56 protein-coding genes, 1 tRNA gene and 1 riboswitch (1 of these 58 cut by a window edge) are annotated in these 54,319 nt (G+C 67.9%); of the genes, 23 read left to right on the forward strand and 34 right to left on the reverse strand.

The window, feature by feature from the left end:
* The 6 genes from AC3WLD_RS13770 to AC3WLD_RS13795 form a co-directional block, all read right to left on the reverse strand.
* Positions 1-387 (reverse strand): hypothetical protein (locus AC3WLD_RS13770; protein WP_492557542.1); only part of this gene is annotated, 387 nt, incomplete at its 3' end.
* A 1,008-nt stretch (positions 388-1,395) separates the two neighbouring features.
* The gene (locus tag AC3WLD_RS13775) at positions 1,396-2,610 is read right to left on the reverse strand and encodes an argininosuccinate synthase (protein ID WP_492557543.1); all 1,215 of its coding nucleotides are present in this window, start codon (positions 2,608-2,610) and stop codon (positions 1,396-1,398) included.
* Between the two features lie 40 nt (positions 2,611-2,650).
* The gene (locus AC3WLD_RS13780; RefSeq protein ID WP_492557544.1) at positions 2,651-3,952 is read right to left on the reverse strand and encodes a class I SAM-dependent methyltransferase; all 1,302 of its coding nucleotides are present in this window, start codon (positions 3,950-3,952) and stop codon (positions 2,651-2,653) included.
* Positions 3,953-4,015: 63 nt separating this feature from the next.
* A complete protein-coding gene (locus AC3WLD_RS13785) occupies positions 4,016-4,882 on the reverse strand; it encodes a hypothetical protein (protein WP_492557545.1) in 867 nt (288 codons plus the stop codon).
* Entirely contained in the window at positions 4,879-6,174 is a 1,296-nt protein-coding gene (locus tag AC3WLD_RS13790; RefSeq protein WP_492557546.1) for a class I SAM-dependent methyltransferase, read from the reverse strand. Before AC3WLD_RS13790 ends, AC3WLD_RS13785 begins: the two co-directional genes overlap by 4 nt.
* Positions 6,175-6,284: 110 nt before the next feature.
* Positions 6,285-6,668 (reverse strand): glycine zipper 2TM domain-containing protein, encoded by a 384-nt coding sequence (locus tag AC3WLD_RS13795; RefSeq protein WP_492557547.1) that lies wholly within the window; start codon positions 6,666-6,668, stop codon positions 6,285-6,287.
* Between the two features lie 162 nt (positions 6,669-6,830).
* On the opposite strand from AC3WLD_RS13795, the gene AC3WLD_RS13800 reads away from it, so the two are divergent.
* Positions 6,831-7,670 carry a PhzF family phenazine biosynthesis protein gene (locus tag AC3WLD_RS13800; RefSeq protein ID WP_492557548.1) on the forward strand — a complete coding sequence of 280 codons (840 nt, stop codon included), beginning with the start codon at positions 6,831-6,833 and terminating at the stop codon, positions 7,668-7,670.
* Positions 7,671-7,787: 117 nt separating this feature from the next.
* On the opposite strand, the gene rlmN is transcribed toward AC3WLD_RS13800, so the two are convergent.
* Positions 7,788-9,047, reverse strand: a complete 1,260-nt coding sequence (gene rlmN / locus AC3WLD_RS13805) for a dual-specificity RNA methyltransferase RlmN (protein WP_492557549.1) — start codon at positions 9,045-9,047, stop codon at positions 7,788-7,790.
* Between the two features lie 222 nt (positions 9,048-9,269).
* Here rlmN and AC3WLD_RS13810 point away from each other — a divergent pair, with 222 nt between their 5' ends.
* A complete protein-coding gene (locus AC3WLD_RS13810) occupies positions 9,270-9,944 on the forward strand; it encodes an outer membrane protein (RefSeq protein ID WP_492557550.1) in 675 nt (224 codons plus the stop codon).
* 23 nt (positions 9,945-9,967) lie between these two features.
* On the opposite strand, the gene AC3WLD_RS13815 is transcribed toward AC3WLD_RS13810, so the two are convergent.
* From AC3WLD_RS13815 to AC3WLD_RS13835, 5 genes are all read right to left on the reverse strand, one after another.
* On the reverse strand, positions 9,968-10,456 hold the full coding sequence (locus AC3WLD_RS13815; RefSeq protein WP_492557551.1) for a hypothetical protein: 489 nt from the start codon (positions 10,454-10,456) through the stop codon (positions 9,968-9,970).
* Positions 10,453-11,082 carry a histidine phosphatase family protein gene (locus tag AC3WLD_RS13820; RefSeq protein WP_492557552.1) on the reverse strand — a complete coding sequence of 210 codons (630 nt, stop codon included), beginning with the start codon at positions 11,080-11,082 and terminating at the stop codon, positions 10,453-10,455. The genes AC3WLD_RS13815 and AC3WLD_RS13820 overlap by 4 nt, the downstream gene beginning before the upstream one ends.
* Positions 11,083-11,120: 38 nt before the next feature.
* Positions 11,121-12,536 carry a CHRD domain-containing protein gene (locus tag AC3WLD_RS13825; protein WP_492557553.1) on the reverse strand — a complete coding sequence of 472 codons (1,416 nt, stop codon included), beginning with the start codon at positions 12,534-12,536 and terminating at the stop codon, positions 11,121-11,123.
* Between the two features lie 473 nt (positions 12,537-13,009).
* Positions 13,010-13,300 (reverse strand): hypothetical protein, encoded by a 291-nt coding sequence (locus AC3WLD_RS13830; protein ID WP_492557554.1) that lies wholly within the window; start codon positions 13,298-13,300, stop codon positions 13,010-13,012.
* A gap of 245 nt (positions 13,301-13,545) precedes the next feature.
* Positions 13,546-13,636, reverse strand: a tRNA-Asp gene (locus tag AC3WLD_RS13835).
* 146 nt (positions 13,637-13,782) lie between these two features.
* Here AC3WLD_RS13835 and AC3WLD_RS13840 point away from each other — a divergent pair.
* A complete protein-coding gene (locus AC3WLD_RS13840) occupies positions 13,783-14,349 on the forward strand; it encodes a hypothetical protein (protein WP_492557555.1) in 567 nt (188 codons plus the stop codon).
* Positions 14,350-14,829: 480 nt separating this feature from the next.
* Here AC3WLD_RS13840 and uvrA read toward each other — a convergent pair whose 3' ends face one another.
* Entirely contained in the window at positions 14,830-17,808 is a 2,979-nt protein-coding gene (gene uvrA / locus AC3WLD_RS13845; protein ID WP_492557556.1) for an excinuclease ABC subunit UvrA, read from the reverse strand.
* A gap of 115 nt (positions 17,809-17,923) precedes the next feature.
* Here uvrA and AC3WLD_RS13850 point away from each other — a divergent pair, with 115 nt between their 5' ends.
* The 5 genes from AC3WLD_RS13850 (at position 17,924) to AC3WLD_RS13870 (ending at position 21,574) form a co-directional block, all read left to right on the forward strand.
* Complete coding sequence (locus tag AC3WLD_RS13850; RefSeq protein WP_492557557.1) at positions 17,924-18,211, forward strand: hypothetical protein; 288 nt, start codon at positions 17,924-17,926, stop codon at positions 18,209-18,211.
* 128 nt (positions 18,212-18,339) lie between these two features.
* Positions 18,340-19,272, forward strand: coding sequence for a glycosyltransferase family 2 protein (locus AC3WLD_RS13855; protein WP_492557558.1), 933 nt, complete (start codon positions 18,340-18,342; stop codon positions 19,270-19,272).
* Between the two features lie 5 nt (positions 19,273-19,277).
* Positions 19,278-19,685 carry a GtrA family protein gene (locus AC3WLD_RS13860; RefSeq protein WP_492557559.1) on the forward strand — a complete coding sequence of 136 codons (408 nt, stop codon included), beginning with the start codon at positions 19,278-19,280 and terminating at the stop codon, positions 19,683-19,685.
* Positions 19,685-21,232 (forward strand): hypothetical protein, encoded by a 1,548-nt coding sequence (locus tag AC3WLD_RS13865; protein WP_492557560.1) that lies wholly within the window; start codon positions 19,685-19,687, stop codon positions 21,230-21,232. Before AC3WLD_RS13860 ends, AC3WLD_RS13865 begins: the two co-directional genes overlap by 1 nt.
* A 30-nt stretch (positions 21,233-21,262) precedes the next feature.
* Positions 21,263-21,574, forward strand: coding sequence for a hypothetical protein (locus tag AC3WLD_RS13870; RefSeq protein WP_492557561.1), 312 nt, complete (start codon positions 21,263-21,265; stop codon positions 21,572-21,574).
* A gap of 169 nt (positions 21,575-21,743) precedes the next feature.
* On the opposite strand, the gene AC3WLD_RS13875 is transcribed toward AC3WLD_RS13870, so the two are convergent.
* From AC3WLD_RS13875 to AC3WLD_RS13890, 4 genes are all read right to left on the reverse strand, one after another.
* Complete coding sequence (locus tag AC3WLD_RS13875) at positions 21,744-22,886, reverse strand: hypothetical protein (protein ID WP_492557562.1); 1,143 nt, start codon at positions 22,884-22,886, stop codon at positions 21,744-21,746.
* A gap of 73 nt (positions 22,887-22,959) precedes the next feature.
* Positions 22,960-24,561 (reverse strand): hypothetical protein, encoded by a 1,602-nt coding sequence (locus tag AC3WLD_RS13880; protein ID WP_492557563.1) that lies wholly within the window; start codon positions 24,559-24,561, stop codon positions 22,960-22,962.
* Entirely contained in the window at positions 24,479-24,919 is a 441-nt protein-coding gene (locus AC3WLD_RS13885) for a hypothetical protein (RefSeq protein WP_492557564.1), read from the reverse strand. The genes AC3WLD_RS13880 and AC3WLD_RS13885 overlap by 83 nt, the downstream gene beginning before the upstream one ends.
* 85 nt (positions 24,920-25,004) lie before the next feature.
* On the reverse strand, positions 25,005-26,309 hold the full coding sequence (locus AC3WLD_RS13890; RefSeq protein ID WP_492557565.1) for a surface lipoprotein assembly modifier: 1,305 nt from the start codon (positions 26,307-26,309) through the stop codon (positions 25,005-25,007).
* Positions 26,310-26,612: 303 nt separating this feature from the next.
* On the opposite strand from AC3WLD_RS13890, the gene AC3WLD_RS13895 reads away from it, so the two are divergent.
* Positions 26,613-26,816 carry a hypothetical protein gene (locus AC3WLD_RS13895; protein WP_492557566.1) on the forward strand — a complete coding sequence of 68 codons (204 nt, stop codon included), beginning with the start codon at positions 26,613-26,615 and terminating at the stop codon, positions 26,814-26,816.
* 60 nt (positions 26,817-26,876) lie between these two features.
* Positions 26,877-27,068, forward strand: coding sequence for a hypothetical protein (locus AC3WLD_RS13900; protein ID WP_492557567.1), 192 nt, complete (start codon positions 26,877-26,879; stop codon positions 27,066-27,068).
* Here the strand turns inward: AC3WLD_RS13900 and AC3WLD_RS13905 are convergent.
* Genes AC3WLD_RS13905 through AC3WLD_RS13920 form a run of 4 tightly spaced genes read right to left on the reverse strand, consistent with a single transcriptional unit; the run spans position 27,065 to position 31,684 of the window.
* Positions 27,065-27,808: an ABC transporter ATP-binding protein gene (locus AC3WLD_RS13905; protein WP_492557568.1), complete on the reverse strand. Its 744-nt coding sequence runs from the start codon at positions 27,806-27,808 to the stop codon at positions 27,065-27,067. The genes AC3WLD_RS13900 and AC3WLD_RS13905 overlap by 4 nt on opposite strands.
* Entirely contained in the window at positions 27,808-28,767 is a 960-nt protein-coding gene (locus AC3WLD_RS13910; RefSeq protein WP_492557569.1) for a FecCD family ABC transporter permease, read from the reverse strand. The genes AC3WLD_RS13905 and AC3WLD_RS13910 overlap by 1 nt, the downstream gene beginning before the upstream one ends.
* The gene (locus AC3WLD_RS13915; protein ID WP_492557570.1) at positions 28,764-29,747 is read right to left on the reverse strand and encodes an ABC transporter substrate-binding protein; all 984 of its coding nucleotides are present in this window, start codon (positions 29,745-29,747) and stop codon (positions 28,764-28,766) included. Before AC3WLD_RS13915 ends, AC3WLD_RS13910 begins: the two co-directional genes overlap by 4 nt.
* Before the next feature lie 41 nt (positions 29,748-29,788).
* Positions 29,789-31,684 (reverse strand): TonB-dependent receptor plug domain-containing protein, encoded by a 1,896-nt coding sequence (locus tag AC3WLD_RS13920; protein WP_492557571.1) that lies wholly within the window; start codon positions 31,682-31,684, stop codon positions 29,789-29,791.
* Positions 31,685-31,791: 107 nt separating this feature from the next.
* Positions 31,792-31,976, reverse strand: a riboswitch (cobalamin riboswitch).
* A gap of 443 nt (positions 31,977-32,419) precedes the next feature.
* Between AC3WLD_RS13920 and AC3WLD_RS13925 the strand changes: the two genes are divergently transcribed.
* The 10 genes from AC3WLD_RS13925 (at position 32,420) to AC3WLD_RS13970 (ending at position 44,370) form a co-directional block, all read left to right on the forward strand.
* Complete coding sequence (locus AC3WLD_RS13925) at positions 32,420-33,610, forward strand: cell wall hydrolase (RefSeq protein WP_492557572.1); 1,191 nt, start codon at positions 32,420-32,422, stop codon at positions 33,608-33,610.
* 228 nt (positions 33,611-33,838) lie between these two features.
* Positions 33,839-34,159 carry a hypothetical protein gene (locus AC3WLD_RS13930; RefSeq protein ID WP_492557573.1) on the forward strand — a complete coding sequence of 107 codons (321 nt, stop codon included), beginning with the start codon at positions 33,839-33,841 and terminating at the stop codon, positions 34,157-34,159.
* Between the two features lie 199 nt (positions 34,160-34,358).
* Entirely contained in the window at positions 34,359-35,321 is a 963-nt protein-coding gene (gene mdh / locus AC3WLD_RS13935; protein ID WP_492557574.1) for a malate dehydrogenase, read from the forward strand.
* 133 nt (positions 35,322-35,454) lie between these two features.
* A complete protein-coding gene (gene sucD, locus AC3WLD_RS13940; protein ID WP_492557575.1) occupies positions 35,455-36,345 on the forward strand; it encodes a succinate--CoA ligase subunit alpha in 891 nt (296 codons plus the stop codon).
* A 119-nt stretch (positions 36,346-36,464) separates the two neighbouring features.
* Positions 36,465-36,755, forward strand: a complete 291-nt coding sequence (locus AC3WLD_RS13945; RefSeq protein ID WP_492557576.1) for a GIY-YIG nuclease family protein — start codon at positions 36,465-36,467, stop codon at positions 36,753-36,755.
* Between the two features lie 173 nt (positions 36,756-36,928).
* Positions 36,929-39,781, forward strand: coding sequence for a 2-oxoglutarate dehydrogenase E1 component (locus tag AC3WLD_RS13950; protein ID WP_492557577.1), 2,853 nt, complete (start codon positions 36,929-36,931; stop codon positions 39,779-39,781).
* 123 nt (positions 39,782-39,904) lie between these two features.
* Positions 39,905-41,128, forward strand: a complete 1,224-nt coding sequence (gene odhB, locus AC3WLD_RS13955; RefSeq protein ID WP_492557578.1) for a 2-oxoglutarate dehydrogenase complex dihydrolipoyllysine-residue succinyltransferase — start codon at positions 39,905-39,907, stop codon at positions 41,126-41,128.
* Positions 41,129-41,226: 98 nt separating this feature from the next.
* Positions 41,227-42,621 carry a dihydrolipoyl dehydrogenase gene (gene lpdA / locus AC3WLD_RS13960; RefSeq protein WP_492557579.1) on the forward strand — a complete coding sequence of 465 codons (1,395 nt, stop codon included), beginning with the start codon at positions 41,227-41,229 and terminating at the stop codon, positions 42,619-42,621.
* 77 nt (positions 42,622-42,698) lie between these two features.
* Positions 42,699-44,012 (forward strand): amidase family protein, encoded by a 1,314-nt coding sequence (locus AC3WLD_RS13965; protein ID WP_492557580.1) that lies wholly within the window; start codon positions 42,699-42,701, stop codon positions 44,010-44,012.
* Positions 44,013-44,172: 160 nt separating this feature from the next.
* The gene (locus AC3WLD_RS13970; protein ID WP_492557581.1) at positions 44,173-44,370 is read left to right on the forward strand and encodes a hypothetical protein; all 198 of its coding nucleotides are present in this window, start codon (positions 44,173-44,175) and stop codon (positions 44,368-44,370) included.
* A 161-nt stretch (positions 44,371-44,531) separates the two neighbouring features.
* Here the strand turns inward: AC3WLD_RS13970 and AC3WLD_RS13975 are convergent, their stop codons facing one another.
* Positions 44,532-44,756, reverse strand: a complete 225-nt coding sequence (locus AC3WLD_RS13975; protein ID WP_492557582.1) for a hypothetical protein — start codon at positions 44,754-44,756, stop codon at positions 44,532-44,534.
* A gap of 63 nt (positions 44,757-44,819) precedes the next feature.
* The gene (locus tag AC3WLD_RS13980) at positions 44,820-45,026 is read right to left on the reverse strand and encodes a cold-shock protein (RefSeq protein WP_492557583.1); all 207 of its coding nucleotides are present in this window, start codon (positions 45,024-45,026) and stop codon (positions 44,820-44,822) included.
* 245 nt (positions 45,027-45,271) lie between these two features.
* Here AC3WLD_RS13980 and AC3WLD_RS13985 point away from each other — a divergent pair, with 245 nt between their 5' ends.
* Positions 45,272-45,907 (forward strand): trimeric intracellular cation channel family protein, encoded by a 636-nt coding sequence (locus AC3WLD_RS13985; protein ID WP_492557584.1) that lies wholly within the window; start codon positions 45,272-45,274, stop codon positions 45,905-45,907.
* A 104-nt stretch (positions 45,908-46,011) separates the two neighbouring features.
* Here the strand turns inward: AC3WLD_RS13985 and AC3WLD_RS13990 are convergent, their stop codons facing one another.
* The 8 genes from AC3WLD_RS13990 to AC3WLD_RS14025 all read right to left on the reverse strand — a co-directional run bounded on the left by AC3WLD_RS13990 (position 46,012) and on the right by AC3WLD_RS14025 (position 51,569).
* The gene (locus AC3WLD_RS13990; RefSeq protein WP_492557585.1) at positions 46,012-47,010 is read right to left on the reverse strand and encodes an NADPH:quinone oxidoreductase family protein; all 999 of its coding nucleotides are present in this window, start codon (positions 47,008-47,010) and stop codon (positions 46,012-46,014) included.
* A gap of 104 nt (positions 47,011-47,114) precedes the next feature.
* Positions 47,115-47,714, reverse strand: a complete 600-nt coding sequence (gene leuD, locus AC3WLD_RS13995) for a 3-isopropylmalate dehydratase small subunit (protein WP_492557586.1) — start codon at positions 47,712-47,714, stop codon at positions 47,115-47,117.
* Positions 47,715-47,769: 55 nt separating this feature from the next.
* On the reverse strand, positions 47,770-47,937 hold the full coding sequence (locus tag AC3WLD_RS14000) for a hypothetical protein (protein ID WP_492557587.1): 168 nt from the start codon (positions 47,935-47,937) through the stop codon (positions 47,770-47,772).
* A gap of 58 nt (positions 47,938-47,995) precedes the next feature.
* Entirely contained in the window at positions 47,996-48,490 is a 495-nt protein-coding gene (locus AC3WLD_RS14005; RefSeq protein ID WP_492557588.1) for a DNA-deoxyinosine glycosylase, read from the reverse strand.
* Entirely contained in the window at positions 48,487-49,023 is a 537-nt protein-coding gene (locus AC3WLD_RS14010; RefSeq protein WP_492557589.1) for a hypothetical protein, read from the reverse strand. Before AC3WLD_RS14010 ends, AC3WLD_RS14005 begins: the two co-directional genes overlap by 4 nt.
* The gene (leuC, locus tag AC3WLD_RS14015; protein WP_492557590.1) at positions 49,020-50,447 is read right to left on the reverse strand and encodes a 3-isopropylmalate dehydratase large subunit; all 1,428 of its coding nucleotides are present in this window, start codon (positions 50,445-50,447) and stop codon (positions 49,020-49,022) included. The genes AC3WLD_RS14010 and leuC overlap by 4 nt, the downstream gene beginning before the upstream one ends.
* 149 nt (positions 50,448-50,596) lie before the next feature.
* Positions 50,597-50,962, reverse strand: coding sequence for a hypothetical protein (locus tag AC3WLD_RS14020; protein WP_492557591.1), 366 nt, complete (start codon positions 50,960-50,962; stop codon positions 50,597-50,599).
* A 184-nt stretch (positions 50,963-51,146) separates the two neighbouring features.
* A complete protein-coding gene (locus tag AC3WLD_RS14025; RefSeq protein WP_492557592.1) occupies positions 51,147-51,569 on the reverse strand; it encodes a hypothetical protein in 423 nt (140 codons plus the stop codon).
* A gap of 193 nt (positions 51,570-51,762) precedes the next feature.
* Here AC3WLD_RS14025 and AC3WLD_RS14030 point away from each other — a divergent pair, with 193 nt between their 5' ends.
* Together AC3WLD_RS14030 and AC3WLD_RS14035 are read left to right on the forward strand one after the other, a co-directional pair.
* Positions 51,763-52,278 (forward strand): sterol desaturase family protein, encoded by a 516-nt coding sequence (locus tag AC3WLD_RS14030; protein WP_492557673.1) that lies wholly within the window; start codon positions 51,763-51,765, stop codon positions 52,276-52,278.
* A 23-nt stretch (positions 52,279-52,301) separates the two neighbouring features.
* A complete protein-coding gene (locus AC3WLD_RS14035; protein WP_492557593.1) occupies positions 52,302-53,081 on the forward strand; it encodes a hypothetical protein in 780 nt (259 codons plus the stop codon).
* Positions 53,082-53,373: 292 nt separating this feature from the next.
* On the opposite strand, the gene AC3WLD_RS14040 is transcribed toward AC3WLD_RS14035, so the two are convergent.
* The 3 genes from AC3WLD_RS14040 to AC3WLD_RS14050 all read right to left on the reverse strand — a co-directional run.
* On the reverse strand, positions 53,374-53,724 hold the full coding sequence (locus AC3WLD_RS14040; RefSeq protein WP_492557674.1) for a YbaN family protein: 351 nt from the start codon (positions 53,722-53,724) through the stop codon (positions 53,374-53,376).
* A gap of 2 nt (positions 53,725-53,726) precedes the next feature.
* The gene (locus AC3WLD_RS14045; RefSeq protein ID WP_492557594.1) at positions 53,727-54,137 is read right to left on the reverse strand and encodes a SufE family protein; all 411 of its coding nucleotides are present in this window, start codon (positions 54,135-54,137) and stop codon (positions 53,727-53,729) included.
* 66 nt (positions 54,138-54,203) lie between these two features.
* On the reverse strand, positions 54,204-54,319 hold the 3' portion of the coding sequence (locus AC3WLD_RS14050) for a hypothetical protein (protein ID WP_492557595.1). It continues 112 nt past the right edge of the window; the window shows 116 of its 228 coding nt (coding positions 113-228); its start codon lies beyond the right edge, outside the window; its stop codon occupies positions 54,204-54,206.

A 54,319-nucleotide genomic window follows, 5' to 3' on the forward strand; every position in this document is an offset into this window, starting at 1 on the left:
GGTTCTTTGCGTCGTGACATAGTGGGACTCCTTGTTGCCCATTATGCCCGGCCACACACGGAAATCCTGACAGTCCCGCTCGGCCCTGGCAAGCTCTTCGCGTGCCTTCGCCAGGTCCCGCTCGCCATCGGTCCGGCTTCGGTCGCTTTTGTCGATGGCTTTTTCGGCATCCCCGACCGTCTTCTGTCCTTCGGACCAGGCGGTGCCATAGGTGCCAATCTCGCGGCCCCGGTCAGACAGCCGCTCGCCCGTATCCCGCACGGTGCCGTCACTGGCGCAAGCGGCCAGTGCCAGCGAGAGGACGAGCGTCACGCTCGCGGCCGTCTTCCGGGCGATCGAACTTCGCGGAGCAATGGGAGTAACGGCCTTGAAAAGGGTTTCGGACATGGAAGGTCTCCCTTGGTAAGCGGGAGCCCGGATGTCTCTCGGTCGGCGGTGCTTACGAGAAGAATGCCAAGCCGATGAGGCCAATATGGGGTTGCATGCTGCGAATGCAATCACAGGCCAGCGAAAGGAGGGTCATGCTGCACACTAGGTCGGGCAAGGCCGAACCGAACGCCAACAGCAGACTCGAAGACGACCCCCAACGCAAATGGGGACCGGCATCGCTGCCGGTCCCCACTCTCGTCCACCGCTGGCTTTCCCGGTCGTCCGTTTTCGCTCCGTCCGTCCGATTGCGAAGGCCGCCGTTCGGGACACGAAGCCCCTGGGCTGCTTGGAAGCCTGGCTTGCGCCGGGCATCCTCACTTGCCTTCGCCCGTTGCCGTCCGGCCTGCCAGCCACGTTGCTGCTTGCGCAGCGCGTTTCGGCTTCGTCCGTCCTGGTCCACCGGCCTTTCGGCCTGGGATGGGCGTTGATCCTGCGTTCCCCGGCACCGCTCCCGCTGTACTGACGCTTTTTGGCGCGTTCCTGCGGACGGATATCCTGGAAGGATCGATTTCGGGTCACTTTCCGCGTGGTCCCTGCGACCGGTCAGGATCGGGACCTCTAGTCCCTCGCCGCGCCGATCCGGGTGCCGCACTCCGGCGTCCCGGCGACTGCTCCGGGTCCTGCCCGCCCTGCTTTTCCCTGAAAGAAATCAGGTTCCAGCCGGCCTGCCGCTTCCCTTTGCGAGCCGCATCATCCGCACACTTTCAGTTGGAATTTCAAGGCTTTCGCCGCGATTTCCCGGACCGTCCGTGTGCTTCCGATAGACAGAGGCTGCGCTTCATCGGCGAGTCGGACAAGCAAAATCGTACGGAGTTATCCACAGGCAGCACTTTGCCGGTGGACAACCCTGCGGAAACCCGTCATTGGGCGCGGTTTTCCGCGATTTTGCGGCTCCAAGCAGCGGTGCGCAAACCGCCAGCGGTCCCGGGTCGAGCCCGGGACGACGGTGGAGGGCTGAGCCGCGCCTCAGCGATCCCGCTGCGCCAGCAGCCGCAGACGCAGCGCGTTGAGCTTGATGAAGCCCGCCGCGTCCTTCTGGTCGTAGGCGCCGGCGTCATCCTCGAAGGTCACGTGGCGCTCCGAATAGAGGCTGTCGGGCGACTTGCGGCCGACGACATAGGCTCCGCCCTTGTAGAGCTTCAGCCGCACCGTGCCGTTCACCCGCGCCTGGCTGTGGTCGATCGCGGCCTGCAGCATCTCGCGCTCGGGGGCGAACCAGAAGCCGTTGTAGATGAGCTCGGCGTACTTGGGCATGAGCTCGTCCTTGAGGTGCGCCGCGCCGCGATCCAGCGTGATCTGCTCGATCCCGCGGTGGGCGCGGGCATAGATTTCGCCGCCGGGGGTTTCGTACATGCCGCGGCTCTTCATGCCGACGAAGCGGTTCTCGACGAGATCGAGCCGGCCGATGCCGTGCTTGCGGCCGAGGTCGTTGAGCGCGGCCAGCAGCGTCGCCGGCGACATCGCCGCGCCGTTGAGCGCGACGCCGTCGCCCTTCTCGAAATCGATCGTGATGTATTCGGGCGCGTCGGGCGCGTCTTCCGGGTTGTCGGTGCGCGAATAGACGTAGTCGGGGGTTTCCTCCCAGGGATCCTCGAGCACCTTGCCCTCGGACGAGGTGTGGAGAAGGTTCGCGTCGGTCGAGAACGGGCTCTCGCCGCGCTTGTCCTTGGGCACCGGGATCTGGTGCGATTCCGCCCACGCGATCAGCGCGGTGCGGCTGGTCAGGTCCCATTCGCGCCACGGGGCGATGACCTTGATGCTGGGATCCAGCGCATAGGCCGACAGTTCGAACCGCACCTGGTCGTTGCCCTTGCCGGTCGCGCCGTGGGCCACCGCGTCGGCGCCGGTTTCGTGGGCGATCTCGATCAGACGCTTGGAAATCAGCGGCCGCGCGATCGAGGTGCCGAGCAGGTAATCGCCTTCATACCGGGCGTTGGCGCGCATCATCGGGAAAACGAAGTCGCGCACGAACTCCTCGCGCAGGTCGTCGATGTAGATGTTGTGATCGGGCACGCCCATCAGCTTGGCCTTGGCGCGCGCCGGCTCCAGCTCCTCGCCCTGGCCGAGGTCGGCGGTGAAGGTCACCACCTCGCAGCCATAAGTGACCTGCAGCCACTTGAGGATGACGGAGGTGTCGAGCCCGCCGGAATAGGCAAGCACGACCTTCTTGATATCGGACATCGGCAACGCTCCCGCGCGTGAAACTGGCGCGGGGCCGGTATCAGGCAGGGACTGGCTGCGCAACCCGATTGGCCGCGGCCGGGCCCGGCGCGACGAGCGCCGCCTCGGCCTCGCCCATCCAGTCGCGGGTCAGCGGGATGGCGTGGCGATCGCGGACGTACTGGATCTGGTAGTTGCACAGCCCCGAATGTTCGAACCCGGTGGCTGCCCCGGCGAGGTAGAACAGCCACATGCGATAAAACCGCAGGTCGTACATCCGGATGATCTCGTCGCGGTGGGCGACGCAGTTCGCGTACCACGCCCGCAGCGTCTTCGCGTAATGCAACCGCAACATCTCGACGTCGGTGGCGAGGAGGCGGACCTTTTCGCTGGAGGCCACGGTTTCCGACAGCGCCGGGATGTAGCCACCGGGAAACACATACTTGCGGGTGAAGGCGTCGGTTTCGCCGGGGCCGTCCATCCGCCCGATGGTGTGGAGCAGCATCACTCCGTCATCGGCGAGCATCCTGGCGCAGGCACGGAAGAAGGTGTCGAACTGCGGCTGGCCGACATGCTCGAACATGCCCACCGAGACGATCCGCTCGAACCTCTCGCCCCGCGCGGCGAGGTCGCGGTAGTCGACCAGCTCGAAGCGGATGCGGTCGGATACGCCGGCAGCCCGCGCACGTTCCCGGGCGAGATCGAGTTGTTCCTCGCTGAGGGTGATGCCGGTTACCCGGACGTCGCAGTGCCGGGCGAGATAGATCGCCATCCCGCCCCACCCGCAGCCGATGTCGAGGACGCGCTGCCCCGGTTTCAGGGCGAGCTTGGCCGCAATGTGCGCGAGCTTCGCCTCCTGCGCTTCGCCCAGCGTCATGCCGTCGTGCGGCCAGTAGGCGCAGGAGTATTGCATGTGCTCCGGATCGAGGAACAGGCGGTAGAGGTCGTTGCCTATGTCGTAGTGGCTGGCGACATTGGCCTTCGCGCTGCGCGCGTTGTTGCGGCTGGCGAGCGCGTGGCCGATGCGGGTGCGAAGCTTGCCGAGCAGCGACGGAGCCGAAAGGCCCGCACCCCGGTCCCAAGGCTTGTTGGCGCGGATCAGGGTGACGAGGCCCATGATGTCTTCGCCATCGACCAGCAGGCGCCCGTCCATCACCGCCTCGCCCGCGCCGAGCCGCGGGTCGGTGACGATGCTCCGGGCCGCATCAGTGCCTTTCAGGCGGATCGTGACTTGGGGAAAACCGGGATGGGGCAGGCCGAAGGTGCTTTGGCGTCCGTCGGCATGGACCAGCGTCAGCTGCCCCTGCCTGACGGTGTCGCGCAGGAATTTTTCGAGCGCACGTTCAAAGAAGGTGCCGGACAATTTGCCGCTCCTCATCCGCCCCCGGACCGAGGGCATAACGCTGCATCCGTGCGGATTGTTCCGCTAGCGCGAGTTCGCGCCGGCGAGCGCCGAGGTTACGATGGTATCGGCCTGCGCCCTGGCGGCGGCAACGAGTTCCGGCGCTTCCTCGCGCACCGGTACGGCCATGATGGTCTGCTCGGGCACTGCGCGCCACGACTCGCCCGGCCTCAGCGCGAGGTATTCGAAATTGCCCCGGCCCAAGAGATCGCAGGCCCAGACCAGCTCCTCGCTGCGCTTTTCGTCGCGCGCGCAAGCGACCTTAAGCTTCTCCGGTTCGCCCAGCCTGTAGCGCACCGCGGTGAACTGCTTGTCGTGCCGCGCCAGCGCGCAAATCTCGTCATGGTCGGTCTGGCCGAACGGACGGACCACCGCGGCCGGCCTGGGATCGGCATCGGCGCATTCCCGTGCATAGGTGGCGTCGTCCGCGGCCAGCCGCGCCCGCTCGGCATCGCGGATCTGGCCTTCGCGGAGGGTGCAGGCGTAGGAAAGTCCACCTCGTCGATAGCGGTCTTCACCGAGCGCGCTGCACTGCTTGTCGAGCGACATCGGATTAGCGAGCAGCACCCTGGTTTCACGCTGGTTACGGCGGTCGCGGGCCATCTCGCAGCCCTGGTACCAGTCGCTTGCGGTAATTACGGCAGGGCAAAGCGCGGCATAGGCCGCGTCGTCGGTATCGAGTCGCTCGGCATAGGCCCGGTCGCGCAGATCCTGCAGCCGCCCGCACGCGACGTTAAGCGCGCGATCGGTCTTCGAGGGGAACGTCTCGGCCCCGCACAACTCGACCAGCCGCGCCGGATCGCGCAGGTACGGGTTGAGCTCGGCCTCGTCACGTGCCGCTGCCGGGACAGCGAGTCCCCCCAGCGCCAGCGCAGCGAGCCAGCGCCTCACTCCGCCGCCTGTCTTGCGAGGTGCCAATCGGGCACCACGTCGTTCGCGCGCAGGCGGGCGCTCTCCTCGACCATGTAGTCGCGCGTCATCGGGATCGCGTCGCGGCGCTTGACGTACTGGAGCTGCCAGTTGACCAGCCCGCCATAGCGGAACGCCTGCTCCGCCCCGGCGAGGTAGAATTCCCACATCCGGTAGAACTTCTCGTCATACATCGCGACGATCTCGTCCTTGTGCATGACCGTGCGGGCGTACCACTCCTCCAGCGTGTGCGAGTAGTGGAAGCGCATCGCCTCGACGTCCATCACCTGCCAGCCGTGCTTTTCGCTCTGCCCGACCAGTTCGCTGAGCGCCGGGATGTAGCCGCCAGGGAAGATGTACTTGCGCGTCCACGCGTCGGTCGCCCCCGGAGGCCCGGCGCGGCCGCAGCAGTGCGAGAACATCACCCCGTCGTCCTTGAGCAGCTTGAAGGTGTGCTCATAGAAGGCTGGATACTGCGGGGTGCCGACGTGTTCGAGCAAACCCACCGAGGTGATCCGGTCGAATTGCCCCTTGACGTCGCGGTAGTCCATCAGCTCGAACTTGACCCGGTCGGCGACCCCGGCTTCGGCAGCGCGTTCGCGGCAGAACTCGATCTGGTCGGGCGCCAGCGCGACACCGAGCACGTCGACGTCGTAATGCTTGTGCAGGTACAGGGCAAGCCCGCCCCAGCCGCAGCCGATGTCGAGTACCCGCTTGCCCGAACTGGTCTTCGGATCGAGGAAGAGCTTCGAGGCGATGTGCGCCTTCTTGTCGAGCTGAGCCTTTTCCAGGCTGTTATGCGGGTCGCGGTAGTACGCCATGGTGTACTGCCGGTCCTCGTCGAGAAACAGCTCATAGAGGCGGCGGGTCAGATTGTAGGTATACTCGGCGTTCTTTCGGGCGGAGCGGCGATCGTTGAAACTGTCGATCCGCGCGGCCGCCTTGTCGAGGAGCTGGCGGAAGCCGCCCTTGGCACCGAGCGCTTTCTCATGATCGCCCTGCGCGCACCACGCGATGAACAGGATCAGGTCGCGAATGTCGTGCGGCGGTTCGACCACCAGCCGCCCGTCCATGTAGGCCTCGCCGGCCCCGACCCGCGGATAGCGCGCGATGTGCGCTGCGGCGGTCTTGTCGGTCAGTCGGATATGGAGCGGCTTCTCGCCGATGTTGGAAGGGCCGCCCGGCCCGTACTCATGGACCGAGCCGTCATGGTCGGTCACAATCATCCGGCCCTTGCGGACCAGCGCGCGAAGCATTCTGTCGAGCAGCCACATGGGTGGAGAGACTATGGCACCCGGCGCGGGGCGCAAGTGTCATTATGCACATCGAACAAGGGCCCCGCCGCGAAAATCGCAGCGGGGCCCTGCCGGGGAAGCCGGGAAGCTTAGCGGCAGCGAAGGTTGCCGCGGTCGATCTCGCGGCCGAGCAGGGCACCGCCCGCCGCGCCGATGATCGTGCCGACCGTGCGGTCGCGTCCGCCGTCGAGCGAGCGCCCGACCAACGCGCCGACCGCGCCACCGATGATCAGGCCGGTCGTGCCGTTGCTGCGGCGGCAGTAATAGCGGCCGTCGTCGCCGCGCCAGATCCGGTCACCACGCGAAAGGCGGCGCGGCTCGTAGTAGCGGCCGTAGCCGTCGTAGGTACGGTCGTGATGCCGGTCGTGCGCGCGGCGGCCGTGGGCCGGAGCCCACGATGGCGGGTCGGCCAGCGCCGGGGCTACCGGTGCAGCGACAGCAGCGAGCGTCAGGGCCAGGAGTGCTTTCCTCATGGGTCTGTCCTTCTTGAATTTGTGCCGTGATTTCGCGGTCACAACGCCGGGCATTCGGGTTTGCTCCACAACGCCAGATGAACGGCGCTTTTTCGACCAACGGCGCGGGACAAGTCGCACCGGGTCTGCGATGAAGCGCCCCGTTTGACAGGGAGATTCACCATGCTGCTCGACCTCGTGGACGTCTTCGGAAGCCGCCCGATGGCCGGCAACCCGCTCGGCGTCGTGCGCGGCGGCGAAAACCTCACCGCCGAGCAGATGCTCAAGCTGACTCAGTGGCTGGGCTTTTCGGAAACGACCTTCCTCTTGCCGCCGACGACGCCCGATGCCGATTACCGTGTGCGCATCTTCTACCCGGCGGGCGAACTGCCGTTTGCCGGACACCCCACACTTGGCTCGTGCCATGCCTGGCTGGCCGCTGGCGGCGTGCCCCGGCAGGAGAGCGAGATAGTGCAGGAATGCGGCGCCGGGCTGATCCCGATCCGCCGCGACGGCGACCTGCTCGCCTTCGCCGCGCCGCCGCTGCTGCGCCACGAACCGCTGGACGAGGCGGAACAGGCGGAGGCGCTGCGCGTCTCCGGCGCGGACCCGGCGACGGTCATCGAGGCGGTCCATGTCGTCAACGGTCCCAAGTGGCAACTCCTGCGCCTGCGCTCGGCGGAGGACGTGCTCGCGGCAGAGCCGGCCGCGAAAGCACCGATCGGCACCGACGTCGGGCTGGCCGGACCAGGCGGCGACGGGGTCGACTGGACCTTGCGCGCGTTCTTCGCCAACCAGCACGGTGCTATCGCCGAGGACCCGGTGACCGGCAGCTTCAACGCGGGAGCGGCGATGCACCTGTTCGGAAGCGGCCTCGCCAGCGGGCGCTACCTCGCCGCGCAGGGCCAGAAGACCGGCGCGGACGGGCGGATCCACTGCTCGATCGATGAGGAGGGCAAGGTCTGGATCGGCGGCCGCTGCAACATGATCGCGCAAGGCGGAACGGTGCGGGCGTTCGGGTGAGGCGCCAAATGAGCGAGAGGCGTCCCCGCGCAGGCGGGGACATCGTGCCGCAAACGGTCCAGTTGATTGATGGAGGTCCCCGCCTGCGCGGGGACGCACGATGTTTTCAGCCGGGCCCTACCCCAGCGCCGCCTGCTTCTCTTCCGCCAGACGGTCGAGCTCCGCGCGGCTCTTCTTCTCGGCTGCGGTCTTGAGCTGGCCGCAGGCCGCGTCGATGTCACGCCCCCGCGGGGTGCGCACAGGGGCGCTGATCCCGGCCTCGAACACGATCTCGGCAAAGCGCTTGATCCGCTCGGGACTCGAGCATTCGTAGGCGGCGCCGTCCCACGGGTTGAACGGGATCAGGTTCACCTTGGCCGGCAGCTTGTACTGCTTGATCAGGCGGACGAGCTCGCGCGCGTCGTCGTCGCTGTCGTTCTTGTCCTTGAGCATCACGTACTCGAAGGTGATCCGCCGCGCGTTGGAGGCACCGGGATAGTCGGCACAGGCCTGGAGCAGTTCCTCGATCCCATACTTGCGGTTGATCGGCACGATCTCGTCGCGCACCTCCTTGGTCACCGCATGGAGAGAGACCGCGAGGTTGACCCCGATCTCCTCGCCGGCGCGCGCCATCATCGGTACGACCCCGCTGGTCGACAACGTGATCCGCCGTTTCGACAGCGCTAGTCCGTCGCCGTCCATGACCAGCTTCAGCGCGTCGCGCACGTTGTCGAAATTATAGAGCGGCTCGCCCATGCCCATCATCACGATGTTGGTCAGCAGGCGCCCGTCGGAGGTGTAGGCGCCAGCTTCCTCCTCCCCTTCATCGAAGTCGAGGCCCGCCATCGTGCCGCCATTCTTCGGCCACTCGCCCAAGGCATCGCGTGCCAGCATGACCTGGCCGACGATCTCGCCCGGAGTCAGGTTGCGGACGAGCCGCATCGTCCCGGTGTGGCAGAACCGGCAGTTGAGCGTGCAGCCGACCTGGCTCGAGACGCAGAGGGTTCCGCGGTCGGCGTCGGGGATGAACACCATCTCGAAGTCATGCTTGTCCGCGGTACGCAGCAACCACTTGCGGGTGCCGTCGGTCGAAACCTGCGCCTCGACCACCTCCGGCCGGCTGATGACGAAGCGTTCCGCGAGCCAAGGGCGCATGGTCTTGGCAATGTCGGTCATCGCTTCGAAGTCGATCACGCCGCGGTGGTAGAGCCAGTGGAACACCTGCTTGGCGCGCAGCTTCGCCGCCTTGCGGTCAAGCCCCGCCTCTTCGAACAGCGCGGCAATGCGCGCCTTGGGCAGGCCGACGAGATCGACGCGGCCGTCCTCGCGCGGGGTAATGCCGTCGTGGACGCCCGGCCGGGGGACGGGCACGGGATCGATGATGCCGGGGATCTGCATGATGGCCGCGCATATAGGGGACGCCGCGCCATCCGACAACGGCGCTCCGGTTCTGCTCGTCTCGTCGCGGTTCCGGCACCGCGCGGAGGTGGACCGTTGCGCGAATGCCACAGCTAACTCGTTGTATTAGGTTCATGAAACCGGAGTGCGATGCCGATCATTCCTCGCCCTGCACTCTCCCGGAGCGGGAGGGTCCAACGAAGAAAATACGGAGTCGCAAACATGAAGACCATCCTCGCCACCCTCGCTGCGGGTACTGCCCTCGCTGTCGCCGCCCCCGCCATGGCGCAGGACGCCAGCCCGGCCGAAGCCTTCTCGGGCCCCTACATCGGTGCCGTCGCCGGTTATGATCACAACCGTTCGGGCAGCACCAAGGACATCGACACCAACGCCGATCTCAAGCAGTCGATCGACGGCGTCGTCTATGGCGGCACCATCGGCTACGACATCGCGACCGGCAGCAACGTCGTGATCGGTGCCGAAGCCGAGCTGACCGACAGCACGGCCAAGTGGGACAACAACAACGGCGTCCCCAACGCCTTCAACCTCGGCCGCGTCGAAGCGGGCCGTGACATCTACGTCGGCGCTCGCGTCGGCTATGCGATGTCGCCCGAAACCATGCTCTATGCGAAGGGCGGCTACACCAACGCGCGCTTCAACCTTGAGGGCACCGACGGCACCACCAACCTCAGCCAGCGCCTCGACACCGACGGTTACCGCCTCGGCGCGGGCGTCGAGCAGAAGTTCGGTTCGAACGCGTTCGGCCGGCTCGAGTATCGCTACTCGAACTACAGCAAGGGCGAGTTCGACTTCGAGGGCGAAACTCCGGACACGAGCCGCTTCGACATCGACACCGATCGTCACCAGGTCGTGGCCACGGTCGGCCTCCGGTTCTGACCTGTGACCCGCGCGGGGCTGCCTCAGCGCAGTCCCGCGCACCCCGCCAGCGCGGCGTCGATCGCCGTCGCCGCGCCGGCGAGGGCATAGTGATCGCGGATGACCTTGCCGTCCGCGCCGCGTGCCGTCACCGTCATGCTTCCCGCCGAGCGCATCGCCGCGACGATCCCCGCGTTGGCCGAGCCGTCCGCCGCCCACGCATCGCCGCCGCCGCCGACGAGCGCGAACTTCTGTCCCCCCACCGTCACCGCGATCCGGTCACCGTCCGCCACCTTGCGTGACAGGCGGACGTGGAGCTGGTTGCGCATACCTTTCTTCGGCCAGTGCCCGACCGTGGCGTAGGGCTGATACTCGATCCGCTTGCCGCTCACCGGTTCGGCCATGGCGATGGCGTAGCAGCGGGGCACGCCGGGATCGCGGAACGCGCCCCACGCGCCGAACACCCCCAGCCCGTCGCGAGCCAGCGCCGGCGTGGCGAGCAGCGCGGCGGCGAGGAGCAGGCGCCGGATCAAGCGTGCCGCGCTCCCTGTTCGCTGCCGAGGAACAGCGTCTCGCGTCCGTTCTCGATCAGCGAGATCGAGCCCTGCACCAGGCTCGGCGCGATCGGCGTGCCATGCTCGGGGTGGAGCGGATGGCCGGCCATGATCCCGCGCAGCACCCGGCTGGAGATGCCGTGCATCACCACCACGTGGTCGCCGGGCCGTTCGCCCACCTCGCCCAGCCAGGCGGTGAGCCGCGCCGCGATCATCGCATAGTCCTCGCCGTCGGGCGCCGGGCGGAGGAGGTGGTCGTCCAGCCGGATCGCCCCGTGCTCGGCCTCGACCTCGGCGTAAGTGCGCATGCACCACGAGCCCATGTCGATCTCGCGCAGCGCATGGTCGCGCCGCGCCGCGAACCAGTCGAGCCCCGCGGCTTCGGCGACCAGCGCCGCGGTCTGCAGCGCCCGCCCCGTCTCCGAGACGTGGAGCGTGGCCCCCGGCCGCAGCGCCCCCCGCAGCGCCTCTCCCATCGCCACCGCCTGCCTGAACCCAAGCGATGTCAACGGGGTATGGATGTGGTTCGCCTGGAGGACGTGGGCGGCGTTGTACACCGTCTCGCCGTGGCGCATGATGAAGAAGCGGGCGTTGTCGGCTGGCATCGCACCGGCGCTAGCAGCACCGCGCCCCTTCGCTCAACTCACTTCTTTTCCAGCTGTCCGCGCACCGCGCCCTTGGGGAACGCGGCGGTGTGGATGTTGACGTAGTAGCCCGCCGGGTTTTCGACGATGGGTTTCAGCACCGCCGGCTCGACCGCGATGCATTCGTCGTCTGTCACGTCGATGGTGATCACCGGCCCGCCGTCGACGCCCGCCGCGCCGGTGTGGACGTGCGCCATCGTCGGCTTGTCGGTGTTTTTGGCCGAGAGCGAGTAGCAGAAGTCGCCGCTGTCGGCGTCGATCTCGACCGAGAACGCGCCCGATCCGTCGGGATCCCCGCCCGCCGTCTCCGCCGCGCCGGTCAGCGTCGCCACCAGCGTCACCGGCGCCGCCAGCGCCGCCGCCGGGGCAAAAGCGAGCGCCGCCCCGCCCAGTCCGAGGAGGATTTTCATGTGATCGACTCCCTTTCCGTTGTCCTGTGCCCGCGATCCTACACCCGGGCGGGCCCGGAGGGAATTGACCGCGCGCAAGGGCGGAAGTTGACGAAGTTGACGGGGTGCAGGGGGAACCTCCCCGGCACGGAGAGATCGGACAGGCCCACCCCTAACCCCTCCCGCAAGCGGGAGGGGGACTTGTGACGCTGCTTCTCCCCCTCCCGCTTGCGGGAGGGGGTCGGGGGGTGGGCAGACGAGCGCGAGTGGGCATACGAGCGCGGGTGGGCAAGCGGCACCACCCGGCATCCCCTTCACCTCCCACCCGCCGACCAGCGCCTCGACCGTCGCCACCGCGGTGTCGAGCCGGCCGTCCCACGCCGCCGCGGCCTGCTTGGCCGCCTCGGCCCGGCGCGCGGCGACTTCGGCGTCCTCGATCGCGTCGTTTTCCTGCGCCGCGAGGATCGCCGGGTTGCTCTCGGCCTCCGGCTCGCCGGCCCAGCCGCCGTTCCAATAGGAGTCCTCGGCCGCATCCGCCGCCTCGCGGATCACCTCGGCGCGCGGACGCGGGGCCTGCCAGTCGCCGCCCGCGCCCTCTGCAGCCCCGTCCGCCGCGATATGGGCGAGCAGCGTATCGAAGGCCCCCGCCCCGGCCTCGCCGGTGAAATCGCCGATGCCGCGCGCGGCGCAGCGCCGGTCGAGCCGGGCGAGGTGTGCCAGCAGCAGCCGCGAGTCGAAGCGGACCCGGCTGCCGACCAGCTCGCCGCGAAACCACACCGGCTCCTCCACCCCGTGGAGCGCGCGTTCGGCGAGGAGCTGCTCGCTCGCCTCGAGCGCCAGCACCAGCGCCGCGTCCCACGCCCGCGCAAACACCGCATCGCGCCGCCGCAGGACGTAAGCCGCCTGCGCGCTCATCCCCGCAATCCCGCAAGCCCGCCGCACCTGCCCGTCCTGCGCCAGCGCATCGAGGAACTTGACCTTGCGGGCAGGCGTCCAGCCATCGCGGCGGCACAGATCCTCCCCCAACGGGGGAGGGGGACCATCGGCACGATGGAGGAGGGGCACGCCCGGTGAACGAGAGGGCGCGTCATGAACAGGCCCACCCCCCGCCCCCCTCCCGCCTCCGGGAGGGGGAGAACCAGCGCAACCAGTCCCCCTCCCGCTGGCGGGAGGGGTTAGGGGTGGGCATGTCTCGAACGGAGAGCCCCCCTCCCCCGGCAACCCGAGATCACGCGAAGCGGGCACCCACCCGCGACCGAACGGCGATGAAGGCTGGTCCATGATTTTCCTCGTCCGACTGGAACAAATGAAGAATCACGGGGTGTAGGCGGGATTGGAGTGTGTAGGACAGGAAAAATGTCAACAATATACTTGCAATATCAGTAAATATAGGTTATGGTATACCTACCTTCAACAACAAAGGAGTTTATTATGAAGATTTGGATTACAGAATACAATGTAGAACAGATTGTTAAAAATGCAGGTATACAACTTGATGTCTACACACCAAACGGAGAGGACAGGCTCGGCGACCTCACTGTCACCAAGACAAAGCTTATCTGGTGCGCTGGAAGGACGCACAAAAAGAACGGCGTCGAAATCTCCTGGACCGACTTCATCGAGTTCATGGAAAATAAAAAATAGAAAATATTTTCTAGAGCAGGCTCCCCAGCATCCTCGCGCTTCGCCGCTTTCAGCACGCTCGCATCGACCCACGGAATGTCGGGACGCTTGTTCTGGAAGAGTTCGGCCAGCGTGAGGATCGGAGGCGCGGGTGCTGCCCCTGGCACTCGCCTCAACCAAGTTCGCTAACGTTAGCGGAATGCAAAAGGGCCGCCCCGAAGGACGGCCCTTGAAATGTGGTGTCACGCACCGCCACCTAGTCCGAAGACTAAGACTGCAACCCTAGCACGGCGTTGCCGGTGATGTTGCTGGGCTACGATCTTAAGATAGCGCGGAGAGGTTACTTTTTCAACAAGAAACGGAACTGAGCGCGCCGAGGTGATGTGCGCGCGCTCAGGCAACTCCGTTCAAGTGGCGGTGCGTGAGGGATTCGAACCCCCGGAGGACATCACTCCTCTACCGAATGACAATCGGCTGCCTTCAACCACTCGAGCCAACGCACCGTCTCGCGCGCTGTGCCATATCCTATACGCGTCGTCAATATTGAAATCATGCGCTGAGAACATACTGGGGACAAACGCCTTCGGTTATGCATAATGCGTAGGGCTTAGTGGTTGCAGCGAACGAAATGGTCCGCTATACGGATGACATGAACATGCTGACGAAAAAGCAGGCGGAGTTTGAAGATGCTGTTCGCGCAGCTGAGATAGACGTTCGCAACAAGCAGGCGGCGCTTCGAGCGGCAGAGCAGTGGCTTGAGACGACGAGGGCCCGGCTAGAGGGGTTTCGCGTGGCCATGGACTATATTGCCGAAGCCCCGGCCAGTGCGTCCACTCGACGGGCAGTCAAGATTACGCCCGCTGCCGGGAGGCAGCGGACGAGGCAGCTAACTGGGCACTGGCAGAAGATCATGCAAACAGTGCATGGTAGAGAGTTTGGATATGCGGACTTGATTACGGCTGCGTCCCTTGTGGGGCATCAAGTTGGAAAAGAGACGCTCCGTTCGCAGATGTCTGGTTATAAAAAGGCCGGCATTGTCGAAAGCGCAGGAGAAGGCCTCTTTCGGATCACCCATTACGGAAAGGAAGCCGCTGGGATCTCGCAAGAGGATCAACGGCTCAACGAGAATGGGGAGGCCGAAGCCTCCCCAGCCGCCAGCGAACCTGGCGCTTCGCCAGATGAGGCAACAGACGACTTTGATCGCCTGTTCTCATGAACCTTGCCGTCACAAGGATTACAGTGACACTCAGGATTACGGTGACAGGATTACGGTGACACTTTACTAAATCCCCAATTCCCACCACCAGCGCGCCGAGCGGGGACACGCAATAGCATGTCCCCGTGTCACGACGCGTAGCCATCCCGCTTCCCTGCGTCTCCGCGTCTCTGCGTGCACCCATTCCAGCGCCGCCCTGCGTCACCGCTCCACCGCCCGCTGCGCGGACGGCCGCTCTCACCATCGTGATCTTGATGCCCGCGTTCACGGCGGGTGCCCCTCCAACACCTACGGCGGTCCCGCTGTGGCCCAAGGGCCACGCCTTCGGCTCCCCCCATTCCGGGGAGGGTTGGCTTTGCGCCTCTCTTCTTCCTTTGCGCCTTTGCGTGAACCCGATCCAGCGCCGACCCGCTGCTCGCTGCGCGAACGACCAACAGGCCCACCCCCCGGCCCCCTCCCGCAAGCGGGAGGGGGAGAGGGTTATTCCGCCGCCACCCGGCCCCGCTCCAGCAGCGGCGCGAGGTATTGGCCGGTGAAGCTGCGCGGGTTGCGCGCCACCTGCTCGGGCGTGCCCTCGGCCACCAGCTCGCCGCCGCGGATGCCGCCTTCGGGGCCGAGGTCGAGGATCCAGTCGGCGGTCTTGATGACGTCGAGGTTGTGTTCGATCACCACCACCGAATTGCCCTGGTCGACCAGGCGGTGGAGCACCTCGAGCAGCTTGCGCACGTCCTCGAAGTGGAGGCCGGTGGTCGGCTCGTCGAGGATGTAGAGCGTCTGCCCGGTCGAGCGCCGGCTGAGTTCCTTGGCGAGCTTGACCCGCTGCGCCTCGCCGCCGGACAGCGTCGTCGCCTGCTGGCCGACCTTGACGTAGCCAAGCCCGACCTCGTTCAGCATGTGCATCCGGTCGCGGATCGGGGGAACGGCCTTGAAGAACTCTTCCGCGTCCTCGATCGTCATGTCGAGCACGTCGGCGATCGAGTGGCCCTTGAACTTCACCTCGAGCGTTTCGCGGTTGTAGCGCTTGCCGGCGCACTCCTCGCAGGTGACGTAGACGTCGGGGAGGAAGTGCATCTCGATCTTGATCAGGCCGTCGCCCTGGCACTTCTCGCAGCGGCCGCCCTTGACGTTGAAGCTGAACCGCCCGGCCTTGTAGCCGCGCGCCTCGCTCTCCGGCAGGCCGGCGAACCAGTCGCGGATCAGGGTGAACGCGCCGGTGTAGGTCGCCGGGTTGGAGCGCGGGGTGCGGCCGATCGGCGACTGGTCGATCTCGATCACCTTGTCGCAGTGTTCGAGGCCGGTGATCCGGTCGTGCGGCCCGGCGATGACCCGCGCGCCGTTCAATGTGCGCGCGGCGCCGGCGTGGAGCGTGTCGATGGTGAAGCTCGACTTGCCCGAGCCGGAGACCCCGGTGACACAGGTGAAGGTGCCGAGCGGGATGCTCGCCGTCACGTTGCGCAGGTTGTTGGCCCGCGCCCCCTCGACCGTAAGCTTGAGCCCGTTGCCCTTGCGGCGCTTGGCCGGCACCTCGATGCTGCGCGCGCCGGTGAGGTACTGGCCGGTGAGGCTGTCCGGGCTGGCGAGGATGTCCTGCAAGGTGCCCTGCGCGACGATCTCGCCGCCGTGGACGCCCGCGCCGGGGCCGAGATCGACCACGTGGTCCGCGGTGCGGATCGCGTCCTCGTCATGTTCGACCACGATGACCGTGTTGCCGAGGTCGCGCAGTCGCTTCAACGTTTCCAGCAGCCGGTCGTTGTCGCGCTGGTGGAGGCCGATGCTGGGTTCATCCAGCACGTAGAGCACGCCCGACAGCCCGCTGCCGATCTGGCTGGCGAGGCGGATGCGCTGGCTCTCCCCGCCGGAGAGGGTGCCGCTGGTGCGGTCGAGGTTGAGGTAATCGAGCCCGACGTTGTTGAGGAAGCCCAGCCGCTCGTTGATCTCCTTGAGGATGGCCTTGGCGATCTGGCGCTGCTGGTCGGTGAGCTGGCCTTCCAGCTCGTCGAACCACGCCTTCGCCGCGGCGACCGAGCGGCGGGTGACGGACGAGATGTCCGCCCCGGCGACCTTGACGCTCAGCGCCTCGGGCTTCAGCCGCGCGCCGTGGCAGGTCTCGCAGGGCTGCGCGGTCTGGTACTTGCCCAGCTCCTCGCGCATCCACGCGCTCTCGGTCTGCAGCAGGCGGCGGTTGAGGTTGCCGATGACGCCCTCGAACGCCTTCTTGACCGTGTAGCTCTTCTTGCCGTCGATGAAGGTGAGCGGGACCGGCTTGCCCCCGGTGCCGTGGAGGATCACCAGCCGCACCTCGCCCGGCAGCTCGGCCCACGGGGTTTCGAGGCTGAACCCGAACTCCGCGGCGAGGCTCGCCAGCACCTGCATGTAGTACGGGCTCGGCGGGTTTGACTTCGCCCACGGCACGATCGCGCCCTGCTTGAGCGAGAGGTGTTCGTTGGGCACGACCAGCTGGTCGTCGAACAGCAGCTTTTCGCCGAGGCCATCGCAGGCCGGGCACGCGCCCATCGGCGCGTTGAACGAGAACAGCCGCGGCTCGAGGCTCTCGATGGTGAAGCCGCTGACGGGGCAGGCGAACTTTTCGCTGAACACGATGCGGTTGGGCGGGAGGCCGGCGCCCTTGAGGTTCCTGCCCTGAGTCCCCGCGGAGGCGGGGACCTCCATCGGCTGTGCACTACCGCCCGAGGCCCCCGCCTTCGCGGGGGCGCGGCTGGTGACTTCCGCCACCGTCGTATCCGCCAGGTCGACATAGGCCAGCCCCTCGGCCAGCTTGAGCGCCTGCTCGAAACTGTCCGCCAGCCGCGTCTGGATACCGTCGCGCACCGCGATGCGGTCGACCACCACCTCGATGTCGTGCTTGTATTTCTTGTCGAGCGCCGGGGCGTCCTCGATCGCGAACATCTCCCCGTCGATGCGGACGCGGGTGTAGCCGGCCTTCTGCCACTCGAGCAGTTCCTTGCGGTACTCCCCCTTGCGCCCGCGCACCACGGGGGCGAGCAGGTAGGCGCGTGTACCCTCGGGCAGGGCCATCACCCGGTCGACCATCTGGCTGACCGTCTGCGCCGCGATCGGCAGGCCGGTGGCGGGCGAATAGGGCACGCCGACCCGCGCCCACAGCAGGCGCATGTAGTCATAGACCTCGGTCACCGTCGCCACGGTCGAGCGGGGGTTGCGGCTGGTGGTCTTCTGCTCGATCGAGATCGCGGGGCTGAGCCCGTCGATATGCTCGACATCGGGCTTCTGCATCATCTCGAGGAACTGGCGCGCATAGGCCGAGAGGCTCTCGACATAGCGGCGCTGCCCTTCGGCATAGATCGTGTCGAACGCGAGGCTGCTCTTCCCCGAGCCCGACAGCCCGGTGATGACGATCAGGCTGTCGCGCGGGAGATCGACGTCGATCCCCTTGAGGTTATGCTCGCGCGCACCGCGCACGGAAATGGTCGAAAGGGACATGCGCCGGGTTTGTTCCAGATTTGTTCGATTCAGGCAAGGGCGCAGAGCCCCCCGCCGCCGCCGCCGGAGAAGCCCCGCGCCGGAGTTTCCACCATTTGGGAAGCGATGCCCCGCGATGCAACTTGGCAAGCGGTTGATTGTTGGAGAGAAGGAGCGGGAGAACTCATTTCCGCTTGGGAAGCTGCCACAGATGATGGACAGTTTTATCGGACTTGTGCTTTTGTCGATCGTCATTGCTGCAGCTTCAAAGGCGCTCATCAACCAGATGAGGGCAAACGCAACTGCCCGCACCGCTCAACACCGGGAGCTGCTCTTGGCGATAGAGCGTGTGGAGCAGGCCATTGAGATCGTCGGCCTCGATTGCGATTCCATCCCGCCCGGTAGCCGCCCAGCCAACGACTGAAAGCCATAGACACCTTGGCGCTTCCACATTGGATCAATCTGGGATCTGCCATGGGCGCATTCGCCCTTCCCCATTATTGCTGCGTCTGCGAAGGTTAGCCGTCGTTAGTCGATGCCCGGGGGGTCGTTTTGTCGGACGCACGCGTGGCGGTGCTGCTGCCTTGCTATAACGAGGAGGTCGCTATCGGCGCGACTGTCGCGGGGTTTCGCGCGGCGATCCCAGGTGCGGTCGTCTATGTGTATGACAACAACAGCTCCGATCGCACGGCGGAGGTCGCGCGCGCGGCGGGGGCGGTGGTGCGGACAGAGACGATGCAGGGCAAGGGCCACGTCGTCCGCCGGATGTTCGCGGACGTCGAGGCCGACATCTACGTCATGGCCGATGGCGACGCGACCTATGACGCCGCGGCCGCGCCGGCAATGATCGCGGCGCTGGTCGAAGGTGAGCTGGACATGGTCGTGGGCGCGCGACAGCACGAGGTTTCCGCAGCCTATCGCCCGGGCCATGAATGGGGCAACCGCATCCTCACCGGCACCCTCGCCCGCCTGTTCGGTCGCGCCTTCAAGGACATTCTCAGCGGCTACCGGGTGTTCTCGCGGCGCTTCGTCAAGAGCTTCCCGGTGCTGTCCGGCGGGTTCGAGATCGAGACTGAGATCTCGGTTCACGCGCTCGAACTGCGGATGCCGGTGGCGGAGATCGAGACCCGCTATGGCGCGCGGCCCGATGGCTCGGCATCCAAGCTGTCGACCTACCGCGACGGGCTGCGGATCGTGCGGACGATGGCGACGCTCTACCGGGTGGAGAAGCCGATCCCGTTCTTCGGGACGATCGGCGCGCTGTGCTTCCTGGCTGCCGTGATCCTCGCGATCCCCCTGATGTTCACTTACCTCGAGACGGGGCTGGTCCCGCGCTTCCCCACCGCGATCCTTTCGACGGGACTCGTGATCGTATCGTTCCTGTGCCTGTTCACCGGGCTGATCCTCGACACCGTGGTGCGCGGGCGGCGCGAGGTGCGGCGGCTCGCGTACCTCTCGATCCCCGCGCAGAAGCGCGCGGAGTGAGCGGGATGGGGGGCGCGACGGGCGACTGGCGCGAGACCGCGAGCCAGTTCCTTCGCTATGCGGCGACGGGCGGGCTGGCCTCGGTCGCCAACGTCGGGGTCTATTGGGTGCTGGCGACCACGGCGGGGATGAACCCCAACCTGGCGTGGACGATCGGCTATCTCGCCGCGGTCGCCATCGGCTATGTCGTCCATTCGCGGTGGAGTTTCCGCGGGCATGGCGAGCGGCACGGGCTGGTGCGGACGGGCGGCAAGTTCTTCGCGGTGTCGCTGGTCAGCTATGGGCTCAACTCGTTCTGGGTGTGGCTGCTGGTCGAACGGCTGGACCTCGCCACCTGGACGCCGGTCCCGCCGGCGGTGTTCGTCACCCCGGTGATCGTGTTCCTGCTGAACCGGCAGTGGGTGTTCCGATAATGGCGCGGCTGCGCGCGCTGGCGCTGGTCCTGCTCGGTGCGGCGATCCTGCTGGTGCCGGCGCTGGTCAATCGGGCGCCGTTCGTGTTCTATGACACGACCCATTACCTCGAGACCGGCCAGTCGATCTGGGGCGCGGCGCATGTGACGTTCCCGGGCCTCGGCGGGGCGGACGCAAACTCATTCGCCGGGAAGGCAAGTGCCGCCCCAGCCGCCGCTGCGGTGCCTGCCGCGCCCGATCGAAATGAATCGCTGACGTACGTGGGCGGGCGCTCGCCCTACTTCTCCGTCGTGCTCGCCCCCCTAGTCGGGTGGCTGGGACTGTGGCCGGCGGTCGTGTTCCAGGCGTTGGCGGGGAGCTGGCTGGTGTGGCTGGCGATGCGGCTCGCGTTGCCGAGGCAGAGCAAGGGCGCAGCGTTCCTCGGCCTGTGCGCCGTCCTGACCGCCGGATCGACGCTGTCCTATTTCGCGGGCTTCGTGATGCCCGACGTGTTCGCCGGCTACGCGATCGTCGGCCTGCTCCTGCTGGCGGCCCCGGCAGAATGGCTCGGCCCATGGGAGCGCGCGGGGCTGGCCGCCCTTACCGCATTCGCGATCCTTGCCCACGCGACGATCCTCGCGCTCGCGGGGCTGACGATCCTGTTCTGTCTGTTCGCACTGCGCCGCTCGGGCCTCGCGTGGGGTGCGATCGCCAGACGGCTCAAGTGGACGTTCGCCGCGATGGCGCTTGGACTGGCGGGGGGGCCGGTGTTCTCGCTTGCCTGCCAGGTTCTGCTTCACGACAAGCCGCGCAGCCCGCCCTATCTGATGGCGCGGATCCTCGCCGACGGGCCGGGACGGCTCTACCTCGCCGAGGCCTGCCGGGACCCGGATGCCTTCGCCATCTGTGCCTTCCGGGGCAAGCGGATGAGCGATCACAACGACATCCTGTGGTCCGTGGATCCGGTAGAGTCGATCTTCCAGGCGGCGGACTACGACACCCGCGTGCGGATGGAGGACGAACAGCTCGCCTTCGTCCTCGGCGCGGTCCGGCATGCCCCGTGGCTGGCGGTCCGCGCGGCGACAGGCAATGCGCTTGCCCAGCTCGGCACCTTTGGCGTGGCGGGGGAGATCGGCGCGACCCGGCGGTCGTGGGACACGATGCTCCATGCCGCCCTTCCGGCACGCACCGCAGAGATTACCGGGAGCCGTTCGTACCAGGGCGCTTATCCGTTCACGGTGACAGACCCGCTGCAGATCGTGGTGTTCTTCGCCGGGCTTGTGGTCGTGCTGGCCGGAGCGGGCCGCGCTGGCTTGCTCGGCCGCCGCTTTGCGCGAGATAAGGTCACGCCGAGAGAGCGGGAGCTCGGGGCCATCGCGCTAGGCATCGTCGTGATCATTGTCCTCAACGCGGTGATGTGCGGAGTTCTGTCCGGACCAACGCCGCGCTATCAAGGCCGGCTGACCTGGCTGGTGCCGCTGTGCGCCACGCTCCTGCTCATCCTGCGGCGGGTCGAGGGATCGCCCCATCGCAAACCCGTTGCCTCGGCTCCGCCCACAAGCCATTGAAAGCGCTTCAGGGACTGGAGGGTCGCACCGATGTCGCATGTTCGTTTCGCCGCCGCGCTGGCGTTTGTCGCCGCGCTGGCTCCCGTGGCTGCGCAGGCCGACGATCCGCGTGATCCGGCGATGAAGGACCGGGTGCTGCGGCAGAAAGATGCAGCGGTCACGCGGAACCTAAACGCCGCCGAGCTCGAGCGGACTCAGGCGCGGGACCGGGGCTATGCCGCCGGCTGGGCCGCGACCCGCGCCGCGCCGGACTCCGACGCCGAATACCAGCGGGCGATGGCCGAGTGGCGGCGGGCGGTGAAGCTCTGCCGCGAGGGCTATACCGAATACTGCGCGCGGTAAGTCGGGCGCCCCCCCGACATCAGGCCCACCCCCCGCAAATCAGGCCCACCCCTAACCCCTCCCGCAAGCGGGAGAGGGACCTGAAGCGCTATTCTCCCCCTCCCGCTTGCGGGGAGCCGGAGGCGTTTGCGAACGCAAACAGCGGGTTGGGGGGTGGGCTCGTGTCTCCCTACCCGCCCACCAGACGCTGCTGACAGCGGCGCAGGTCGCCGTAGGTGTCGGCCGGGTAGAACCCGCCTTCGGGCAGCTCGCGGGTGCGGTTGGCGGGGTCGAACTGGTCGCTCGCCATGCGGGCGATCGTCTGGTGGCTGGCGGGGACGGCGAAGGCGAGCCAGGCGGCGAGCGTGGCCGCGATCAGCGCGCGCGGCGTCTCCGGCGCGGGCAGCGCGGCCAGTGCTCCAGCCAGGAACAGCAGCATCAAGTAGGTGATCCTCAGCTCCGCCATCAGCGCCAGCGGCAGCGCGGAAAGCGCGGCGAGGAGCAGCAGCCGCGTCGCCGCCTCGCTCGCCCGGGCATGGCGCAGCCACAGGAGGCCGAGCAGGACCGCGAACAGGCTCCACGCGGCGATGCTCCACGCAGTGCCCATGAACGGCAGCGGGACGGCGGTGAGCGCGAGGCCGAGCGCGAGGTTCTTGGCGGTGTTGACCAGCCGCAATCCGGGCCCGAGCGCGGCGAGGTGTGGTCCGGGCTCATAGAACTGGAGCCCCCACAGCACCCCCGCCACCCCCAGCGCGGTCAGGATCACCCCGGCGGCCGGGTCGCCCTTCGCGCGGCGCAGGCCATGCCGGGTGAGCAGCGCCAGCGGCAGGGCGAGGCAGGTCAGCTTGGCGAGGTAGCCGGCGAGGTACAGCACCGCCCCCGCCCCGCGTCGCCCACGCTCCGCGGCGATCAGGGCGAGGAGCACGAATAGCGTCATCAGCAAGTCATTGCGCTGGGCGATCCAGCCGACCGGGAACGCGACCTGCGGGGCGAGGCTCCAGGCAAGCACCGCCGCGAGCGCCCGCCCCTCGCCGATCCATCGCCGCAGCAGCGCGAACGCCAGCGCGCAGTTGGCGAGGTGCAGTACGTGACCCACGAGGTGATGGGCGAGCGCGCTCGGCCCGAACGCGGCGTTCATCAGCGGGTACGACAGCCACCACACCGGGCGCAGGTACTGGGTATGCGTCGCCTGGTGCCACGCCTCGGCGAAGGTCACCGGGACCACGGTGAAGTCGTCGGCGATGAACCCCTGGCCGATCGACGCCCCGAACGCCGCCCACCACAGCAGCGCCCACAGCGGCAGGAACGCGAGGGTCAGGCGGCGCGCGGTCATGCCCGGTGCATGGCCGAGGCGGCGGGGCGAGGCAACCGGTTCCCCTCCCGCAGGCGGGAGGGGGAGAGCGCCGTCAGTCCTTCTTGCCGACGATCGCGCCGGTCAGGCTGTATTCGTTGGCGGCCGGGGTCGCGAAGGTATCGACGAAGAAGCTTCCGCCGACCTCGGTGTAGCCGTTGCCGAAGAACCACCCGGCGATCGAGCCGCTATCGTCGCCCGGTCCGTCGATGCTCGCCTGCCAGCCGTTGGGCGAACCCGAATTGAGCGCACCATTGGTGAACAGGTACGTCCCCAGTGCCAGCGTCGAATTGTCGGCGAAGGTCGCGGTCGGCGTCATCTGGCCGCTGAGCGTGCCGGCGGTGAAGTTCACCGAAAGGCTCGCCGCGCCCGACAGCGAGCCCACCCCGCCCGAGGCCAGCGATCCTTGCGCGGTGCCGAAGACCTTGCCGGTATAGGTCGCGCTGCCGGTCGCCGCGGCGAAGGTGCCGCCGGCATTGCTGGGCAGGCCATAGATGAACCAGGTCTCGGTCCGCTCGCCGCTCTTGCTGGTCTTGAGCACGCCGAGGCCGGTGTGGGTCAGCTGGATGTCGCTGTTCGAACCCGCCGGCTTGTACAGCTTGAGCGTGCTGGTCTCCCCGTTCACCGTCTTGGTGAAGGCGCGGAACTGGCCGTCGGTCTGGCTCGCATCGGCATCGGCCGGGGCGAAGCTTTGCGAATATTGCCCCGGCCCGCCGGTAAAGGTCGGCGTCGTGCTGCTGACGGTGTAGGTCTGGGTGTCGGCGTTGTAGCTGATGTTGGAATTGCCGCGGAAGGTCGTGCCCGAATAGGCCCCGCCGCTGTCGAGGGCGAAGCGCGCGCCTTGGGAATTCGAGACGAACGAGACGCTCTTGGTCAGGTTGACCAGGTCGGTGTTGGTCTTGGCAGTGGTCAGCTCCTGGCTCTTGCGGCCGAGCAGGGTCGCGACCACGGCAATGCCGTTGAGCGGATCGGTGCCCGAGATCGCCGCACCCACTTCCTCGCTGTTCGGCCCGAAGAACTGGCCGTTGAGGATCGAGGCGATGGTCCCGACGGTGACCTGGCCGTTGAAGAAGTTCGTGTTCGAACTCATCACCAGGTTGTTGCCGTTGATCCCGCCGGAGCCGGTGAGCGCGCCGGTCGAGGAAAACTCCTGGTAGCCACCGCTGACGATGATCTTGAACGTCTCGAAATCGACGTCGATCGTGCCGGTGCCGCGCATCGAGACCGGCTGGTCGGTGAACGCGTAGACCCCGAGAATGTCCACCGCATAGCGCGCCGCGCCGGTGCGGCGGACGGTCGCGTCGGTGGTCGGCACGCCATAGACGAAGGCGTCGATCGTCGCCGAGATGGTCGAGGCGCTTTGCGTGGTGCGCTGGAAGTACCCGGCACCGACGTACTGGTAGGTCAGGCTGCCCGAGGTACCCGGCTGGGTCAGCGACAGCGTGTCGGTGACGTTGCCCGAAACCTTCTTGAACACCTTGAGCTGCGCGGTGCTGCTGGCGGAATCGAGGTCCGAGGGCAGGAATGTCTGCGTCCGCCCGCCCGAGCTGACCGAGTAGCTCTGGTTGGTGGCGTTATAGCTGATGGTCAGCGCGGTCGTGGTCGCCGTGGCGCTGCCCGGGTTGCCGTTCGTCGGATAGTTGGCGGTACCGACCACGGCCCTGTTCTTGAACGATTCCGAGACGAGCGGCGTAACCAGGTCGTCGTTCGCCGTAGGTGTGGGCGTTGGAGTCGGCGTTGGGGTCGGCGTAGGCGTAGGCGTAGGTGTAGGTGTAGGTGTAGGTGTAGGTGTAGGCGTGGGAGTTGGCGTCGGGGTGGGAGTTGGCGTCGGCGTGGGAGTTGGCGTCGGTGTCGGCGTCGGGGTGGGAGTAGGCGTCGGCGTGGGAGTTGGCGTCGGTGTCGGCGTCGGGGTCGGCGTGGGAGTCGGTGTAGGCGTCGGGGTGGGCGTGGGCGTGGGCGTCGGCGTCGGCGTCGGCACCGGGGTCGGCGTGCTGTTCACACCGCCGCCGCCGCATCCGGCCAGCATCAGCGAGAGCGCGAGCATCGAGGCCTGCGCGATCCGATAGTCCTTGCGTGTCATGCGTCCCGTCTCCCCTTGTTCTAGAATGCGGCGGTCAGGCCAAATTCCCCTGCCACCCGGTTGAAGTCATAGATTCCGACGCTCGAGGCGTTGCGCTCGTATCGCACGCGGACATAAGGCGCGAACGTGCCGATGCGGAAGCGGCGGAGCGTGAGGCTGCCGCTCGCGGTCAGGCGGTCGTCCACCCGCCGCTTTGGATAGAGCAGCAGGCGCTTGTCCGCCTCGAGCCGGGAATAGCCGAGCGAGACCACCGCCGTGGTCCGGCCGAACTCGCGAAACAGGTAGAGGCTGCCGCCGCCGGTGAGGTCGGAATAGCCGGGATCGGCTACGGCCGTGCGGCTGACGGTGGCCTGCACCCCCCCGCCGAAGCGGGACGAGAACGCGCGGTCGATGCCGAGGCCGAGGTTGTAGGCAGCCCCGTCCTGAAGATCGTTGCGGCGGTTGTCGAGGTGGCTCGCGCCCATGTCGAGGCGCAGCTGGGCGCGTTTCGACAGCGGGTGCTGCCACTGCCCCGTCATCCCGAAATTGCGGCTGTAGGGCTTCATCCCGTACCACCGCCAGACAGGCCCGGCGGCGAACGAGAAGCGGTCCTTGCCGGCGACGAACTCCGGCCCGGCCTGCAGCGCCACGGCGATGTCGTTGAAATCGGAATCGCGGTAGATGTCGCCGCTGGTCGAAACCCGCCCGAGCAGGCGCGAGCCCTTGCCCAGCGGCAGGCGCACGTAGCCCTGTCCGCGCACCGACAGGCCGAGGCCCGACTGGGCCTTGGCATCGTCGCTCAGCACGAAATCGCCGATCACCGTCCCCAGCGTGTCCGACCGGGTGGCGCGGTTGATGTTGGTATCGGGCGCGAGCGCGATTTCGAGACTGCCGCCCAGCGGCTTGCTGGCGGCAAGCGCGCCGGCATAGAACCGCACCGCCTGCTCGACTTCCGGCGGCAACTGGCCGCTGGCCTGGGCCGCACGCAGCTCGCGCTCCGCCGCGCCGAGGTTGCCGAGCGCCGCATCCATCCGTGCCAGTTCCAGCCGGACGCGCACGGCATCGGGCTTTTCATCGAGGATCTTGCGCAGCTCGACCGCCGCCTCGCGCGGCTTGCCCATGCGGTCGGCCAGCATCATGGCGAGGCGGAACCGGGCCTCGCTGCGAACTTCAACGTCGGGATTGCCGGACAGCGCGCGGTAGGCGGCCTCGGCCGTTTCGAAATCACCGCGGTCGCGTGCGGTGTCGGCAAACGTAAACAGTTCCGCCGCGCTCATGGTCACGCTCGCGGGCGACACGTCGTCGCCCGCCGCTGCAGCCGGTGTCAGGGCGGCAAGCGCAAGCATCGGAATCAGCGACAGAAATTGCCCCCTCACCAGGTCAGTCCAGATTGGTGGTATCAGGCCATCCGGTCAACGAATTGCACACCACTCCGGACCAATCTCCCGGGTGCAAGAAAACATAGCGCAGGCTGAACCGCAGATGAAACGGGCGTGTCGCCTTGATACAATTAATCCGATCTGCACCATGCTATGCCGCGCAAATCGGTCATGCTATTGTCGCGAAAGGCGACGGGCACGGCCGGTGAGGGCAGCGCCTGTCGGGGCGCGAAAAGTGCCCCCTCGGGGGCAAGGGCATACACAAGACCGATGACCATGGTGGCCGAACTACACGATCGCAAACGCCCGCCGGCGCAGAGCCTGTTCTGCCCGCCGGGGACCGATTGCCCGCATGTCGTCCAGCAGATCTCGCCGCGCGAGCGGGAGACCTTTGCCGAACACTTCATCGAATCCTTCGCCGTGGCGCTGGGAGAATCGCGCCACGACGACCTGCTGATCGAAAAGCACGGCTGAACTCGCCGCGCTGTGCGGTTCCGCACAGTGGTTAACGCGGCAAGCTGCGACAAGCGGGTCATGTCGTCTCTGCGCCCTTCCCGCGAATCGCATTCGCTGTCCCGGATCTGGATCGAGGAACTGCTCGGCACCGACCTTCCCCCGCGCGGGCCCTTGCGCGAGGCGATGGTCGCCCGGTTCCTCGACCGGGGCGGCGAGGCCGCATTCCGGCGCTTCGGCGCCGCGCTGCGACAGCCGCGGAAACGGCGCTAGACGGCGGCGAGCGCGCGGGCTCCCTGCCCTCCGAGCCAGCGCGCTCGCACTCCCCAGACCTGCTCGATCACCCCTTCGGCCAGCGATTCTTCCGGCGGCCCGTCGGCGACCAGCGTGCCGCCACTCAGCACCGCCACTCGGTCGGCATGGTTCATCGCCAGCGACAGGTCGTGGAGCACAAGCACCACCCCGCAGCCCTCAGCGGCCAGCGCCCGCAGCCGCGCCAGCAGCGCGATCTGGTGCGCGAGGTCGAGCGCGGCGAGCGGCTCGTCGGCCAGGACCCAGCGCGGCGTCCCCGCCAGCACCCGCGCCAGCAGCGCCCGCGCCCGCTCGCCGCCCGACAGCGCGTGGACGGGGCGCGTGGCCAGCGCGTCCAAGTCAAGGGCGGTCAGAGCCGCAGCAACTGCCGCGTCGTTCTCTGCCGCGCCGGTGTCCCACGGCAGGCGGCCCAGCCCGGCCAATGTCGCGACATCGACGTTCCACGCGACCTCGCCCGACTGCGGCAGGTAGCCGATCGCCCGCGCCCGCTCGCGCGGGGTCATCCGGCGCAGCGGGGTGCCATCGAGCAGCGCCCGGCCCTCGTCTCGCTCGAGCCCGGCCAGCGCCGACAGCAAGGTCGATTTGCCCGCGCCGTTGGGACCGCAGATCGCGGTGACCTCGCCCGGCCGCAGCGCCAGCGAAATCCCGCGCAGGATTTCGGTCTTGCCGCGCTTGAGGTGGAGGTGCTCGGCAGCGAGCATCAGGCGATCCCCCGGCGCAGGTGGAGGAGCAGCGCGAGGAAGAACGGCGCGCCGAGCAGGCTGAGCGCGATGCCCAGCCGCAGCTCGCTGGCCATCGGCAGGATCCGGCACAGGCAATCGGCGAGCAGCAGCAGCAGCGCCCCCGCCAGCGCCGAGGGCACGATCAGCGACGACGGTCGCCGGTCGGTGAACGGGCGCAGCAGGTGCGGCACGATCAGCCCGACGAAGCCGATGATCCCGGCCACCGCGACGCCCGCGCCGACGGTCAGCCCGACCCCGCCGATCACCAGCCACTGCAGCCGCCCCGGGGCGATCCCGAGCGAGCGCGCCGCCGCCTCGCCCAGGGTGAGCGCATCGAGCGCCGGTCCGGCCATGCGCAGCAGCACGATCCCGGCGAGGATCGGCGGCGCGGCGAGCCAGACCTCGCGCCACGAACGGTCGGTCAGCGCCCCCATCAGCCAGGTGACGATCTCCGACAAGGCGAACGGGTTGGGCGAGAGCGAGATGGCGAGGCTGGTCAGCGCGCCGGCCAGGCTCGCGATCATCATCCCCGCCAGCGTGAACAGCGCGACCGACCCGTTCCGCCCGGCGATCAGCGCGAGCAGCGCCATCGCCCCGGCCGCCCCGGCGAGGGCAAACAATGGCAGGGCAAAGGGTTGCGCGGCATAGCCCATGTAGAATGAGAGCACCGCGCCGAGCGCCGCCCCGGGCGCGATGCCGAACAGGCCCGGATCGGCCAGCGGATTGCGCAAATACCCCTGCATCGCCGCCCCGCTCGCCCCCAGCCCCGCGCCGACCACCAGCGCCAGCACCGCGCGCGGCAGGCGCAGCTCCATCAGGATGACGCTGGCTTCCGGGCCGAGCGGCTGGAGCGGGCTGATCCACACCCGTCCGGCCAGCAGCGAAAGCGGGACAAGCAGCGCCAGCGCGGCGAGGAGCAGGGGGACGGGGCGGGTCATCGCGAAGGTCCGCCTGCAACAACCTGTGCGTCCCCGCGAAGGCGGGGACCTCGTACCGCATACGGTCCGCTTGACGGAGGGAGACCCCCGCCTTCGCGGGGGCGCAGGGTCTGCTGTCGGGCTGACGTCACCCAAGCCCGCACCTCGGCCAGCCGCTCGGCCGCCTTCGCAATCGTCGGACCGCCGCAATAGAGCAGCGACGGCGCGAACCGCGTGCGCAGGGTTCCGGGCAACTCCGCCAGCGCCGGATGGGCCAGCATGCGGTCTTCCTCGCCGTGGACATCGCCCGCCGTGAGGATCAACCGCGGCGGATCGGCGAGCACCGTCTCGAGCGGCATGACGTCGGCCTGTCCCATCCCGCGCGCGGCGCTGAAGCTGGTGAAGCCGGTGCGGCCGAGCAGGTCGGTGATCAGCGTCCCCTGCCCGGGCACGATCCCGCCCGACTGCCAGACCAGCGCGGACACCGGTGCTTCACCCGGCGCGGGTGCGGCCCTTGCCAGCGCGGCGTCGATCCGCGCGACCATCGCCTCGCCGCGCCCGGGATGGCCGGCCAGCGTGGCGAGGGTCCGCACTTGCGCCTCGCTCTCCTCGACGGTCGCGGCGATCGGCAGAAGCTCGACCCGGATGCCGAGCCGTTCGAAAGCGGCGCGGGTGGCGGGCGCGAGGAAGGTCCCCGAAACCACCATGTCGGGCTTCAGCGCCAGCACCTCCTCGACCGTCCCGCCGACCGCGCGGAACCGCCGGGCCGTCGCCAGGTCCATCGAGGTCGAGCGCGGATCGTGGCTGTAGTGCGAGATCGCCAGCAGCTGCGCGGGATCGGCGACCTCGGCCAGCACCGCATCGGCGCAGGGGTTGAGGCTGACGATGGTCGGGCGCTGTTGCGCGAGCGGGGCCGGCGCGGGCGCAAGAGTGCAGCCGGTGAGCCCCAGGGTCCCCGCGATGGCGGGGACCCACAGCGGCCAGCACGACCTCTGCCGCACTGGGCTCCCGCCTTCGCGGGAGCGCAGGGCGTTGCGGATCTTCAGAACCGCCCCCGCACGCCGACGAACGCGGAGCGCCCCGGCGTGCCGTACCCGGCGGCGGTGGCGTAATCGACGTCGAACAGGTTCTCGATCCGGCCGTACAGCTCGACCTGCTGCGTCACCGGCAGGCTCGCCCGCAGCGTGACCAGTTCGTACCCGTCGAGGCGGGCCGAATTGAAGCTGTCGTCGAAGCTGTCGCCCACCAGCCGCAAATCCGCGCCGAGCGCGAGGCCCCACGGGCTGTCCCAGTCGGCCGAGACGGTCAGCGCGTGGCGCGGGCGGCGGGCGAGGTCGTTGCCTTCGCGGAAGTCCCCGGCGGTGCGGTTGGTCGCCTTGACGTAGGTATAGGCCGCCTGCGCGGTGAAGCGCTCGGAGAGCTTCGCGCCAAGCTCCGCCTCGAAGCCCTCGGCGCGGGCGCGGGCGACGTTGTCGTAAGTGCCGAACGGGCGGTTCGTGCAGATGCCCGTGGTCACCCCAAAGCACGAGACGAAGTCGATGAGGTCGCGGCTGTCGCGGCGGAACAGGGTCAGCGCGGCGTGGAAGCGCTGGTTGCGGTCACCCCATTCAAGCGCGGCGTCGTAGGACCGGCTCTGTTCCGGAACAAGCGCCTGGTTGCCGAAGTTCGAGTAAAGCTGGAACAGGGTCGGCGCCTTGAAGCCCTCGCCGTAGCTGGCGCGCAGGCGCAGCGAGTCGACCAGCCCGACGCTGCCGTTGGCACCGAACGTCCACTCCCCGCCGAACCGGCTGTGGTCGTCATAGCGCACGCCCGCGGCGATATCGAAGCGACCCGCGTCATAGCCAAGGAGGGCATGGCCGCTCGACAGTCGGGCATCGACCTCCGGATCGAACAGGGTGGAGAAGTGCGTCCACTCGCTGTCCGCGCCGAAGTCCAACCGCACGCCGCTGCCGAACTGATAACTGCCGGACAGGTCGGCGCGCTCGCTGCGCCCCTTGGTCGCATAGTTCGGCCCGGCCGCGCCGGGGGCGTCGAAATATTCGCGGCGCGTGTCGGAAATCGCGAACCCGGCATCGAGCGCCAGCGGGTACGACGCATAGGTCAGCCCGGCGCGGCCCGAGGCTTCGCGGGCGGTCTGGTACTCGGGCGTGTCGATGAAGGCATAGTCCGGCGGGCCGCCAAATCCGTCGATCTCCAGCTTGCTGTCGGCATAGCGGGCGGCGAAGGTGGCTGAGAGCGCCCCCGCCAGCACCGCGCTGCCGCGCCCGCCGATGCGCCACTGGCGGAAGCCGTCGGGCTCGGTCCCGGCGGCCGAGGCGGAAATGCCGTCGGTGCGCGAATAGCCGCCGTTCAGCGACATGTCGTAGCCGTCTCGGGCGATCCCGGCGGCGGCATCGGCGGTGACGCTGTCGCGTGCGCCGTATTCCACCCCGCCCTCGATCCCGTCTAGCTTGCGGCTGGTCAGCGCGATCACCCCGCCGATCGCCTGGCTGCCCCAGACCACCGAGTTCGAGCCGCGCAGCAGGTCCACCCGCTCGATCCCGCCGGCGAGCAGCGAGCCGAAGTCATAGCCGCCGCCCGGCGCACCGGGATCGTTGATCCGCACCCCGTCGAGCAGGACCAGCACCTGCTCGGCGTCCGCGCCGCGCACGCGCACGCCGGTGAACGCGCCGAGGTCGCCGTTGCGCGAGAAGGTCACGCCGGGCAGGCGCTCGAGCACGCGGGTGAGGTCGGGACCCTGCACGGCCTGGATCTCGGAATGGTCGATCACGCTGACCGATTGGCCGGTGTCGGCGATCAGGGTCTTCGAGCCGGTGGCGACGACGGTGATGGCGGTGGCAGGCTGGCGGTTGGCGACCGAATAGACTTCGTCCTCTTGCGCCAGCGCGGGGCTTGCAGCCAGAACCGAGGTCAGCAAAAGCAGGTACTTGGAACGCATTCTTCACTCCCGGTCCACGAACGACAATCGTCGCCCGTGACGGGAGCGCCGCGCGGGACCATGCGCGGGAACGCCCTCGACTGCACCCGGTACACCCCGCCCGGCTGCGGAAGCGACCACCAGCGGCAGGTCTCCTGGCTCCCGGGTCATCACGCTCCTGCCCGCCTTCCCGGCTTTCGCCAGTGGCATCGTGGGCAAGGCGCTCTCCGGTTACAGTTGCGGGGGCAGCCCCGGCATTGAACCGGGTTCCCTTTGAAGCCCCTCGCGGGGCACCGTTGGCGTCGCGGCGGCCTCTATGCCCGGGCGTGCTGCAATGCAACCGTCATTGCGAGCCGGGAAGCGGCAGATGCAGGGATCGTCATTGCGAGCCGCGAAGCGGCGCGGCAATTCAGGGGGGGCGCGAAACGCTGGATTGCTTCGGACTTCGGCCTCGCAATGACGGTCGAAGGTTGCTGGGTTGCCAGGGGTCCCTCGCCCAAGATCACCCCACAACGTCATTGCGAGCCGCGAAGCGGCGCGGCAATCCAGGGCCGGTGCAAACCGTTGGATTGCTTCGGCCGTCGGCCTCGCAATGACGGTGGGGTTGGGGACAACCGGACGGGTCCGTTTCGTTAACGCCTTAATGCTAGTCGCGGCCCGTGTGCCGGATCGGCACGCCGGCAAATGCGCGGGTGCGGGGGCGGCGCGTGCGCGCTAGCCGGGCCGGACAACTTTCAGGACTCGCCCATCCCGCCGATGCCGCTCCAAATCGCCTACCGCCCGGTGCCGCCGCTTCCCCTGCCGGAAGACCTGCGCCCGCGCGACTTCGAGGCGCGGATCCGGCGCCGCGATGCCACGACCATCGCCCGCGCCCTGCGCCCGAACAAGGCGCGGCGACAGCGCGCGCTGGGGATCCTCGGCGTGATCCTGCTCGGCATGATCCTGGGCCCGATCGGCTGGGGCGGCGGGGCGATCGACGCAGCGCAGGCCGCGGGCGGACGACCTGCGATGCCGTTCGAGAGCGCGGGCGATAACTTCCCCGGCTCGGCCTATTACTACATGGACCAGTCGGACAGCGGCGTGCTCGCGCCCAAGGCGGCGCAGGCCGCGTGGGACGACCACCGCTATGACGAAAGCTTCGCCAGCGCTGCCTCCCCGGCTGGCCCCGCGGCGCGGCCGCTGCTTTCGGTCACGGCGCCGGAAGACCGCTCGCGGGCGATCCAATGCCTGACCACCGCGATCTATTATGAAGCGGCGAGCGAGCCCGACGCCGGCCAGCGCGCGGTGGCGCAGGTCGTGCTCAACCGCGTGGCGCACCCCAGCTATCCCAACACCGTCTGCGGCGTGGTCTACCAGGGCTCGGAACTGCGCACCGGGTGCCAGTTCAGCTTCACCTGCGACGGCTCGCTGGCGCGCAAGCCCATGCTCGCTTTCTGGGAACGGGCGCGGCGGATTGCGAGTGAGGCGATGGCCGGATACGTCTATGCCCCGGTCGGGCTCGCGACGCATTACCACACCACCGCGATCCATCCCTACTGGGCCGACAGCCTCGCCTATATCGGCACGATCGGTGCGCACCGCTTCTACCGCTGGGCCGGCGCAGCGGGCCGTCCGGCGGCGTTCAATGCGGTCTATGCCGGGCGCGAGCCGATCCCTGCCCCGCACCCGCGCACCTGGACGCCGGAGCCGACCACCGCGTTCGATCCGGTCCAGCTCGCCAAGGCCTATGAAGCCGCGCTTCCTCCGGCCACGCGCGCCGCGATCCACTCCGACGCCGCGCCCGCGCCCGCCGCGACCCCGCAATACGCGCCCGCGCTCCAGCAGCGCGGCGGCGAGACGCTGTTCCGCGCACAGGGGCTGGAAGGCGGCGCGGCGACCTCCGGCTCGGGCTCGGTGCGGCCGGAGTACGAGAACGCGGGCAAGTGGATCGCCCAGCCGACGGGATAGGCTGAGACAGGCCCACCCCCCGGCCCCCTCCCGCAAGCGGGAGTGGGAGAATAAGCAGCGCTCTCACACAATCGCGGAGCATAGTCCCCCTCCCGCATGCGGGAGGGGTTAGGGGTGGGCCTGTAGAAGCATCGTAAACACTCCGGAAACCAGACCGCCGAACCCCGCGTTAGGCCGCCCGCGCTAGAGCCTCGTCCGAGAGACCGACGGACGAAAGGATACCCGGCAATGATCCGTCACACCCCTGCATTCGGCTGGCCCGCCGCCGCCTTCGCCTGCGAGCTCAGGCGCGGCCCCTTGCGCGCGGCCAACGACAACCGCGCCAAGGCGACCGAGGCCGATGCGGTGCTCGCCGCGGCGCTGCGTCTGTTCGCCGCCAATGGCCTTGCCACCCCGGCCCGCGCCGAGGAACTGGCGCTCGAAGCGCTGGCCGCCGGCGACCTTGCCGCCCACGATCGCTGGGCCGCGGTGTGCGGCACCTTCGACCGCCGCCGCGCCGCGCGGCTGCTTGCGCGCCGTAGCGGAAAGGGACAGGGTGCGGCGCGCTGACGGTGCTCGTCGCGTCGCTTCCTGATATTGCGAACCATTATCATTGAAAGCCCGGAATACGGGACTTTTGGCGGTTGCAATCCCCTTCCCACCGGCCTAGGGCGAACCGAATCCGCATCGCGCCTGCCCGTCTCGCGGGGCACGGGTGGGCGTCTGCGGCTCGCAATGGCCTTGGTCCCGCGCAAGGGAAGGACAGAGCATGGCACGCAAGAAGATCGCGCTGATCGGCGCGGGCAATATCGGTGGGACCCTCGCCCACCTCGCCGCCCAGAAGGAAATGGGCGACATCGTCCTTTTCGACGTTGTTGACGGCGTGCCCCAGGGCAAGGCGCTCGACCTTTCGCAGTGCGGCCCGGTCGAAGGCTTCGACGCCAAGATCACCGGCACCAACGACTATGCCGACATCGCGGGCGCGGACGTCATCATCGTCACCGCCGGCGTCCCCCGCAAGCCGGGGATGAGCCGCGACGACCTGCTCGGCATCAACCTCAACGTGATGAAGGCGGTCGGCGAAGGCATCAAGGCCCACGCCCCCGGCGCGTTCGTCATCTGCATCACGAACCCGCTCGACGCGATGGTCTGGGCGCTGCGCGAATATTCGGGCCTGCCGCACAACATGGTCGTCGGCATGGCCGGCGTGCTCGACTCGGCGCGCTTCAGCCACTTCATCGCCGACGAGTTCGACGTGTCGGTGCGCGACGTGAACACCTTCGTGCTCGGCGGCCACGGCGACACCATGGTCCCGGTGGTGCGCTACTCAACCGTCAACGGCATCCCGGTGCCCGACCTCGTCAAGATGGGCCTGTCGAAGCAGGAAAAGATCGACGCGATCGTCAAGCGCACCCGCGGCGGCGGCGGCGAGATCGTCGCCCTGCTCAAGACCGGCTCGGCATTCTACGCTCCGGCCGCCTCTGGCATCGCCATGGCGGAGGCCTATCTCAACGACCAGAAGCGCATCCTACCCTGCGCGGCCTACGTTGACGGGCAGTACGGCCTCGACGGTCTCTATGTCGGCGTGCCGGTCATGATCGGCGCCGGCGGCGTCGAGAAGGTGATCGAAATCGAGCTGGACGACGAAGACAAGGCCGGCCTCCAGGTCTCGGTCGACGCGGTCAAGGAACTGCTGGTCGCCTGCAAGGGCATCGACGGTAACCTGGGCTGAAACGCCTGACACGCTGCGTCCCCGCGCAGGCGGGGACCTCGTTCGGCCAAGCGGTCCGCTTGACGGATGGAGGCCCCCGCCTTCGCGGGGGCGCGGTACCAAATAGAGTAACTCTCCCCCAGGAGCTGATTGAATGAGCATTCTCGTCAACAAGAACACCAAGGTCATCACGCAAGGGATGACCGGCGCGACCGGTACGTTCCACACCGAAGCGGCGCTCGCCTATGGCACGCAGATGGTCGGCGGCGTGACCCCCGGCAAGGGCGGCACGACCCACATCGGCCTGCCCAACTTCGACACCGTGGCCGAGGCCAAGGCCGTCACGGGCGCGACCGCGTCGTGCATCTACGTCCCGCCGCCGTTCGCCGCGGACTCGATCCTCGAGGCAATCGACGCCGAGATGGAACTGATCGTGTGCATCACCGAGGGTATCCCGGTGCTCGACATGATCCGCGTCAAGCGCGCCCTGCAGGGCTCGAAGTCGCGCCTGATCGGCCCGAACTGCCCCGGCGTGCTGACCCCGGACGAGTGCAAGATCGGCATCATGCCCGGCTCGATCTTCAAGAAGGGCTCGGTCGGCGTCGTCAGCCGTTCGGGCACCCTCACTTATGAAGCGGTGTTCCAGACCACCAACATCGGCCTCGGCCAGACCACCGCGGTCGGCATCGGCGGCGACCCGGTCAACGGCACCAACTTCATCGACGTGCTCGAGCTGTTCCTCGCCGACGACGAGACCAAGTCGATCATCATGATCGGCGAGATCGGCGGCTCGGCCGAAGAAGAAGCGGCGCAGTTCCTCAAGGACGAAGCCAAGCGCGGGCGCAAGAAGCCGATGGCCGGCTTCATCGCGGGCCGCACGGCGCCTCCGGGCCGCCGCATGGGCCACGCCGGGGCAATCGTCTCGGGCGGCCAGGGCGGCGCCGAGGACAAGATCGCGGCGATGGAAGACGCCGGCATCCGCGTGGCGGCCTCGCCTTCCGAGCTGGGCACCACGCTCGATGCGCTGCTGAAGGAGCTTGCCTGATTTGATGGGCGCTGCGTCCCCGCGCAGGCGGGGACCTCGTTCAACCAGGCGGACCGCTTGATTGAGAGAGGCCGCCGCCTTCGCGGGGGAGCAGATGGTTTTCGGGACGGGCGGAACGGATGAAGGCGGGTTACGTCTATATCCTGACCAACCGCCCCGACGGAGTTTTATACATCGGCGTTACCAGCCACCTGCCGCAACGGTTGCTCCAGCATCGCAGCGGCGAGGTCGCGGGTTTCACCAAGAAGTACAACTGTCAGACCCTCGTGTGGTTCGAGCGATTTGACGATCTGCAAGACGCCAGACTCTTCGAGTTCCGGATGAAGAAATGGAACCGTGATTGGAAAGTGGCGCGGATCGTCGAGCGCAATCCCGAATGGCGGGACCTGACCGGCACGCTGAACGATTGAGATCGAAGTAGGTTTTCTCAGCCTCGCCGCACCATCAGTGGCCGCTGACAAAAAAGAACAGGCACCACGTGAGGATCCGCTTGGCGGCACGAGATCCCCGCCTTCGCGGGGACGCAGTTGGTATAGCAAGGATCGGCCATCTCCTCCCCGGGACGGCCCAAGGACGAAACGACATGGGTCAAGAACTGCACGATTTCCTTCCCGACGCCGCTCAGGACGAGCCGCAGGCGGGTCCGTCGTGGGCGAGCAAGCGCTGGCCGGTGACCGATCCCGGCGCCGAGGGCGAGCTCACCGCCGCGCTCGATCCGATGGCGATGCAGGTCGCGATCAAGGCTGCGGCGAAAAAGCAGGGCGCGGCGCTGTCCGAGGAAGCGGTCGAGCAGGCCGCACAGGATTCGATCCGGGCGATGATGCTGGTGCGCACCTATCGCGTGCGCGGCCACCTTGCCGCCGACCTCGACCCGCTGGGCCTCGCCAAGCGCGACCTGCCGGCCGACATGACGCCCGAGTACCACGGCTTCACCGGCGCGGCGCTGGACCGCAAGGTCTTCGTCGGCGGCGCGCTCGGCCTCGACTGGACCACGGTGCGCGAACTGGTCGAGATCCTGCGCCGCAACTACTGCGGCAAGGTCGGCTTCGAATACATGCACATCGCCGACGTCGAGGAACGCCGCTTCATCCAGGAGCGGATCGAGGGCGGTGACAAGTCGATCGACTTCACCCCCGAAGGCAAGAAGGCGATCCTCGCCGCCGTGATCCGCGGCGAGCAGTACGAGAAGTTCCTCGGCAAGAAGTACGTCGGGACCAAGCGCTTCGGCCTCGACGGCGGCGAATCGATGATCCCCGCGCTCGAAGCCGTGATCAAGTACGGCGGCCAGAAGGGCGTGCGCGAGATCGTCTATGGCATGGCCCACCGCGGCCGCCTCAACGTGCTCGCCAACGTGATGGCCAAGCCCTACCGCGTGATCTTCCACGAATTCTCGGGCGGCACCGCCAACCCCGAGGACGTCGGCGGGTCGGGCGACGTCAAGTACCACCTCGGCACCTCGACCGACCGCGAGTTCGACGGGACCAAGGTGCACATGAGCCTCGTGCCCAACCCCTCGCACCTCGAAACCGTCGATCCGATCGTGCTCGGCAAGGTCCGCGCCCAGCAGGTGTTCCGCGAGGACATCGGTCCCGGCAAGCATAAGACCGTGCTGCCCGTGCTGATCCACGGCGACGCCGCATTTGCGGGCCAGGGCATCGTCTGGGAGTGCTTCGGTTTTTCGGGCGTCAGGGGCTACAACACCGGCGGGTGCATCCACTTCGTCATCAACAACCAGATCGGCTTCACCACCAGCCCGCAGTTCTCGCGCGGCTCGCCGTACCCGTCCGACGTCGCCAAGGGCGTCCAGGCACCGATCCTCCACGTCAACGGCGACGATCCGGAAGCGGTGACCTTCGCCTGCAAGATGGCGATCGACTATCGCCAGACCTTCGGCCGCGACATCGTGGTCGACATGTGGTGCTATCGCCGCTTCGGCCACAACGAGGGCGACGAGCCGGGCTTCACCCAGCCGCTGATGTACCGCCGCATCCGCCAGCATCCCGCGGTCTCGACGCTCTATGCCGAGCGCCTGACCGCGCAGGGCGTGATCGACAGGAACTGGAAGGGCGAGAACGAAGACCGCTTCGTCGCCACGCTCGAGAACGAGTTCACCGCGGCCAAGAGCTACAAGGCCAACGAGGCCGACTGGTTCGGCGGGCGCTGGTCGGGCCTCAACCGCCCGGCCGATCCGGTCACCGCGCGGCGCAACGTCGCCACCGGCATCGACCAGAAGCTGTTCGACAGCCTCGGCCGCACGCTGACGACGGTTCCGGAAGGGCTCGAAATCCACAAGACGCTCGGCCGCGTGCTCGATGCCAAGCGCGAGATGTTCTCGAGCGGCGCGGGCTTCGACTGGGCGACGGGCGAGGCGCTCGCCTTTGGCAGCCTCGTGACCGAGGGCTTCAACGTGCGCCTCTCCGGCCAGGACTCGGGACGCGGCACCTTCAGCCAGCGTCACGCGGTGTGGGTCGACCAGACCGACGAGCACAAGTACGTCCCGCTGACCACGCTGCCCCACGGCCGCTTCGAGGTCCATGACAGCCCGCTCTCCGAATACGGCGTGCTGGGCTTCGAATACGGCTACGCCAGCGCCGATCCCAAGACGCTGGTGCTGTGGGAGGCCCAGTTCGGCGACTTCGCCAACGGCGCGCAGATCGTGATCGACCAGTACATCGCCGCCTCGGAATCGAAGTGGCTGCGCGCCAACGGGCTCGTCCTGCTGCTGCCGCACGGGTACGAAGGGCAGGGACCGGAACACTCGTCGGCCCGGCTGGAGCGCTACCTCCAGCTCTGCGCCGAGGACAACATCCAGGTCTGCAACATCACCAGCCCGGCCAACTACTTCCACGTCCTTCGCCGGCAGATGCACCGCCCGTTCCGCAAGCCGCTCATCATCATGAGCCCCAAGTCGCTGCTGCGCCACCCGCTGGCCCGCAGCGAGGCGAGCGAGTTTATCGGCGAGGCGCACTTCAAGCGCATCCTCTCCGACAAGAACGGCGCGCCTGACGAGAAGACCCGCAAGGTCGTGCTGTGTTCGGGCAAGGTCGCGCTCGACCTGATGGAAGCGCGCGACGCGGCGGGGATCGAGGACACCCAGATCATCCGGCTCGAGCAGCTCTACCCGTTCCCGGGCGAGCCGCTGGCCATCCGTCTTGCGCGGATGCCGCTGCTGGAAGACGTGGTGTGGTGCCAGGAAGAGCCGCGCAACAACGGCTCGTGGTTCTTCGTCGAGCCGTTCATCGAGGAATCGCTGAAGTCGGCCGGCTGCAAGGTCACCCGCCCGCGCTATGCCGGACGCAACCCGGCGGCCTCGCCGGCGACCGGCCTCGCCAGCCGCCATACGTCCGAGCAGGCCGCGCTGATCAGCCACGCGCTCGGCACCTCGGTCCGCGGCGAAATCCGCCGCGCCGCGGCGGCGAAGGGCCCGAAGAAGTAAGGAATATGGAACCGTCCGCCCTGAGCTTGTCGAAGGGCCGTACTTTCTTTTGACACCCCCGAAGTGAAGAGCAGTGCTTCGACAGGCTCAGCACGGACGGGTTGGAGAAAACGGGAAAATTCAATGTCCAGTGAAGTGAAGGTCCCCACCCTCGGCGAAAGCGTCAGCGAAGCCACCATCGGCCAGTGGCTCAAGCAGCCTGGCGAGGCGGTCAAGCTCGACGAGCCGATCGCCAGCCTCGAGACCGACAAGGTCGCGATCGACGTGCCCTCGCCGGTGTCCGGCGTGATGGGCGCGCACCTGTTCCAGGAAGGCGACAACGTCACCGTCGGCGCGGTCATCGCGCTGATCGAGGACGGCGTCGCCGCCGCCGGTGCGCAGCCGGTGGCCGAGCGGACCGAAGCACCGACCGCGCCGGCCTCGGAAAGCATCGCCAAGGAAGACGCCGCCGCGCTTTCGCCCGCGGTGCGCCGCGCGGTGCTCGAACACGGGATCGACCCGGCGACGATCCGCGGCTCTGGCAAGGATGGCCGGATCACCAAGGAAGACGTGGTCGCCGCCGCCCAGGCCAAGCAGGCCGCGCCGGCCCCCGCTCCCTCGCCTGCCCCCGCCCCGGCAGCAGCCCCGGCGCCCGCCGCCACCGGGGAACGCCGCGAAGAGCGCGTGAAGATGACCCGCTTGCGCCAGACCATCGCCAAGCGGCTGAAGTCGGCGCAGGAAACAGCGGCGATGCTCACCACGTTCAACGACGTGGACATGAGCGCGGTGATCGACGCCCGCAACAGGTACAAGGACGTGTTCGAGAAGAAGCACGGCGTGAAGCTCGGCTTCATGAGCTTCTTCGCCAAGGCCGCGTGCCTCGCGCTGAAAGACATCCCCTCGGTCAACGCCCAGATCGACGGGGAGGAGATCGTGTACTTCGACTACGTCGATCTCTCGGTCGCGGTCTCGGCCCCCAACGGGCTGGTCGTGCCGGTGGTCCGCAACGTCGACAAGCTCGGCTTCGCCGACATCGAAAAGGCGATCGGCGACCTCGGCAAGCGGGCCAAGGAGGGTGCGCTGACGATGGCCGACATGCAGGGCGGCACCTTCACCATCTCCAACGGCGGGATCTTCGGCGGGCTGATGTCCACCCCGATCATCAACCCGCCGCAGTCGGCGGTGCTCGGCCTTCACCGCATCGAGGACCGCCCGGTGGTCCGCGACGGGCAGATCGTGATCCGCCCGATGATGTACCTCGCGCTCAGCTACGATCACCGCCTGATCGACGGGCGCGAAGCGGTGACCGCATTGAAGACCATCAAGGAAGCGATCGAGGACCCGACGCGGCTTCTCATTGATCTCTAAACTGCCGCGCGCTCCCGCGAAGGCGGGAGCCTCAGGCCGGACACGGTCCGCCTGTCGGCACGAGGTCCCCGCCTTCGCGGGGACGCAGGAGTTGGAAAATGGCTGAATACGACTACGACGTCCTCGTCATCGGTGCCGGTCCGGGCGGCTATGTCGCCGCGATCCGCGCGGCGCAGCTCGGGCTGAAGACCGCCTGCGCGGAAAGCCGCGAGACGCTCGGCGGGACGTGCCTCAACGTCGGGTGCATTCCGTCGAAGGCGATGCTGCACGCCTCGGAGTTCTTCGACGCCGCCGCGAACGGTACGATGGCCAAGATGGGCATCGAGGTCGCGCCCAGGCTGAACCTCGAGGTCATGCACGGCCAGCGCCGCGACGCGGTCAAGCAGCTGACCGGCGGGATCGAGTTCCTGTTCAAGAAGAACAAGGTCACCTGGCTCAAGGGCCGCGCCGCGTTCGAGGATGCGCACACCGTGACCGTCGCGGGCGAGAAGGTCACCGCGAAGAACATCGTCATCGCCACCGGCTCCTCGGTCACCCCGCTGCCCGGGGTCGAGATCGACCAGAAGGTCGTGGTCGACAGCACCGGCGCGCTGGAATTGCCGGCGGTGCCGAAGAAGATGGTGGTGATCGGCGGCGGCGTGATCGGGCTGGAGCTGGGCTCGGTCTGGCGGCGTCTGGGAGCCGAGGTGACGGTGGTCGAATTCCTCGACCAGCTGCTCCCCGGCATGGACGGCGACGTCCGCAAGGAAGCGGCGAAGATCTTCAAGAAGCAGGGCATTGCGCTGAAGCTTTCCACCAAGGTCACCGGCGTGACCGTCAAGGGCGGCAAGGCGACGCTCACCCTCGAGCCCGCCGCCGGCGGCGCGAGCGAAACGCTGGAGGCGGACTGCGTGCTCGTCTCCATCGGCCGCCGTCCCAACGTCGACGGCCTTGGACTGGACAAGATCGGACTGGAGCTCAACCAGCGCGGCCAGATCGAGACCGACCACGACTTCCGCACCAAGGTCGACGGGGTGTGGGCCGTGGGTGACGTGATCCCGGGCCCGATGCTCGCGCACAAGGCCGAGGATGAAGGCATCGCCGTGGCCGAGAACATCGCCGGCCTCACCGGCATCGTGAACCACGACGTGATCCCCGGCGTGGTCTACACCATGCCCGAGTTTGCCGGCGTCGGCCTGACCGAGGAAGCCGCCAAGGAAGGCGGGCGGGAGATCAAGGTCGGCAAGTTCCCGATGCTCGCCAACAGCCGGGCCAAGACCAACCACGAGCCCGAAGGGTTCGTGAAGGTCATTGCCGACGCCAAGACCGACCGCGTGCTCGGCGTGTGGTGCATCGCCTCGGTCGCCGGCACGATGATCGCGGAAGCGGCACTGGCGATGGAATTCAGCGCGACGAGCGAAGACATCGCCTATACCTGCCACGCCCACCCGACGCACTCCGAGGCGATCAAGGAAGCGGCGATGGCGGTGACCGGCAAGCCGATCCACATCTAGTCACGCCACATCCGACCTTCCCATCGGCGCGCGATCCCGCCATCCTCGCGGCAAAGAGGTTGGCAGGAGAGGCGCCGATGATCCCCACGCTCACGCAGGAACCGGGCGCGATCGCGCTTGCCGAGCAGATCGCCCGCGGCGAGTTGTCACCGCTCGAGGCGGTCGACGCCGCAATCGCCCGCATAGAGTCGCTGGACGGTCCGATCAACGCCGTGGTCGTCCGCGACTTCGACCGTGCCCGCGAGGCGGTGAAGGCGCTCGGCCACCCCGACCCGGCGCGGCCGCTGTTCGGGGTGCCGATGACGGTCAAGGAAAGCTTCGACATCGCCGGCCTGCCGACCACCTGGGGGGTCGAAGACTACAAGGGTTACACCGCCACCGCCGACGCCGTGGTCGTCCAGCGCCTCAAGCGCGCCGGCGCGGTGATCCTGGGCAAGACCAACGTGCCGCCGCTGCTCGCGGACTGGCAGGCGACCAACCCGGTCTATGGCCGCACGGTCAACCCGCACGACCCGGCGCGCTCGCCCGGCGGGACTTCGGGCGGGGGTGCGGCGGCGCTGGCGGCGGGAATGGTCCCAGCGGAATACGGCAGCGACATCGGCGGCTCGATCCGCGTGCCCGCGCACTTTTCCGGCGTGTGGGGGCACAAGACGACGTGGGGCGTAGTCTCTGCCGACGGGCACCACTTGCCGGGCACCGACGGACACCCGCGCGCGCTGTCGGTGGTCGGGCCGCTGGCACGTTCGGGCGAGGACCTCGCCCTGCTGCTTGACCTCACGCTCGACATCCCGCTGCCGCGCCGCGCCCGGCCGCTCGACCAGTGCCGCTTCCTCCACCTGTCCCGCCTGCCGATGGTCGATGCCGACGCGAGCGTCGCCGCCCCCATCGCCGCGGCTGCGGACGCGCTGCGCAAGGCCGGGGCGCACGTGGTGGAGAGCGTGGAGGGCCTGCCCGATCTCGGCGCGGCGCACCGGCACTATGTGAAGATGCTGCAGATCGCGATGTCGGGCGGCGCGCCGGGGCCGAACGGGCAGGTCGCGAGCGCGGCGGACTGGTTCGCCCTGCTCGACGCGCAGGCGCGATTGAAGCGGCAGTGGGGCAAGGTGTTCGAGTGCATCGACTTCGTGCTCGCCCCGCCCGCCGCGACGGCGGCGTTCCCGCACGACGACCTGCCGATGAACCAGCGCCGGGTGCCGGTGAACGGCGGCGCGGCCGGAGCGGAGGCCGTGCTCGGCTACGCCGGGCTCGCCACCTTCCCCGAACTGCCTTCGACCGTGCTGCCGGTGGGTTCCGCCGGTCACCTGCCGACGGGCATGCAGGTCATCGGCCCGCGCCATGCGGACCGCGACTGCATCGCGGTGGCGACGCTGATCGGCGCATTGCTCGGCTAGGACCGCCATCGGTCCGGCGTCATCGCAAGGCCGCCGGCCGCGGCAATCCGGCGTCCGGGCGGATTGCTTCGCCGCTTTGCGCCTTGCAATGACGAACGGGATTTGGATTTTCGGCGTGAGGCATCTAGGGCCGCGCCTTCACATTCAAGGAATCACTGCCGTGGCGATCAAGCTGACCCTCACCGAAGACGAGATCGAAATCCTCGTCGATGCCCTCGAAGCGGACCAGGAAGGCTACCTCGAAGCCGCCAAGGAAGCGCGCGGCAACACCCGGCGCGAGGAAATGGCGACCTATACGGAGGCTGCCGAGCGCATCGGCGCGCTCAAGGACAAGCTGGAAAAGCTGCTGGGCGTCTGAGAATCAGGCGCGCAGCCAGCGCCAGCGTGGGCGCCGTGCGATCCGCCGTCCGGCCAGGTGCACCGCGTGGCCGTCGTGTAGCCCCTGCTCGATCGCGCAGGTGGCATGCGAGCGGTTGATCAGGGCGATCTCGCGAAGGGCGTGGAGCTGCTCCTGCCGGGTCAGGTCGCGGGCTCCTGGCTCGCACTTGCGAGATTGCGTGCGGCCTGCGCCGCGGCATCCCGCCTGGCCCGGTCGCGCTCGACCTTGCGGGCCCGGTCGGCGAGGTCGCGCCACGCACTTTCCGAGCGAAGCGCCTTGTCGCGCACGTTGTCGAGAACCGCAGAGGCGGCATCGTCGGCCGACTTGCGTGCCTGTTCGGCATAGAATTCATAGGTCTGGCTCATGACCGGTCTCCTTCCTTGGGTATCTCCCGGGCGAAGGTTTCGCCCGGGAGCTGGAAGTCAGGATCAGGCAGAGGCCAGATTGACCGCCGAAGCCTTGCCGTTCCGGCCGGTTTCGACCTCGTACGACAGGCGCTGGTCCTTATCGAGGCTCTGGAAGCCCGAGGCCTGAACGGCCGAGATGTGGACGAAGCTGTCGTTGCCGCCGTCCTCGGGCTGAATGAAGCCATAGCCCTTGTCGATATTGAAGAATTTTACGGTGCCGATCGGCATGATGCGTTCCTTTCAGGAAACGTGGGTTGCCCGACCGCGAGAGTGCGAACGGGCCGTGCGTCGGGTCGTAGTCTGAAAGGAAGTCGTCGTAAGGGCAGGGCCTGGCGGATAAAGGCCGGGCGAAACTCGAAGCAGCGAAGTCCGTCGCAAATGTTCGACGTCAGCAGCGGCCTTCTACCACGCGCCCGACCATTTCCCTAATCCTCATTCGCTTCCCGCGGCAGAGCGGGCTAAGAGCGGGGCCGATGGCACCCCTACCGACCCCCAACCTGCCTGCGATCCTCGGCTTTCTCGACCTCGTCGGCATTGCGGTCTTCGCGCTGTCGGGTGCGCTGCTCGCCGCAAAGCTTCGCCAGACATTCGTGACGATGGCATTCTTCGCGCTGATCACCGGTGTCGGCGGCGGATCGGTGCGCGACCTGCTGATCGGCGCGCCGGTGTTCTGGGTGCGTGATCCCGCGGTGGCCCCGGTGTGCCTCGCGGTGGCAATGGTCGCGTGGTTCACCCCGCGCCGCTGGTGGGAGGGCGAGGCGCTCGACTGGGCGGACGCGGCCGGGCTTGGTGCCTATGCCGTTCTGGGGACGGCCAAGGCGCTGGGCTATGGCGTCGGCCCCATACCGGCGGTGCTGATGGGGATCATCACCGGCTGCGTCGGCGGGATCATTCGAGACGTGCTGGCCGGCCGTCCGTCGATCCTCATGCGGCCGGAACTCTACGTGACCGCCGCCGCGCTCTCGGCCGGGCTGTGCGCGGGGGGCAAGGTTCTGGAGCTGCCGAACGAGCTGGTGTGGCCCGTCGCCGCGCTCGCCGGGTTTGCCCTGCGCGGCGCGGCGATCCACTGGAAGCTGGCCTTGCCGGCCTATTCGGCGGAGCGCCAGTAACCCCCTCCTGCATGCGGGAGGGGTCGGGGGTGGGCCTGTCTACAGGAGCGGCACCCGATACAAGCCCACCCCTAGCCCCTCCCGCTCGCGGGAGGGGAACAACCTCACCCCATCGTCACCACGACCTTGCCCACGGCCTGGCGGTTTTCGAGCATGGCGATCGCGTCGCCGCCCTTTTCCAGCGGGAAGCGGGCCGACACGCGGGGCTTGATCCGGCCCGCCTTCATCAGCTCGAACAGCTCGGCGATGTATTCGGCATTGCGCTTCGGCTCGCGGGCGACGAACGCGCCCCAGAACACACCGCGGATGTCGCACGACTTGAGCAGGGTGAGGTTGAGCGGGATCTTCGGGATGCCGGCGGTGAAGCCGATCACCAGGTAGCGCCCCTCCCACGCGATCGCGCGCAGCGCGGGCTCGGCATATTCGCCGCCGATGATGTCATAGACGACGTCCGCCCCGTTCGGCCCGCAGGCGGCCTTGAACTTGTCGGCAAGTTCCTTCGACTGGGCCTTGTCGAACGGCCCCCGGCCATAGATCACGACCTCGTCCGCCCCCGCCTCGCGCGCGACCGCGGCCTTTTCCTCGGTCGAGACGCCGGCCACCACCTTCGCGCCCATCGCCTTGCCCAGCTCGATCGCCGAAATCCCGACACCGCCAGCCGCGCCGAGCACCAGCAGGGTTTCCCCGGCCTTGAGATCCCCGCGTTCCTTGAGGCCGTAGATCGTCGTGCCATAGGTCATCAGCAGCGAGCCGCCGGTCTCGAAATCGACACCCTCGGGCAGCGGGTAAAGCTTGCCGGCATCGGCCACGACCTTTTCGGCGAGGCCGCCGTTACCGGTCGAGGCGATCACCCGGTCGCCGGCTTTCCAGCCGGTAACGCCCTCGCCCACCGCTTCGATGACCCCGGCCAGTTCACCGCCGGGCGAATACGGGCGCTGCGGCTTGAATTGGTAGAGGTCGCGGATCATCAGCGTGTCGGGAAAGTTGATGGCGCAGGCCTTGACCGCGACCAGCACCTGGCCCGGTCCGGGGGTCGGCGTCTCGACCTCGTCGAGGACGAGCGTTTCCGGACCGCCGACGGCGTGCGTGCGAAGGGCTTTCATGGTGCAAATTCTCCCAAGGGCTGGCACGGGCCGTCTTCACCCGTTGCCGCGCATGGAAGCAAGTTTTGCGGGGATTGGGAAGTGGTTTTAAGCGGGCGGTTAAGTCAGGCCGCGAGCGTCGGGCTCGCCAGGAAGGGCCGGTGCGCCCTCGCCTCGCCCTCGTAAGCCGAGATCGCGTCGCCCTTGGCCAGGGTCAGGCCCACCTCGTCGAGGCCGCCCAGCAGGCAGTGCTTGCGGAACGGGTCGATCTCGAACGTGAAGCGATCCTGGAACGGGGTGGTAACGGTCTGGTGTTCCAGATCGATATGGATAGGATCTGTCTTCGCCACCTCGACCAGCCGGTCGACCGCTTCCTGGGGCAGGACCACGGTCAGGATGCCGTTCTTGAAGGCGTTGCCCGAAAAGATGTCGGAAAACGACGGCGCGATCACCGCCTTGATGCCCAAGTCGAGCAGGGCCCAGGCGGCATGTTCGCGGCTCGATCCGCAGCCGAAATTGTCGCCCGCGACGAGGATCGGCGAGCCCTTGAACTCGGCGCTGTCGAACAGGTTGCCGGGATCCTTGCGCAGCGCCTCGAACGCGCCCTTGCCCAGCCCTTCGCGGCTGATCGTCTTCAGCCAATGCGCGGGAATGATGATGTCGGTGTCGACGTTCTTCTGGCCTAACGGGATGGCGCGGCCTTCGATCTGGCTGACGGGTTCCATGGCGGTCAGCCTATAGCGGGCGGGGGCGGCGGTGCAAGTTCGCCGGTCACCGACCTCAATCGGTCTCGATCGGTTCGACCGGTGGCTCCTTGGGCGCGGCGTCCTTCTTGGCCTTGTCCTTGCGGCGCGAGGAATAAAGCACGGCCGCAGCCAGCGCGGCCGAACCGATCGCCGCGCCCGCGAGGGCAGCCTTGCCGGTCCAGTTTTCGCTCTTCTTGGTCACGCGCGTTACTCCGTTGCCTGAGCGCCAGAATTGGCGTGTGACAGGGATATTGCAAGGATCAGGCGAGGAATTTCCGCAGCAAATTCCACCGCTGCTGCTTTTCCGCGAGGCGCATCGCAGCATGTGCGGGGCTGCTGGAGGGCAGGTCGAGGAGCTCGCATCCGGTCCGCCCTGCAAGCTGCCGCCGGCCTATCCGCGCCGAAGTCGCGCCGTTGAAGGCGACGGCCTGCAAGGCCGGCAATGCTTCGGCCAGCTCCGCCAGGGGAGCCGCCTCGGCCTCGCGGATCGCAGCGTCGAGGCTGCCATCGCGCCGGGCGGTGGCGATGGTGTCCCACAGGCCGATGCCGTGGTCCTGCAGCGCTGCCAGTCGTTCGTCGTAGTCCAGCGCCGCGAGATCCTGTCCGATTACCCCGCCGACCAGCCGCCAGAACTGGTTCTGCGGATGAGCGTAGTACCGCTGCGCCGCCAGGCTCGCCTCCCCGGGAAGACTGCCGAGGATGAGGACCCGGGTGCGGCAATCGGTAACGGGAGCGAAAGCGGATTTGCGGGTCACTTTACCAGCGGATTGACCGGGTCGCGCCCGGTGTTCCACTGGACCCACTGATCGCCCAGCCCCGGATGATCGGCTGCGCCTTCGCGCAGCGCGACGATCGCCGGGTTCGACATGCTGCGCGGCAGGACCACGCCGCCGTCGTCCAGCATCAGCTCGTCGCCGAGGAGCTGGAACACGGCGCCCTCCGCTGCCGGGCGATAGGCCTGGACGATGGTCAGGGTCCGTCCCTCGCTGACGAGGTCGATCATCAGAGCGCGCGCCTTGTTGCCCTGATTGGTCTCGACTTCGGTTTCCTGCGAGAACGCGCATTCGGCGAACTGGCCGGCGGTGGAGCCCATGAAGGTCTTTGCCTGCGCGAGCGATTCGTCCTCGCTCGGTGCGTCGAAGGTGATCAGGCGGCGGTCGCCCTGCGCGGTCTCGCACAGCGCCTGCGGGACGTAATGCTCCCCCGCGGGCTCCGCGGAGATCGTCCAGAACCCGTGCGCCAGCAGGAACCCGGCCAGCTGCAGGGCGCCGGCGGACAGCGGGATCACAGCGACCGCACGTCCGTCAGCCGCCCGGTGAGCGCGGCGGCGGCGGCCATCGCCGGGCTGACGAGGTGGGTGCGCGCACCGGGCCCCTGCCGGCCGACGAAGTTGCGGTTGGAGGTCGAGGCGCAGCGCTCGCCCGCGGGCACCTTGTCGGGGTTCATGCCGAGGCAGGCCGAACAACCCGGCTCGCGCCATTCCAGCCCGGCGTCGGTGAACACCTTGTCGAGCCCCTCCGCCTCGGCCTGCTGCTTGACCAGGCCCGAGCCGGGGACGACGATCGCCCACTTGACGCTGTCGGCCTTGCGCTTGCCCTTGAGCACCGCCGCGGCGGCCCGCAGGTCCTCGATCCGGCTGTTGGTGCAGCTGCCGATGAACACGTTCTGGACCTCGACCCCGTCGAGCCGCTGGCCCGGTTCAAGCCCCATGTATTCGAGGCTCTTGCGCGCCGCATCCTGCTTGGACGGATCGGCAAAGCTCAACGGATCGGGGACGACGCCGGTGATCGGCAGGACGTCTTCGGGGCTGGTGCCCCAGGTGACGCTGGGCGCGATGTCGGCGGCGTCGATCACCACGACCTTGTCATAGGTAGCGCCGGGATCGGTGGCGAGGCTCTTCCACCATTCGACCGCCGCGTCCCAGTCCGCACCCTTGGGCGCATAGGGCCGGCCCTTTACATAGGCGAAGGTCTTTTCGTCCGGCGCGATCAGGCCGGCGCGGGCGCCGTGCTCGATCGCCATGTTCGACACGGTCAGGCGCCCCTCGATGCTGAGGTCGCGGATCGTGCTGCCGGTGTATTCGATGACATAGCCGGTCCCGCCGGAAGCGCCGACCACGCCGGTGATGTGGAGGACCACGTCCTTGGCGGAGACGCCCGGCGCCAGCGGCCCGTCGACGCGCACCTCCATGGTTTTCGACTGCTTGAGCAGCAGCGTCTGCGTGGCGAGCACGTGCTCGACCTCGCTGGTGCCGATGCCGAACGCGAGCGCGCCGAGCCCGCCGTGGCAGGCGGTGTGGCTGTCGCCGCAGACGATCGTCGCGCCGGGGAGCGAGAAGCCCTGCTCCGGCCCGACGACGTGGACGATGCCCTGCTCGGCATCGGTGGCGCCGATGTAGCGGATGCCGAATGCGGGCGCGTTCTGCTCCAGCGCGGCGAGCTGGCTCGCACTTTCCGGATCGGCGATCGGCAGGCGGTTGCCCGCCGCGTCGCGCCGCGCGGTGGTCGGCAGGTTGTGATCGGGGACCGCGAGGGTCAGGTCGGGCCGGCGCACGGTTCGTCCCGCAAGCCGCAGCGCCTCGAACGCCTGGGGACTCGTGACCTCGTGGACGAGGTGGCGGTCGATGTAGACGATGCAGGTCCCGTCGTCGCGCCGTTCAACGACGTGGGCGTCCCAGATCTTTTCGTAAAGCGTGCGTGGTTTGCTGGCCATGATGATTGCGCGGTTAGGCCCGCGCTGCCGGCAATTCAAGGTTCGGGTTGGGATGCGAAGCAATTTCCGGGCGTATCGGGACGGAGCGGTGAAGTGGCGGCTGCTCCGTCCCGAACCCGGGTCCCCGCGTGGGGGAAAACAGTCAGGGCTCAGCCGCGGCGGCCATCCCAGTCGCGGCGTTCAAGCCGCAGCTGGCCACGCACCGCATTGACGCGCTGCTCGAGCGTGGCGACTTCGCCGCGGGTCAGGCCGTTGCGGGCATAGCTGGCATAGAGCCGCTGGATCTGGCGGGCATCGTCACGCAGACGCGTCGCCTCGCGGCCGGAGATCGTGTGCCGATAAGCCGCCCGATCGATCGCCTGGCGGAGCGAAGCGATGTCCTGGCGAATCTCGGCGTTGCGGCCCGGGGAGATCTGCCAGGCGGCGGCATGGGGCGCCGGGCGGGCTGCCGCGGGGACCGCCGCAACGCCGACCAGCAGCGCGGGGGCGAGAGCTAGGATGATCCTGTTACGCATCGATTTTCTCCTGTCGTTGGAGTGACCTGCCAACAATGCCCCGACCCATGCCGCGGGTCCTGCCGCGAATTGTAAGAATGTGTCTGCGGATGGTGTCATTCGCGTTGCAGACAGACACCGCGGCCGCACGGCAAAGGGCCGGACAATCGCTCGCCCGGCCCTTCGTTTGTCCTGATGGTCGGCTTTACCAGCCGCGATAGCCGTCGCGGCCGTAATCGCCGCGGCCATATCCGCCGCGGTAGTCGTCGCGGTAACCCGAAAGAAGGTTGCGGATGCGGTCAAGCTGGTACTGGACGGCGCGCACCTCGGTCCGGTTCAGGCCGTCACGGGTATAGTTGTCGAGCGCCGACCGGACCTTCCACAGTTCGCTGCGCGCGAAGCGGGAGTCGCGACCGCCGCGGCTATCGGCAACGCGCTGGAGTTCCGCGATCTGGTTGTAGAGCGAACGGGCCATTCCGCGATCACCGCGCCAGCCGCCGCGGTAGTCGCCGCGGTAATCTTCATGATAGCCGCCACGGCCCCAGTCCTGGGCGGAGGCGGGCGCCACCGCGCCGAGCGCCGCGATGGCGGCCAGGGCGGGAGCAGCGATCTTCGCGAGCTTGCGCATGGGTCTTTCCTTTCTTCAGTCCCGGAGTTTCCTTCCGGGATCGGTGTCGTCCGATGTGTTCATAAATATGCCTTCGAATCTGAACGGTGGAAAAACGGCGGCATTCAACTCATCGCGGGTTTGCATCAAAGTGTCGCAGAGCCGGTCATGCTTCGGGGTGGGGATTATCCGCGCGATGCGCTATATCGCCCCCATGTCGCCACTTGCCGTCGCCGCCATCGTCCTCGCCACCGTGCTCGCCATGGAGTTCGTCGCGTGGAGCAGCCACAAGTACGTGATGCACGGCTTCGGCTGGGGCTGGCACCGTGACCATCACGAGCGCCACGACGGCTTTTTCGAGAAGAACGACCTCTACGCGCTGGTCGGCGCGGCCATCTCGATCAGCTTCTTCGCGATCGGCAGCCCGCTGGTGCGCGGGGCCGCCGCCTGGGAACCGGGTACCTGGATCGGGCTGGGCGTGCTGTTCTACGGCGTGATCTACACGCTGGTCCACGACGGGCTGGTCCACCAGCGGTGGTTCCGCTGGGTGCCCAAGCGCGGCTATGCGAAGCGGCTGGTCCAGGCCCACAAGCTGCACCATGCGACGCAGGGCAAGGAAGGAGGGGTCAGCTTCGGCTTCGTGTTCGCGCGCGACCCGGCCGTGCTCAAGCAGGAGCTGAAGGTGCAGCGCGAACAGGGAATTGCCGTGCTGCGCGAGGCGCTGGACTAAGGCACGCGCAGCAGGGGGAGCGGATGACGAAAGGCTGGCTCATCGCATTGGCGCTGACGCTCGCGCCGGTCGCGCAGGCGCAGGAAGCCCCCGCCCCGGCCGCACGCCCGCTCCCCGAAGCGCCCCCGTTCGACCAGAACGGCATGCCGTTCGTCGGCTACACCTGGACCTGCAAGGCGAGCGCCGGCGAGGGCGACTTCGCCCTCACCGCCACGCTGCTGATCGATGCCGACGGCAACATGTTTTCAGCCAGCGCCCAGAGCGCACTGGTCGCCGCCAATCCGGCGCAGGTGCTCGCTCCCGGCGAAAAGTCGCGTGAACCGTGGGTGTTCGCGAGCACCTTGCGCTGGAGGCTGTACTGGTGGACGTTCGGCCGCGACCAGCCTGCGGGCGTGCCTACCTTCGATGCCAGGCAGGCCGACGTGTTCTTCGAGCTGACCCCCGAAGGACGGTTGCCCGAACAGCTCGTTCTGTCGCTCAAACGGCCTTCCGCGGCGTCCCGCTCGGACCAGGCGCTGGTGATCGGCGGATACCGGTTGAAGGGCACTGGCAACTTCTCGATCGACTTTGCGACCCTCGCCGACTTTGCCGGGTATTCGTGGGTTGCGGCGAAATGGCCGTTCGAGGGCAGCCACATCGCGCTCAGTAAACGCGCCGGCTATGGGATGATAGCGCCCGGCCAGTTCAACCGCGTGCTGGCCAACCTCCCGGCGCTGAACGCGGCGCTGGCCGGGATGTCGGCGGATTATCGCAACCGGTGCGAGCCGGAAGCCGCCTACGAAAGCAACGAGATCGTCATCTGAGGTGCCCGTTCGCGGTCCGTGGTGCCTCGCAGACTAGCGAATTCCCCGCTGCCACGGCCACAGGGCGACCCATTGGTCCCGCTTCAGCCGTTTGAGCCGCGCCCCGCATCGGCGGCAGCGACCATGGAAGTGATCGTCGATCACGACGACCTTCCGCTTGTTTGGCTGATGTCCCCCAGCCATGCATTTCAGGCGTTCGAACACCTGCGCCCCCGCCCAGTTAATCCACGTTAGTGGACGCGCCTATCGATCGATTTGCAAGCGCCCTTTCTTCGGAAACCGATGCAACCGGTTATTCGTTCCGGGTCCAGATCCACAGGCCGCTCGTCGCCATGACGCCGAGCGGGATCAGGACCCACGGCCAGCCCGCGGTCAGCCCGGTGACCGCGACCGACACCGCCATCGCCGCCAGCGCCGCGATCTTGGCCTTGCGCGAGATGGCCCGCCGATCGCGCCAGGCGCGCAGCGATGCGCCATAGGTCGGATGGTCGAGCAGTCGTTGCTCCCACGCCGGGTTCGAACGGGCGAAGCAGAATGCGGCGAGCAGCAGGAACGGCACCGTCGGTAGGACCGGCAGGAACGCCCCGACCGCGCCAAGCCCGACGAAGAGCAGCCCGGCGACGCGCCAGAGCCAGCGGCCGATGCTCACCCCTCCGCCAGACGCGCGGCGTGTTCGCGGACCAGCGCGATCATGTTGGGGACGCCCTGCGTGCGGTTGGAGGACAACTGGTTCTTGAGATCGAATGGCGCGAGTTCGGAGGCAATATCGAGCGCGGCGACTTCGCCCGCGGGCTTGTCCTGCACCGCGGCAAGCACCAGCGCGACGATCCCCTTGGTGATCGCCGCATTGCTGTCAGCCAGGAAGTGCAGCTTCCCGTCGGCCTGCGACACCGGATAGACCCACACGCTGGCCGAACAGCCGCGCACCAGCGTCGCCTCGGTCTTGAGCGCATCAGGCATCGGCTCGAGCTCGCGGCCCAGTTCGATCAGCAGGCGATAGCGCTCGTCGCCGTCGAGGAATTCGTACTCTTCGCGGATATCGTCGAGGCTGCGCATGGATCGCGGCTCTAGCGGCTAAGCCGAAGCGGCGAAAGGTCCCGGATCAGGTCCGGGACCACGATGCTAGAGATCCACGCCGCTGGCGATCGCCTCGAGCTTGCGCAGGCGTTCCTTGAGGTCGGCCATCTCGATCCGCGTCACCCCCATCGGCGCGAGCTCACCGTCGCGGGCGACGGCCA

The organism is Novosphingobium sp. FW305-C-111, from assembly GCF_058783565.1.

Bases quoted from the DNA above. Each gene is read 5' to 3' on its own strand.
- AC3WLD_RS13775 (WP_492557543.1), bottom strand. From the start codon at position 2,610: ATGTCCGATATCAAGAAGGTCGTGCTTGCCTATTCCGGCGGGCTCGAC.
- AC3WLD_RS13790 (WP_492557546.1), bottom strand. From the start codon at position 6,174: ATGTGGCTGCTCGACAGAATGCTTCGCGCGCTGGTCCGCAAGGGCCGG.
- AC3WLD_RS13795 (WP_492557547.1), bottom strand. From the start codon at position 6,668: ATGAGGAAAGCACTCCTGGCCCTGACGCTCGCTGCTGTCGCTGCACCG.
- AC3WLD_RS13800 (WP_492557548.1), top strand. From the start codon at position 6,831: ATGCTGCTCGACCTCGTGGACGTCTTCGGAAGCCGCCCGATGGCCGGC.
- rlmN (WP_492557549.1), bottom strand. From the start codon at position 9,047: ATGCAGATCCCCGGCATCATCGATCCCGTGCCCGTCCCCCGGCCGGGC.
- AC3WLD_RS13810 (WP_492557550.1), top strand. From the start codon at position 9,270: ATGAAGACCATCCTCGCCACCCTCGCTGCGGGTACTGCCCTCGCTGTC.
- AC3WLD_RS13820 (WP_492557552.1), bottom strand. From the start codon at position 11,082: ATGCCAGCCGACAACGCCCGCTTCTTCATCATGCGCCACGGCGAGACG.
- AC3WLD_RS13840 (WP_492557555.1), top strand. From the start codon at position 13,783: ATGAACATGCTGACGAAAAAGCAGGCGGAGTTTGAAGATGCTGTTCGC.
- uvrA (WP_492557556.1), bottom strand. From the start codon at position 17,808: ATGTCCCTTTCGACCATTTCCGTGCGCGGTGCGCGCGAGCATAACCTC.
- AC3WLD_RS13850 (WP_492557557.1), top strand. From the start codon at position 17,924: ATGCAACTTGGCAAGCGGTTGATTGTTGGAGAGAAGGAGCGGGAGAAC.
- AC3WLD_RS13860 (WP_492557559.1), top strand. From the start codon at position 19,278: ATGGGGGGCGCGACGGGCGACTGGCGCGAGACCGCGAGCCAGTTCCTT.
- AC3WLD_RS13865 (WP_492557560.1), top strand. From the start codon at position 19,685: ATGGCGCGGCTGCGCGCGCTGGCGCTGGTCCTGCTCGGTGCGGCGATC.
- AC3WLD_RS13870 (WP_492557561.1), top strand. From the start codon at position 21,263: ATGTCGCATGTTCGTTTCGCCGCCGCGCTGGCGTTTGTCGCCGCGCTG.
- AC3WLD_RS13875 (WP_492557562.1), bottom strand. From the start codon at position 22,886: ATGACCGCGCGCCGCCTGACCCTCGCGTTCCTGCCGCTGTGGGCGCTG.
- AC3WLD_RS13885 (WP_492557564.1), bottom strand. From the start codon at position 24,919: ATGCGGCGGCGGCGGTGTGAACAGCACGCCGACCCCGGTGCCGACGCC.
- AC3WLD_RS13890 (WP_492557565.1), bottom strand. From the start codon at position 26,309: ATGCTTGCGCTTGCCGCCCTGACACCGGCTGCAGCGGCGGGCGACGAC.
- AC3WLD_RS13895 (WP_492557566.1), top strand. From the start codon at position 26,613: ATGACCATGGTGGCCGAACTACACGATCGCAAACGCCCGCCGGCGCAG.
- AC3WLD_RS13900 (WP_492557567.1), top strand. From the start codon at position 26,877: ATGTCGTCTCTGCGCCCTTCCCGCGAATCGCATTCGCTGTCCCGGATC.
- AC3WLD_RS13905 (WP_492557568.1), bottom strand. From the start codon at position 27,808: ATGCTCGCTGCCGAGCACCTCCACCTCAAGCGCGGCAAGACCGAAATC.
- AC3WLD_RS13910 (WP_492557569.1), bottom strand. From the start codon at position 28,767: ATGACCCGCCCCGTCCCCCTGCTCCTCGCCGCGCTGGCGCTGCTTGTC.
- AC3WLD_RS13920 (WP_492557571.1), bottom strand. From the start codon at position 31,684: ATGCGTTCCAAGTACCTGCTTTTGCTGACCTCGGTTCTGGCTGCAAGC.
- AC3WLD_RS13925 (WP_492557572.1), top strand. From the start codon at position 32,420: ATGCCGCTCCAAATCGCCTACCGCCCGGTGCCGCCGCTTCCCCTGCCG.
- AC3WLD_RS13930 (WP_492557573.1), top strand. From the start codon at position 33,839: ATGATCCGTCACACCCCTGCATTCGGCTGGCCCGCCGCCGCCTTCGCC.
- mdh (WP_492557574.1), top strand. From the start codon at position 34,359: ATGGCACGCAAGAAGATCGCGCTGATCGGCGCGGGCAATATCGGTGGG.
- sucD (WP_492557575.1), top strand. From the start codon at position 35,455: ATGAGCATTCTCGTCAACAAGAACACCAAGGTCATCACGCAAGGGATG.
- AC3WLD_RS13945 (WP_492557576.1), top strand. From the start codon at position 36,465: ATGAAGGCGGGTTACGTCTATATCCTGACCAACCGCCCCGACGGAGTT.
- AC3WLD_RS13950 (WP_492557577.1), top strand. From the start codon at position 36,929: ATGGGTCAAGAACTGCACGATTTCCTTCCCGACGCCGCTCAGGACGAG.
- odhB (WP_492557578.1), top strand. From the start codon at position 39,905: ATGTCCAGTGAAGTGAAGGTCCCCACCCTCGGCGAAAGCGTCAGCGAA.
- lpdA (WP_492557579.1), top strand. From the start codon at position 41,227: ATGGCTGAATACGACTACGACGTCCTCGTCATCGGTGCCGGTCCGGGC.
- AC3WLD_RS13965 (WP_492557580.1), top strand. From the start codon at position 42,699: ATGATCCCCACGCTCACGCAGGAACCGGGCGCGATCGCGCTTGCCGAG.
- AC3WLD_RS13975 (WP_492557582.1), bottom strand. From the start codon at position 44,756: ATGAGCCAGACCTATGAATTCTATGCCGAACAGGCACGCAAGTCGGCC.
- AC3WLD_RS13980 (WP_492557583.1), bottom strand. From the start codon at position 45,026: ATGCCGATCGGCACCGTAAAATTCTTCAATATCGACAAGGGCTATGGC.
- AC3WLD_RS13985 (WP_492557584.1), top strand. From the start codon at position 45,272: ATGGCACCCCTACCGACCCCCAACCTGCCTGCGATCCTCGGCTTTCTC.
- AC3WLD_RS13990 (WP_492557585.1), bottom strand. From the start codon at position 47,010: ATGAAAGCCCTTCGCACGCACGCCGTCGGCGGTCCGGAAACGCTCGTC.
- leuD (WP_492557586.1), bottom strand. From the start codon at position 47,714: ATGGAACCCGTCAGCCAGATCGAAGGCCGCGCCATCCCGTTAGGCCAG.
- leuC (WP_492557590.1), bottom strand. From the start codon at position 50,447: ATGGCCAGCAAACCACGCACGCTTTACGAAAAGATCTGGGACGCCCAC.
- AC3WLD_RS14020 (WP_492557591.1), bottom strand. From the start codon at position 50,962: ATGCGTAACAGGATCATCCTAGCTCTCGCCCCCGCGCTGCTGGTCGGC.
- AC3WLD_RS14025 (WP_492557592.1), bottom strand. From the start codon at position 51,569: ATGCGCAAGCTCGCGAAGATCGCTGCTCCCGCCCTGGCCGCCATCGCG.
- AC3WLD_RS14030 (WP_492557673.1), top strand. From the start codon at position 51,763: ATGTCGCCACTTGCCGTCGCCGCCATCGTCCTCGCCACCGTGCTCGCC.
- AC3WLD_RS14035 (WP_492557593.1), top strand. From the start codon at position 52,302: ATGACGAAAGGCTGGCTCATCGCATTGGCGCTGACGCTCGCGCCGGTC.
- AC3WLD_RS14045 (WP_492557594.1), bottom strand. From the start codon at position 54,137: ATGCGCAGCCTCGACGATATCCGCGAAGAGTACGAATTCCTCGACGGC.